The 57,671-nt window shown below is 35.8% G+C and carries 55 protein-coding genes and 6 pseudogenes (2 of these 61 cut by a window edge); 16 read left to right on the top strand and 45 right to left on the bottom strand.

Translation table 11 applies throughout. The annotated features are described in order from the left end of the window. The 4 genes from WMO14_RS04855 to WMO14_RS04840 form a co-directional block, all read right to left on the bottom strand. Nucleotides 1-10, bottom strand: the 5' portion of a protein-coding gene (locus tag WMO14_RS04855; protein ID WP_349153364.1) for a sensor histidine kinase. Its footprint begins 1,238 nt before the window's first position; 10 of the gene's 1,248 nt are visible here — the first part of the coding sequence; the start codon lies at nt 8-10; its stop codon lies off the left edge, out of view. A gap of 49 nt (nt 11-59) precedes the next feature. Beyond that, nucleotides 60-773: a LytR/AlgR family response regulator transcription factor gene (locus WMO14_RS04850; protein WP_349153363.1), complete on the bottom strand. Its 714-nt coding sequence runs from the start codon at nt 771-773 to the stop codon at nt 60-62. Continuing rightward, nucleotides 748-1,329, bottom strand: coding sequence for an accessory gene regulator B family protein (locus tag WMO14_RS04845; protein ID WP_349153362.1), 582 nt, complete (start codon nt 1,327-1,329; stop codon nt 748-750). The genes WMO14_RS04850 and WMO14_RS04845 overlap by 26 nt, the downstream gene beginning before the upstream one ends. A gap of 78 nt (nt 1,330-1,407) precedes the next feature. Beyond that, complete coding sequence (locus WMO14_RS04840; protein ID WP_022501226.1) at nt 1,408-2,109, bottom strand: hypothetical protein; 702 nt, start codon at nt 2,107-2,109, stop codon at nt 1,408-1,410. A gap of 235 nt (nt 2,110-2,344) precedes the next feature. Here WMO14_RS04840 and WMO14_RS04835 point away from each other — a divergent pair, with 235 nt between their 5' ends. Continuing rightward, nucleotides 2,345-3,094 carry a YesL family protein gene (locus WMO14_RS04835; RefSeq protein ID WP_318295659.1) on the top strand — a complete coding sequence of 250 codons (750 nt, stop codon included), beginning with the start codon at nt 2,345-2,347 and terminating at the stop codon, nt 3,092-3,094. On the opposite strand, the gene WMO14_RS04830 is transcribed toward WMO14_RS04835, so the two are convergent. Further along, nucleotides 3,091-3,900, bottom strand: a complete 810-nt coding sequence (locus tag WMO14_RS04830; RefSeq protein WP_022501224.1) for a GNAT family N-acetyltransferase — start codon at nt 3,898-3,900, stop codon at nt 3,091-3,093. The genes WMO14_RS04835 and WMO14_RS04830 overlap by 4 nt on opposite strands. A 307-nt stretch (nt 3,901-4,207) precedes the next feature. Between WMO14_RS04830 and WMO14_RS04825 the strand changes: the two genes are divergently transcribed. Then, a complete protein-coding gene (locus tag WMO14_RS04825; RefSeq protein ID WP_022501223.1) occupies nt 4,208-4,732 on the top strand; it encodes a peptidylprolyl isomerase in 525 nt (174 codons plus the stop codon). A gap of 152 nt (nt 4,733-4,884) precedes the next feature. Here WMO14_RS04825 and WMO14_RS04820 read toward each other — a convergent pair whose 3' ends face one another. From WMO14_RS04820 to WMO14_RS04810, 3 genes are all read right to left on the bottom strand, one after another. Next, a complete protein-coding gene (locus WMO14_RS04820; RefSeq protein WP_116444137.1) occupies nt 4,885-5,682 on the bottom strand; it encodes a TPM domain-containing protein in 798 nt (265 codons plus the stop codon). Beyond that, entirely contained in the window at nt 5,679-6,761 is a 1,083-nt protein-coding gene (locus WMO14_RS04815) for a TFIIB-type zinc ribbon-containing protein (protein ID WP_349153361.1), read from the bottom strand. The genes WMO14_RS04820 and WMO14_RS04815 overlap by 4 nt, the downstream gene beginning before the upstream one ends. Before the next feature lie 394 nt (nt 6,762-7,155). Then, nucleotides 7,156-7,458, bottom strand: a complete 303-nt coding sequence (locus tag WMO14_RS04810; RefSeq protein WP_022501220.1) for a hypothetical protein — start codon at nt 7,456-7,458, stop codon at nt 7,156-7,158. Between the two features lie 213 nt (nt 7,459-7,671). Between WMO14_RS04810 and fba the strand changes: the two genes are divergently transcribed. The 3 genes from fba (at nt 7,672) to WMO14_RS04795 (ending at nt 11,931) form a co-directional block, all read left to right on the top strand. Further along, nucleotides 7,672-8,535, top strand: coding sequence for a class II fructose-1,6-bisphosphate aldolase (gene fba, locus WMO14_RS04805; RefSeq protein WP_022501219.1), 864 nt, complete (start codon nt 7,672-7,674; stop codon nt 8,533-8,535). A gap of 36 nt (nt 8,536-8,571) precedes the next feature. Further along, nucleotides 8,572-9,579 carry a class B sortase gene (gene srtB, locus WMO14_RS04800; protein WP_022501218.1) on the top strand — a complete coding sequence of 336 codons (1,008 nt, stop codon included), beginning with the start codon at nt 8,572-8,574 and terminating at the stop codon, nt 9,577-9,579. Nucleotides 9,580-9,819: 240 nt separating this feature from the next. Then, nucleotides 9,820-11,931 carry a glutamine synthetase III family protein gene (locus WMO14_RS04795; RefSeq protein ID WP_022501217.1) on the top strand — a complete coding sequence of 704 codons (2,112 nt, stop codon included), beginning with the start codon at nt 9,820-9,822 and terminating at the stop codon, nt 11,929-11,931. A 271-nt stretch (nt 11,932-12,202) separates the two neighbouring features. Here WMO14_RS04795 and WMO14_RS04790 read toward each other — a convergent pair whose 3' ends face one another. The 9 genes and pseudogenes from WMO14_RS04790 to WMO14_RS04750 all read right to left on the bottom strand — a co-directional run bounded on the left by WMO14_RS04790 (nt 12,203) and on the right by WMO14_RS04750 (nt 19,390). After that, nucleotides 12,203-12,796, bottom strand: coding sequence for a hypothetical protein (locus tag WMO14_RS04790; protein WP_022501216.1), 594 nt, complete (start codon nt 12,794-12,796; stop codon nt 12,203-12,205). Nucleotides 12,797-12,912: 116 nt separating this feature from the next. Further along, complete coding sequence (locus WMO14_RS04785) at nt 12,913-13,779, bottom strand: SDR family oxidoreductase (protein ID WP_349153359.1); 867 nt, start codon at nt 13,777-13,779, stop codon at nt 12,913-12,915. 110 nt (nt 13,780-13,889) lie between these two features. Continuing rightward, nucleotides 13,890-14,429, bottom strand: a complete 540-nt coding sequence (locus tag WMO14_RS04780) for a YgjP-like metallopeptidase domain-containing protein (RefSeq protein ID WP_055174298.1) — start codon at nt 14,427-14,429, stop codon at nt 13,890-13,892. 72 nt (nt 14,430-14,501) lie between these two features. Beyond that, nucleotides 14,502-14,981 carry an S-ribosylhomocysteine lyase gene (locus WMO14_RS04775; protein WP_022501213.1) on the bottom strand — a complete coding sequence of 160 codons (480 nt, stop codon included), beginning with the start codon at nt 14,979-14,981 and terminating at the stop codon, nt 14,502-14,504. A gap of 35 nt (nt 14,982-15,016) precedes the next feature. After that, on the bottom strand, nt 15,017-15,958 hold the full coding sequence (locus WMO14_RS04770) for an NYN domain-containing protein (RefSeq protein WP_022501212.1): 942 nt from the start codon (nt 15,956-15,958) through the stop codon (nt 15,017-15,019). Nucleotides 15,959-16,037: 79 nt separating this feature from the next. Further along, the gene (locus WMO14_RS04765) at nt 16,038-16,223 is read right to left on the bottom strand and encodes a DUF6472 family protein (protein WP_022501211.1); all 186 of its coding nucleotides are present in this window, start codon (nt 16,221-16,223) and stop codon (nt 16,038-16,040) included. After that, nucleotides 16,204-17,019, bottom strand: a pseudogene (gene larE / locus WMO14_RS04760) (ATP-dependent sacrificial sulfur transferase LarE); the annotation flags it as partial. The gene WMO14_RS04765 and the pseudogene larE, both read right to left, overlap by 20 nt. Before the next feature lie 225 nt (nt 17,020-17,244). Next, a pseudogene (locus tag WMO14_RS04755) lies at nt 17,245-18,417 on the bottom strand (PP-loop family protein); the annotation flags it as partial. 286 nt (nt 18,418-18,703) lie between these two features. Further along, nucleotides 18,704-19,390, bottom strand: a complete 687-nt coding sequence (locus WMO14_RS04750) for a helix-turn-helix transcriptional regulator (protein ID WP_055173904.1) — start codon at nt 19,388-19,390, stop codon at nt 18,704-18,706. 311 nt (nt 19,391-19,701) lie between these two features. Here WMO14_RS04750 and WMO14_RS04745 point away from each other — a divergent pair, with 311 nt between their 5' ends. After that, nucleotides 19,702-20,487 carry a PocR ligand-binding domain-containing protein gene (locus WMO14_RS04745; protein WP_055173902.1) on the top strand — a complete coding sequence of 262 codons (786 nt, stop codon included), beginning with the start codon at nt 19,702-19,704 and terminating at the stop codon, nt 20,485-20,487. Nucleotides 20,488-20,616: 129 nt separating this feature from the next. Here the strand turns inward: WMO14_RS04745 and bioB are convergent, their stop codons facing one another. From bioB to WMO14_RS04710, 7 genes are all read right to left on the bottom strand, one after another. Beyond that, entirely contained in the window at nt 20,617-21,624 is a 1,008-nt protein-coding gene (bioB, locus tag WMO14_RS04740; RefSeq protein ID WP_055174297.1) for a biotin synthase BioB, read from the bottom strand. Nucleotides 21,625-21,945: 321 nt separating this feature from the next. Further along, complete coding sequence (locus WMO14_RS04735) at nt 21,946-22,386, bottom strand: CBS domain-containing protein (protein ID WP_055173901.1); 441 nt, start codon at nt 22,384-22,386, stop codon at nt 21,946-21,948. A 58-nt stretch (nt 22,387-22,444) separates the two neighbouring features. After that, entirely contained in the window at nt 22,445-22,576 is a 132-nt protein-coding gene (locus WMO14_RS04730) for a hypothetical protein (RefSeq protein WP_349153459.1), read from the bottom strand. A gap of 294 nt (nt 22,577-22,870) precedes the next feature. After that, nucleotides 22,871-24,172: a TRAP transporter large permease gene (locus WMO14_RS04725; RefSeq protein ID WP_090141105.1), complete on the bottom strand. Its 1,302-nt coding sequence runs from the start codon at nt 24,170-24,172 to the stop codon at nt 22,871-22,873. A 9-nt stretch (nt 24,173-24,181) separates the two neighbouring features. Further along, the gene (locus WMO14_RS04720) at nt 24,182-24,670 is read right to left on the bottom strand and encodes a TRAP transporter small permease (RefSeq protein WP_022501203.1); all 489 of its coding nucleotides are present in this window, start codon (nt 24,668-24,670) and stop codon (nt 24,182-24,184) included. Between the two features lie 2 nt (nt 24,671-24,672). Continuing rightward, entirely contained in the window at nt 24,673-25,704 is a 1,032-nt protein-coding gene (locus tag WMO14_RS04715; RefSeq protein ID WP_090141135.1) for a TRAP transporter substrate-binding protein, read from the bottom strand. Nucleotides 25,705-25,840: 136 nt separating this feature from the next. Next, nucleotides 25,841-28,354: a glycoside hydrolase family 31 protein gene (locus tag WMO14_RS04710; protein WP_349153358.1), complete on the bottom strand. Its 2,514-nt coding sequence runs from the start codon at nt 28,352-28,354 to the stop codon at nt 25,841-25,843. A 309-nt stretch (nt 28,355-28,663) separates the two neighbouring features. Between WMO14_RS04710 and WMO14_RS04705 the strand changes: the two genes are divergently transcribed. Then, entirely contained in the window at nt 28,664-29,479 is an 816-nt protein-coding gene (locus tag WMO14_RS04705; protein ID WP_349153357.1) for a helix-turn-helix transcriptional regulator, read from the top strand. Here WMO14_RS04705 and WMO14_RS04700 read toward each other — a convergent pair whose 3' ends face one another. The 6 genes and pseudogenes from WMO14_RS04700 to WMO14_RS12915 form a co-directional block, all read right to left on the bottom strand. Further along, on the bottom strand, nt 29,480-29,866 hold the full coding sequence (locus WMO14_RS04700) for a hypothetical protein (protein WP_022501199.1): 387 nt from the start codon (nt 29,864-29,866) through the stop codon (nt 29,480-29,482). It abuts the gene before it with no gap. A 143-nt stretch (nt 29,867-30,009) separates the two neighbouring features. After that, a complete protein-coding gene (locus tag WMO14_RS04695; RefSeq protein ID WP_349153356.1) occupies nt 30,010-31,230 on the bottom strand; it encodes a hypothetical protein in 1,221 nt (406 codons plus the stop codon). Between the two features lie 108 nt (nt 31,231-31,338). Continuing rightward, nucleotides 31,339-33,399, bottom strand: a complete 2,061-nt coding sequence (locus tag WMO14_RS04690; RefSeq protein ID WP_349153355.1) for an alpha-amylase family glycosyl hydrolase — start codon at nt 33,397-33,399, stop codon at nt 31,339-31,341. Nucleotides 33,400-33,690: 291 nt separating this feature from the next. Continuing rightward, nucleotides 33,691-34,923, bottom strand: a pseudogene (locus WMO14_RS04685) (MATE family efflux transporter); the annotation flags it as partial. A gap of 18 nt (nt 34,924-34,941) precedes the next feature. Continuing rightward, nucleotides 34,942-35,097 (bottom strand): hypothetical protein, encoded by a 156-nt coding sequence (locus tag WMO14_RS04680; protein WP_349153354.1) that lies wholly within the window; start codon nt 35,095-35,097, stop codon nt 34,942-34,944. Nucleotides 35,098-35,144: 47 nt separating this feature from the next. Continuing rightward, nucleotides 35,145-35,201, bottom strand: coding sequence for a hypothetical protein (locus tag WMO14_RS12915; protein WP_369431804.1), 57 nt, complete (start codon nt 35,199-35,201; stop codon nt 35,145-35,147). A 27-nt stretch (nt 35,202-35,228) separates the two neighbouring features. Here WMO14_RS12915 and WMO14_RS04675 point away from each other — a divergent pair. Further along, nucleotides 35,229-35,342 (top strand): annotated as a pseudogene (locus WMO14_RS04675) (helix-turn-helix domain-containing protein); the annotation flags it as partial. Nucleotides 35,343-35,575: 233 nt separating this feature from the next. Here the strand turns inward: WMO14_RS04675 and WMO14_RS04670 are convergent. Together WMO14_RS04670 and WMO14_RS04665 are read right to left on the bottom strand one after the other, a co-directional pair. Further along, nucleotides 35,576-36,163, bottom strand: coding sequence for a cytidylate kinase-like family protein (locus WMO14_RS04670; RefSeq protein ID WP_349153353.1), 588 nt, complete (start codon nt 36,161-36,163; stop codon nt 35,576-35,578). 13 nt (nt 36,164-36,176) lie between these two features. Further along, nucleotides 36,177-37,544 (bottom strand): MATE family efflux transporter, encoded by a 1,368-nt coding sequence (locus WMO14_RS04665; RefSeq protein WP_349153352.1) that lies wholly within the window; start codon nt 37,542-37,544, stop codon nt 36,177-36,179. A 289-nt stretch (nt 37,545-37,833) separates the two neighbouring features. Between WMO14_RS04665 and WMO14_RS04660 the strand changes: the two genes are divergently transcribed. The 3 genes from WMO14_RS04660 to WMO14_RS04655 all read left to right on the top strand — a co-directional run bounded on the left by WMO14_RS04660 (nt 37,834) and on the right by WMO14_RS04655 (nt 39,338). Further along, a complete protein-coding gene (locus tag WMO14_RS04660; RefSeq protein WP_349153351.1) occupies nt 37,834-38,400 on the top strand; it encodes an MATE family efflux transporter in 567 nt (188 codons plus the stop codon). After that, the gene (locus WMO14_RS12910) at nt 38,300-38,581 is read left to right on the top strand and encodes an MATE family efflux transporter (RefSeq protein WP_369431803.1); all 282 of its coding nucleotides are present in this window, start codon (nt 38,300-38,302) and stop codon (nt 38,579-38,581) included. Before WMO14_RS04660 ends, WMO14_RS12910 begins: the two co-directional genes overlap by 101 nt. Nucleotides 38,582-39,167: 586 nt before the next feature. Further along, nucleotides 39,168-39,338, top strand: a complete 171-nt coding sequence (locus tag WMO14_RS04655) for a hypothetical protein (protein WP_349153350.1) — start codon at nt 39,168-39,170, stop codon at nt 39,336-39,338. Nucleotides 39,339-39,605: 267 nt separating this feature from the next. On the opposite strand, the pseudogene WMO14_RS04650 reads toward WMO14_RS04655, so the two are convergent. From WMO14_RS04650 to WMO14_RS04620, 7 genes and pseudogenes are all read right to left on the bottom strand, one after another. Then, nucleotides 39,606-40,166, bottom strand: a pseudogene (locus WMO14_RS04650) (type IV secretory system conjugative DNA transfer family protein); the annotation flags it as partial. 170 nt (nt 40,167-40,336) lie between these two features. Further along, nucleotides 40,337-40,818 (bottom strand): annotated as a pseudogene (locus WMO14_RS04645) (PcfB family protein). Between the two features lie 172 nt (nt 40,819-40,990). Next, nucleotides 40,991-41,836, bottom strand: coding sequence for a hypothetical protein (locus WMO14_RS04640; protein WP_349153349.1), 846 nt, complete (start codon nt 41,834-41,836; stop codon nt 40,991-40,993). Beyond that, on the bottom strand, nt 41,833-45,312 hold the full coding sequence (locus WMO14_RS04635; protein ID WP_349153348.1) for a hypothetical protein: 3,480 nt from the start codon (nt 45,310-45,312) through the stop codon (nt 41,833-41,835). Before WMO14_RS04635 ends, WMO14_RS04640 begins: the two co-directional genes overlap by 4 nt. 138 nt (nt 45,313-45,450) lie before the next feature. After that, the gene (locus WMO14_RS04630; protein WP_349153347.1) at nt 45,451-46,242 is read right to left on the bottom strand and encodes a hypothetical protein; all 792 of its coding nucleotides are present in this window, start codon (nt 46,240-46,242) and stop codon (nt 45,451-45,453) included. Continuing rightward, entirely contained in the window at nt 46,169-46,489 is a 321-nt protein-coding gene (locus tag WMO14_RS04625) for a helix-turn-helix domain-containing protein (RefSeq protein WP_349153346.1), read from the bottom strand. Before WMO14_RS04625 ends, WMO14_RS04630 begins: the two co-directional genes overlap by 74 nt. A 49-nt stretch (nt 46,490-46,538) precedes the next feature. Further along, nucleotides 46,539-46,682 carry a hypothetical protein gene (locus tag WMO14_RS04620; RefSeq protein ID WP_349153345.1) on the bottom strand — a complete coding sequence of 48 codons (144 nt, stop codon included), beginning with the start codon at nt 46,680-46,682 and terminating at the stop codon, nt 46,539-46,541. Nucleotides 46,683-46,867: 185 nt separating this feature from the next. Between WMO14_RS04620 and WMO14_RS04615 the strand changes: the two genes are divergently transcribed. Together WMO14_RS04615 and WMO14_RS04610 are read left to right on the top strand one after the other, a co-directional pair. Next, nucleotides 46,868-47,143, top strand: a complete 276-nt coding sequence (locus WMO14_RS04615) for a hypothetical protein (protein ID WP_349153344.1) — start codon at nt 46,868-46,870, stop codon at nt 47,141-47,143. Nucleotides 47,144-47,164: 21 nt separating this feature from the next. Beyond that, nucleotides 47,165-47,374 (top strand): Abi family protein, encoded by a 210-nt coding sequence (locus WMO14_RS04610; protein ID WP_349153343.1) that lies wholly within the window; start codon nt 47,165-47,167, stop codon nt 47,372-47,374. Nucleotides 47,375-47,726: 352 nt separating this feature from the next. Here the strand turns inward: WMO14_RS04610 and rlmD are convergent, their stop codons facing one another. The 3 genes from rlmD to WMO14_RS04595 all read right to left on the bottom strand — a co-directional run bounded on the left by rlmD (nt 47,727) and on the right by WMO14_RS04595 (nt 51,609). After that, nucleotides 47,727-49,322 (bottom strand): 23S rRNA (uracil(1939)-C(5))-methyltransferase RlmD, encoded by a 1,596-nt coding sequence (rlmD, locus tag WMO14_RS04605; protein ID WP_349153342.1) that lies wholly within the window; start codon nt 49,320-49,322, stop codon nt 47,727-47,729. Nucleotides 49,323-49,336: 14 nt separating this feature from the next. Continuing rightward, a complete protein-coding gene (locus WMO14_RS04600; RefSeq protein ID WP_022501635.1) occupies nt 49,337-50,278 on the bottom strand; it encodes a 3'-5' exoribonuclease YhaM family protein in 942 nt (313 codons plus the stop codon). A 101-nt stretch (nt 50,279-50,379) separates the two neighbouring features. Then, nucleotides 50,380-51,609, bottom strand: a complete 1,230-nt coding sequence (locus WMO14_RS04595) for a S1C family serine protease (RefSeq protein WP_055173872.1) — start codon at nt 51,607-51,609, stop codon at nt 50,380-50,382. 278 nt (nt 51,610-51,887) lie between these two features. On the opposite strand from WMO14_RS04595, the gene WMO14_RS04590 reads away from it, so the two are divergent. The 3 genes from WMO14_RS04590 to WMO14_RS04580 are packed head-to-tail and all read left to right on the top strand — an operon-like array spanning nt 51,888 to nt 56,428. Further along, nucleotides 51,888-54,263 carry an endonuclease MutS2 gene (locus WMO14_RS04590; RefSeq protein WP_349153341.1) on the top strand — a complete coding sequence of 792 codons (2,376 nt, stop codon included), beginning with the start codon at nt 51,888-51,890 and terminating at the stop codon, nt 54,261-54,263. A 27-nt stretch (nt 54,264-54,290) separates the two neighbouring features. Beyond that, entirely contained in the window at nt 54,291-54,992 is a 702-nt protein-coding gene (locus tag WMO14_RS04585; protein ID WP_022501632.1) for a response regulator, read from the top strand. 17 nt (nt 54,993-55,009) lie between these two features. Continuing rightward, complete coding sequence (locus tag WMO14_RS04580; RefSeq protein WP_349153340.1) at nt 55,010-56,428, top strand: HAMP domain-containing sensor histidine kinase; 1,419 nt, start codon at nt 55,010-55,012, stop codon at nt 56,426-56,428. Between the two features lie 208 nt (nt 56,429-56,636). Here the strand turns inward: WMO14_RS04580 and WMO14_RS04575 are convergent, their stop codons facing one another. The 3 genes in view from WMO14_RS04575 to WMO14_RS04565 are tightly spaced (at most 30 nt apart) and all read right to left on the bottom strand, a layout consistent with a single transcriptional unit that may run on beyond the window. Next, complete coding sequence (locus WMO14_RS04575; protein WP_022501628.1) at nt 56,637-57,131, bottom strand: tRNA (cytidine(34)-2'-O)-methyltransferase; 495 nt, start codon at nt 57,129-57,131, stop codon at nt 56,637-56,639. A gap of 22 nt (nt 57,132-57,153) precedes the next feature. Then, on the bottom strand, nt 57,154-57,630 hold the full coding sequence (locus WMO14_RS04570; protein ID WP_349153339.1) for a chemotaxis protein CheX: 477 nt from the start codon (nt 57,628-57,630) through the stop codon (nt 57,154-57,156). A gap of 30 nt (nt 57,631-57,660) precedes the next feature. After that, on the bottom strand, nt 57,661-57,671 hold the end of the coding sequence (locus tag WMO14_RS04565; protein ID WP_055173865.1) for a pyridoxal phosphate-dependent aminotransferase. It continues 1,150 nt past the right edge of the window; the window shows 11 of its 1,161 coding nt (coding positions 1,151-1,161); its start codon lies beyond the right edge, outside the window; its stop codon occupies nt 57,661-57,663.

Raw genomic sequence — 57,671 nt, 5'->3', positions numbered from 1 at the left:
TGTATGTCATAATTTATCCCTCTAACTCACTAAAATATATTCACGCTTTATTCTATTAATCAGCTATTATATTCTAATATTTTCTCATTAAAATAATTGCGGTATGCCCTGCTTATCCCCAGCTCTTTTCCATCATCCATAACCACATAACTGACGTGACATTCCCTCATATGCTTTAAATTTATAATATAAGATTTGCCAATTTCCACAAAATTTAATGGCAGCTTTTTTATTTCATTTTTTAATTGTCCCACATATTGTATTGACTGATTATCCACAAGATTGATAATTATATGCCGTCCCCTGCTCTCAAAATACTTAATATCCCTCATCATAACCATATTGGTCTTTCCATACACACAATACTTAAAATGCTTGTTATCCTGCTCATAATATCCACACATTTCATCTATTAAGTTCTCAATTTCATTCTTATCAAATGGCTTTACCACAAAATCATATGGATGTATCTTGAATAATTCCATAGCATATTCTGTCATTGACGATATGTATACAATATTCATTGACATATTTTTCATATAATTCCTTATATATTTACCAAGTTCAATGCCATTGCTGTCCTGAAGCTCTATATCAAGAAACAAAATGTCAATCTTCACCCCATTAGATATATCCTTTTTCAACGCTTCACCTGAGTTCCACACATATATTTCAGCTTCATCATCTTTACATTCAAAAATTTCATTAATGTAATTCTCCAATTCTGAACACGTCAACTGTTCATCGTCACATATCCCTATCCTGTATATCATATTTCTCCCCTCTTTCCTGTATCCTATTGCTTATATTCCCTAATATAAGCAATCCCGCTACTATAGCAATACACAAAACTACAATTAATCCGTAGTCCATTTTTGATAATACAATAAAAATAGCATATAAAAATAACTCTATTATTAAAATAACTCTTATTTTCTTCTTTAAATAGTTCTTTTCTTCATAATTCATTTTATTATTTATATTATCGACAGGTGCCAACATTAAAATAATTACCAAAGCAAAAATTAGCATAACAATTTGCACACTAATGGTAACTTTCAAATTTTTTATTAACATTAACTGTAGAAAATATATTATTATTGATGCCACAATACATTTATTATGATTTTTCATATGATATCCGCCACAATATTGTCTTAATGGCAATAATAACATCAAAAATACCACTCCTTTTTTTAACATTCCCATATACACTGCAATAGCAACAGCAGCTACCACCCCTATAATTATATTAATCAGCATACCTCCGCCATATTTTATAACTTCCCTGTACTCTTCCTCCGTTAATTCTCCATCTTTATTATTCAAGCTTTATTCCCTCCATATATAAATAATGGAAGGCTCATATATCAAGCCTTCCATATATCATTTCATAATATTACATTTTTATTTTCTTTCCATATCAAATACATATCTGATAAAATCAGCTGCATTTTCCGGATTTCTTGCTGACTGAACAATTCCATAGCAAGGTCTTTCCATTGTAAGGTCTGTATCCTGTATTCTTGGTGCATCAGATAAATCTACTGCTACTGCACGGGTTTCACCATCTCTTTGTGTATGGTATATTATATAATCTGATAATTGCTCCATTTCTTCATCTGTAAAAAGTTCTGTTAAATCATAGAAGAAGCAGCTCGTATCAAAGCAGAAGTGGTCTATATTTTCATATTCTGACATATACCCATCAAGGTTATTAGTCTGCGACAAAACATATATCTTCTCATTGCTTATCTGTGGATCCTGGTCGAAAAGCTTTTCTTCAAGCGTATAGCTGTAATCTATATGTATACGCTGTTTCTTGCCGTCTATTCCAAGATAATTAGTAAAACCTGTTGTCAATAAATCATCATCTGTATCGTATCCTGTAATCTTGCCGTCACATACCGCAATATCACATACTCCTTCATAATTATTTCTTCTGTAAGCATTTATAAATGACAATACCACAAGAACAACAGCTATAACCGCCGCAATTGGAATTCTGTAATATTCCCATATATATTGCAGCTTGCCTGTAAACGTAAGTGTTAAGAACTTCTTACGCTGTTCTTTCACCTCATCTTTAATAGAATTACCCTCTGCCATATAGCCTCCTAATACATTACATTTCATTAAACAGCCAGAAACACTGTGGCTTTGCTTTTTATTAATTACTCTTTAATTAATCAACATTTGTTAGTTTATCATACCTTAACGCTTAAAAAAACAGCTTTTATAAACATTTAAGAAATATGCATTAAAAATTCTTTGCTTTTTGTTACATATATAAGTATAATCTGATTTAGTCACTTTCATTATGAATGTAGAATGGAGATATATTATGCGTGGTTTTGGATTAGATGGTAAATTTTTCAGGGGACTCACGAAAGCTGGTGATTTCCTTATACTTGGATTAATAACAGTTATATTCTGTATCCCTGTTATCACAATAGGTGCTTCACTTACAGCTGCATTTTATGCTGGAATGAAGCTTGTTAAAGATGAAGAAAATTATGTGTTTAAAGATTTCTGGAAGTCTTTTAAGACTAATTTTGTCCAGGGATTATTGGTCGAACTTATCATGGGAGTTATCGGACTACTTTTATTCTTTGATATAAGGGCCTGTGCCTACTGGGCATTCTCATCTGGTTCAATGGCTGGTACTATTTTTATGTATGCTATCGCAGGCTGTGCTCTTGTATGGGCTGGTGTTCTTTTATATTCATTTGCAGTGCTTTCAAGATATGATGATAAAGCATTTACAATTGTTAAGAATTCACTTATATTATGCGTTCATCACCTGCCACAGACATTTATCATGATGATTGCAACATACGGACTTATCCTCTTTTCTTTAAAGTATTTTACTGCATTTATAGTAACTATACCGCTTATTATTTATGTTGACTCATTCATATTCACAAGAATATTTAAGTCATTAGAGAACACTAATGATGAGCGGGCCAGAGAAGCTGAAAAAGAAAAAGCTGAAAAAATAGAAACGGCTAAACAACATAAAGCCATTGATGACAATGTTGACAACACTGCTGTTACTTTAAATGATAATCAGTCAGATGATAGTAACAACTAATTAAACTCACATATATAAATATTCATACCGTCAATGTCCTGTGCATACACTTTAAAGCCAAGCTTGTGTATAAGCGATATTGACGGTTTATTATTCTTATCTATGCAGGAATATAATTTATCTATGCCCAATTCTTCCTTAGCATATTCCATAATTGCACTGCATACTTCGTATGCTATTCCCATATTCTGATAAGGCTTTCCTGTAAGATAACCTATTTCCTGAACATTTTCCCCATCAATGCTTCTATTCTCAATTCCCATACGTCCAACAAGCCTGCCTGTATCTTTAGAATATACCAGCCACATTCCGTACTCAAAGAATCTATACATATTATTAATGTAATTTCTTACAAATTCTTTTTCCTTCTCTAATTCATACAAAGGTTCTATAAACTCACAATCTGCAAGTGTGTCATACAATTCGTACAATTCATCAAGGTCATCAAGACTTTCTTCCCTCACAATAAACCTCTCTGTTTCAAGAATAAATGCTGGAAGCCCCTTTTTTCTTGCATACACCTTCTGACAGTAATAATAATCTATCTCCTCTGGTTCATATATCACATAAGGTGCAGTTCCCACATAATCACACCCAACTCCAATATCTTCCCTTATAATAACTTCCATACCAGCCACATCTCTATTCCCCACACAACGTGTACTTATAACTATATCCGTATCCCTGTCATACCCCTCAGAATTATCAAAAATAACCTCAGCCTTTCCTTCCATATTCTCTATAATAGTCCGTTTTTCCTCATCACCTATAATCCTGTCACAATCAAATATATACACTCTTTCCATAACTCACGTATAATCCTCCCAATTGACTTTTACAATAATCCCCATTACAATACATAATATTATCACAGATAATTACAAAACGACCACTATCACTAACCAGCTGTGAAATAAAAATACATTACAAGCTGTGTACTTTTGAAACCGTCGGCACTTAGCGGCTGTCCTTTAGCCGCTTAGTACCGCTACGGTTTCAAGTAGCGCAAGCGTGCCCAGCGGTAATATATTTTTATCTCACAACGTCCGTTAGTCATATTTGCTTTCGTCTTGTAATTATCCCACACATTACACATTATTTTGGAGGTTAATTATGTCTAATCAGAACCCTATTGTAACATTTACAATGGAAAATGGCGACGTTATGAAAGCAGAACTTTATCCAGACGTTGCACCTAATACAGTAAACAATTTTATAAGTCTTGTTAAGAAAGGTTTCTATGACGGACTTATTTTCCACAGAGTTATCGCTGGATTTATGATTCAGGGCGGCGACCCAGAAGGCTCAGGCATGGGTGGTCCTGGATACTCAATCAAGGGTGAATTCAACTACAATGGTGTTGAAAATAATCTTAAGCACTCAAGAGGTGTCCTTTCTATGGCACGTGCACAGCACCCGGATTCAGCAGGTTCCCAGTTCTTTATTATGCACGCTGATGCACCTCACCTTGACGGTCAGTATGCCGCTTTTGGTAAACTTGTTGAAGGTGAAGATGTATTAGACAGCATTGCTTCAATTGATACTGACTGGAGTGACAGACCTAGAACTCCTCAGGTTATGAAGACTGTTACTGTTGATACTTTTGGTGTAGATTACGCTGAACCAGAAACACTCTAATAGTATAATAAAAGCCCGGTATGCTTAATCACAATCATAAATATGATTGCTTTAATCATACCGGGCTTATTTTAAAATCCGACCTATATAAAAAATTTACATAACCTTATTTTATCCTATAGGTCTTATACAATTTTTAAATATATATCTTCTTAGAAGTGTCCGCCTGAACTTCCAGAGTTACCACCGCCAGAGCTTCCACCACTTGAACTGCTCTTTTCAATATGTCTTTTAGTAATTGTTGTATTGATAAATACATCTCTTCTGTCATTCATCTTATATCCGTGGTTCTTAGTATACTCTGTACTGTTCACTGTCATCTTTGACCTGGCACTGCTCATCATTGCCAATACTGCAATAACTGCTACCACAAGTGAGATTAAAATCTTAACTGGCATATAATATGTAAGTCTTGATAACATATTTACATTAAGCTTTCTCTCAATTCCGTTTATGTATTTCTTACAGCCTGCATAATAATCGCCTTCAGCAAGCTTATCCTCCGCACTTTCCCTGATTGAATCCAGACTTGACTGTGAAATGCTGCTCCTTGCTCTTCCTGATGTTACAATTCTGTCTGCTCTTGAAGTCATATCTATTCCATATACAACAGCCTCGCAGTCAGTTCCTGTTTCCTCATAACCATACTGTTCTTCAAGTATTGAACGAAGATAATTATCCATAGGACTATAATCTAAATTCTTGTTCATAGTTATGATAACAATATCAAGCTGACAGTTCTTAGATGCCTTCCTGCACATATCTGTAAGCTTCTGTTCTTCCTCACTTGTCAGAATTCCAGCATCATCTATTACATAGGTCTTATTATCTGTACCCGCATACGCGCTCTGTGTTCCTGTTAATACAAACATCATAACCATAACAGCTAATACTGCCATTACAGCCACTTTTAACCAGTTAAAATGTCTTTTTAAATCTACACACATCATATAAACAACAGCCCTCCTATCATTGTAATAATAAGTGTAAGCACAAAAATTCCAATACCATATGTAACGGCTTTTCCTGCACTTATAGGTCTGTCTGCCACTATTTTACCAGTCTGTCCATTAAGATAAAAATGGAATTCCTTATTATTGTATCTGAAATTGAGCATCCACACTGGCAAAAGTGCATATTCGCTGCCCCTGCCATTCATACTTATGCTGTTATTCCTTACTATGACACTTGAATAACCAGTAATTGAATCCCTTGCAATCTGTGTTATGTATGAATCTGCTCTCTTCTTGGCACGACTCTGTATTTCATCAGCTGTATAATTATATTTTTCTGAAAGATAACCAGATAAGTATGGCATTGCAAAATCTGTAATCTCGCTGTAATTATAAGGCTCTAACATATCCATCTGTTCATCTGGCATTTTCTCTGAAGCATCGGCCGGAATTCTTTTGAATTCTGCTGATACATCTCTATACACATCAAAATGGTCTGTATATGTATATTCTGTATCGCCACGTCTTGTCGTTCTTACCTTATTAGCATTGGCACTCATCATAGTTCTTGCTGAATAATCATACAGCCAGAATGGGACATACACACCACTAATCTTCTCAATTGTACTTTTTCTTGATAATTCCTTTGGTGTAAGCATTCCTTTTTTCAGCCATTTCTTATATATATCTACTGCCTGATCTTTGTTAATCTTAAATGGAATTATTGACTTTGGCCTGAAGCTTCCTTTAAGTCTGTCCTCAACCAATGTGGGATTACCACAATATGAACAAAATGTAGCTGATGTATATTCATCTGCAACAAGTTCTGCTCCACAGCTCTGGCAATGATATATCTTCATATTATTATCGGTATCATTATCCTGTTCACTGTTATTAAATCCGTAATCACTATTATCTGATGTACTTCCACTTACTTCTTCCATTAAAGAAGCATATTCATCTTCATATGTCTTAACATCTATACTTGTACCACACCTCTTACATTCAAGCTTCTGCAATTCACTTGAGAATTCCATTGCCGCTCCACAATTAGGACACTTGTATATAATTGGCATATCTTACCTCCATTAATTTATGTAATATTATATATGTTCATAATTTGTTCATATTGCATTCAATAAGTTTTAACATTATGAACATTCTTTCTTCACTTTTAATCAATATACTTTTAAATATAGAAAATATATCAGACAATCTGATATATATTAATAAAGCTTATTGACTTTTATAGTTCTTCATAAATATGAGTTGTTAATCATAATGTACAACTCTCCTCCCTCTTTCGATGCCACCCTTAACGGGGTGGCATTTTACGTATTGTGATTATTGATATCATCACTAACTAATACGAAAGAGTTCATTCTCATAAATATCAAGGAATAAGAACCTTATCTTTATATACTTAATCTTCTAATTAATCTTTTGCATTGATCTCTTATTATTAGTCTTCTATATTACAAAGAATGAAACAATAAGAACAATTATTCCTGCAGCTATCATAATGATTCCAGTTTTCTTGTTCTTCTCATTAGTGGCTTTATCAACCTTAACGCTGTCCCTTAAATCATAGAACAGGTTAAAATTCTTCTTGGCTGTTATATACTTTGAAAAACCCATAAACGCTACAACAGCACCTACTACAAACATCATAAAACCTATAAATGGAAGATATGAATCTCCCCTGTTACCCTCAATATTATAAAAATCCACATCTGCGGCTATAATATTGGCTAAATAAATAAATTTCCCCATAAATTTCTTTCTCCTTTCGGGTTCTGTATTCCTTTTTTAGATTATACTTCTTTTTAGTATCAATAACAACTTAAATATATTGATTTTATTTTTCAAATTCGCACTATTTGACACTATTTTCTTTGCATTTTATTAGCTTTAATGTATAATGAATAATAAGAGTGGGCATTAAGCAAAGCTATGTCCATATTACATAGTAGGAGGTTAATATTTATGTTAGTTTCAGCAAAAGAAATGTTAGAAAAAGCCAGAGATGGCAAATATGCTGTTGGGCAGTTCAATATCAATAATCTTGAGTGGACTAAAGCGATTCTTCTTACAGCTCAGGAGATGAACTCACCAGTTATCCTCGGTGTATCGTGTGGTGCTGGTAAATATATGACAGGATTTAAGACCGTAGCAAGTATGGTAAGTTCAATGATAGATGATCTTAAGATTACTGTTCCTGTTGCACTTCACCTTGACCATGGAACATATGAAGCTTGTTATGACTGCATTGATGCAGGATTTTCATCAATTATGTTTGATGGTTCCCACTATCCAATTGAAGAGAATATTGAAAAGACTAAAGAACTTGTTAAAATCTGCAAAGAGAAGGGTCTTTCACTTGAAGCAGAAGTTGGTTCAATCGGTGGTGAAGAAGACGGCGTTATCGGTATGGGGGAGTGTGCTGACCCTAATGAATGTAAATCAATTGCTGACCTCGGTGTAACAATGCTTGCTGCTGGTATCGGTAATATCCACGGCAAATATCCTGCTAACTGGCCAGGTCTTAGCTTTGAAACACTTGCCGCTGTTAAAGAAAAGGTTGGCAATATGCCATTAGTATTACATGGTGGTACAGGTATTCCTGAAGATATGATTAAGAAAGCGATCTCTTTAGGTGTTGCTAAGATTAATGTTAATACAGAATGCCAGCTTGCATTTGCTGCTGCAACAAGAAAATATATTGAAGAAGGCAAAGACCTTGAGGGAAAGGGATTTGACCCAAGAAAGCTCCTTGCTCCTGGTAGTGAAGCTATTAAAGAGACTGTTCGCGAAAAGATTAACTTATTCGGTTCAGCTGGAAAGGCATAATTAGCATTACACACAACACACAAGGACTATAATACTATGAATACAACTAACAATAATGATGATTTATTGAATGATGATCCAGAACAATCATCTCGTAGAAATATAACTAAATCAGATGATATGCCCGATTATGAATTAGAAGATCCTGACGATATTCTGAATGATGATGTTGATGATTTTATAGATGAGGATATGGATTATTCAGACAGTAATTCTCCATATGATGAGAATGATGCTGATGCAGTATTTGACAGACAGGAGAAAGATAAAAAGCGTTCTAATATAATAAGACGTATTATTCTTTTAATATCAGTTGCTGTCTTTATATTTGCCGCATACAATCTTATCAACATATTCCTTGCATATCACAAGGCTGATGTAATATATAATGACATTGAACAGAATGTTCTTGATGAAGATTCCCACACTAATGTAATTATCGGTGATGAGGAAGAGGAAGTTGAAGTTCCATTTAAGTATAACCATCAGGCACTTCTTAATATTAATTCTGATGGACTTGGATATATATACATTCCATCTATTGGATGCAGGCTTCCAATGGTTCAGGGTAATGATAATGATTATTACCTTACACATACATTTGACAAGCAATCCAGTGCTAATGGCTGTCTGTTTGAAGATTCCCGCATTAATAGCGGACTTTCTTCAAACCATGTGATTATATACGGACACAATATGCGAAATGGTGCGATGTTTGGCAAGCTTAAAAGTTATGAGAATTCATCGTTCTATAATGGTTCTGGCAACAATGTATTCTATATATACACTGGTAATGTCATTAAACAATATAAAATCTTTAGCTGCTACATAAGTGAAGCTGTAAGTGATACATATACCTTTAACTTCCCTTCTCTTGCTTCTATGCAAAGTTATGCAGCAGATATGAAAGCCAAATCTTTGTATGATACAGGGGTTGATATTTCATCAGCAAGTCAGGTAGTTACTCTTTCTACTTGTACTGATAACGGTGAGAAACGCTTTATCGTACACGGAATGTATATTGGAGAAGCCTCATTAGAGTAGAATTTACTTGAAATTGACTTAGATAATTAATAATTTTAATTTTTTTTATATTTTTTAAAAAAGAACTTGCATTATTATTAATTTTGAGTTATTTTAATTAAAGACGACAGGTAGTTGTCGCTAATCAAATAAGGTAGAACAAAGGCGTTCATATTATACATCTTAATAATGTATATGTGTACGCCTTTTTTAGTTTTACTAATAGAATAATAATCTATGAAAAGGAAGGATGAAAAAGTTATGAGCGAAAAATTCAATGTAGCTGACATCTTCGGCGAGAACGTGTTCAACGACACAGTTATGAAAGAACGTTTACCAAAAAACGTATACAAAAATCTTAAGTTAGCAATAGCAGGTGTACAGGAATTAAATATTACCGATGCTGATGTTATAGCTAATGCAATGAAGAATTGGGCTATCGAAAAAGGCGCAACTCATTACACACACTGGTTCCAGCCTTTGACAGGAACTACTGCTGAAAAGCATGATTCATTTATTTCAGCACCTAATGAAAACGGAAAGGTTCTTATGGAATTCTCTGGTAAAGAATTAATAAAGGGCGAGCCAGATGCTTCATCATTCCCTTCAGGTGGTCTTCGTGCTACATTCGAGGCAAGAGGATATACAGCATGGGATTGCACATCACCTGCCTTCGTTCGTGAAGGTGCACAAGGTGCAACACTTTGTATCCCTACTGCTTTCTGTTCTTATACAGGAGAAGCTCTTGATCAGAAGACACCTCTTCTTCGTTCAATGGATGCTGTTAACGAGCAGGCTTTAAGAATATTAAAATTATTTGGTAACACAACATCTAAGAAGGTTACTCCTTCTGTTGGTGCTGAACAGGAATACTTTATAGTAGATAGAGAAAAATATCTTCAGAGAAAGGATCTTATCTTCTCTGGACGTACATTATTCGGTGCTATGCCACCAAAGGGACAGGAACTTGATGATCACTACTTCGGTTCTATCCGTGAAAGAATTGCTGCATTTATGAAGGATATCAACGAAGAATTATGGAAGCTCGGCGTATCTGCCAAGACTCAGCATAATGAAGTTGCTCCAGCACAGCATGAATTAGCTCCTATATATGCACAGTGCAATATTGCTACTGATAACAACCAGCTTATGATGGAGGTTATGAAGAAAGTTGCTTACAGACATGGTCTTGTATGCCTTCTCCATGAGAAGCCATTTGCCGGAGTTAATGGTTCTGGTAAGCACAATAACTGGTCAATCACAACTGATGATGGTATCAACCTTCTCGAACCTGGCAAGACACCTCACGAAAATATCCAGTTCTTACTTGTACTCGGTGCTGTTATGAAGGCTGTTGATAAACACGCTGATCTTTTAAGAGAATCTGCTTCTGACGTTGGTAATGACCACAGACTTGGAGCTAATGAGGCACCTCCAGCTATTATCTCTATGTTCCTTGGTGAGCAGCTTGAGGATGTTGTTATGCAGCTTATTGATAAGGGTGATGCAACAAGCTCTATCCAGAAGGGTAAGTTAAAGACAGGTGCTTCTACACTTCCTGACCTTAACAAGGATGCTACTGATAGAAACAGAACTTCACCATTTGCATTTACTGGTAATAAGTTTGAATTCCGTATGGTAGGTTCATCAGATTCAATTGCTCCTGCTAACGTAGTTCTTAACACAATCGTTGCAGAAAGCTTTAAGGAAATCGCTGACCAGCTTGATGGAGTAGAAAACTTCGATATGGCTGTTCATGATCTTATCAAGAAGCTCTTTACTGACCATCATAGAATCGTATTTAATGGTAATGGTTACTCAGATGCATGGGTAGAAGAAGCTGAAAGAAGAGGTCTTCCAAATATTAAATCTATGGTTGATGCTATTCCTGCCCTTACTACTCCTAAGGCCGTTAAGCTTTTTGAAAGCTTTGGTGTATTTACAGAGGCTGAATTAAAGTCAAGAGCTGAGATTAAGTATGAAGCTTATGCAAAGGCTATAAACATTGAAGCTAAGACAATGATTGATATGGCTGGAAAGCAGATTATTCCTTCAGTTATTTCTTACACAACAGAGCTTGCTAACTCAGTTCTTACTGTTAAGGAAGCTGGTGCTGATGCTTCTGTTCAGGCTGATTTACTTGCAGAAGTTTCTGGTTACTTAAAGGATATGAAGGCTGCTTATACTAAGCTTATTGATGTTACAGCTAAGGCTGCTGATGTTACTGACATTACAGAACAGGCTAAGTACTTCAGAGATGAAGTTAAGACAACTATGGACGAATTAAGAGCTCCTGCTGATAAGCTTGAAATGATCGTTGATAAGGAATTCTGGCCATTCCCAAGCTATGGTGATCTTTTATTTGAAGTTTAATTAATCTTAATTTAATTAATATCAACTGCATATTTAATACTTAATAAGCAAGTACTTATTTTAATATATATGTTTAATTTATAACATATTTAATTATTAATAAGTACTTGCTTTATAATATGTATTTATCTTAATAATAAAGGATTATAGACTTATAAGACAAAAATGGAGTGTCACAGGAAACAATTCATACAATACGCAGATAACTGATATACTGTTAATACCTGCATAAAGTATCGATTATGTTTCATATGACACTCCATTTTATTAATTATTCACTATCTGATACTGCTTCACCTGTATCCGTACTGTCTCCGTCCGATGATGGGATATCTGGCAGCTCTCCCTGTGCTTCTGTATTATCAGCTACACCCTCAGGGTCATACTCTCCACCCTCTTTATCCCAGAGTGAATCGTATTCCTTCTGCTTTTTCTTCATTGATGCCATAATCATCTGTGCCTGCTTGGCTCTTGCATACATTTTATCGTCATATTCCATAACCTTCTTTTCATCGGTATATGGAACTTTATCACCGGCACACATTCTTGCAATTGTCGTCATTATCTTGCCGATTGTTGCACCAAGTCCTGTCTCAGGGTCAGCAAGTGCTTTGTCGTTTTCTGTATTTGCTGCTGCACACCACTGCTCCCTAAGCGAGTTAAGAACATTCTCATACTTGTCAAAATCATCAGTTGCTTCCTTATATGAAAGCTCAAGCTCTGCTGCCTTTTGTATCCATTCTTCATCATTGGTACGCTCAGCCTTTTCCTTTGTTTTTTTATATTGCTTATATATGCTGGTCTTCTTATCCTGTAATTCATTGCGATATGCCTGATAATTTGGTATTGCCTCTCCTAATTTCATACCATTATCCTCCTCATATAATACTTTTGTACCATTTAACTTTTATTATATTTAGAATATCGGCATTTTATATCAACATATATACCTTTATATCTGATAATTATTAAAATTATTTATTAAACGCCACTGTACGCACTATAGCCGCCGTCTACTGGCAACACAATACCATTTACAAATCCAGCCGCATCATCACTTGCAAGGAATAATGCCGCTCCGATAAGTTCCTCTGGATTACCAAATCTTCCCATTGGAGTTCCTGCAACTATCTTTCTTGCTCTGTCAGTGTATGTACCATCTTCATTAAATAATAATGCGTGATTTTGTTCAGCCGCATAAAATCCCGGTGCGATTGCATTACATCTTATTCCGCTTTCTCCAAAATGGACTGCCAGCCACTGTGTAAGGTTAAGTATTGCACTCTTGGCATTGCCGTAAGCCATTACCTTTGTAAGTGGTAAAATTGATGTAACAGATGCTATATTAATAATGCTTCCGCTTCTCTTTTCAACCATATCCTTAGTAAATACCTGTATCGGAAGAAGTGTTCCCATATAATTAAGATCCATAACATCTCTTATATTATCCTCATCAAGATTCCAGAAAGAGTAATCATTTTCTCCTTTTTCTTTCTTTAACATCTCTATTGATGTAATAGCACCCGGCTGATTGCCGCCAGCTCCGTTGATAAGAATATCACAGCTTCCAAGCTCACTCTTAATTATTTCATAAGATTTATTAAGTTCTTCCTTATCAATTACATTACAGCTATACCCCTTAACAACAATGTCTTTGCTGTATTCTGTCTTAGCATTGTTAATAAGCTCATCTGTGACATTATTAAGCTTATCCTTATTACGTCCGATTATTGCAACCTTCGCACCGCTTACAGCAAGTCCATACGCCATTGCTGAACATAGTGTTCCACTTCCCCCTGTTACAATTGCAGTCTTGCCTGTCAAATCTACTTTAAATGGAATTTTCATAGTTTTATTACCTCCTACTAATAATCAGATTATTATAATTTAAGGGATATGCTCAAAAATACGTTTATGCTGCATAATAAGACATTTTAATTAATGCCCCGCCCAAATTATTATATTGAAAGTGTGTAGTCTTTCAACCTCCTGCGGCATAACTTATATTCTGGGCAGTACTTTTCAACTTCACACCAGAATGATTGCGAATGATTCATATATTTTCTATGCGAAAGCTCATGCACCACTACATAATCCAACAATTCTTCAGGCATATAATACAAATTGTAATTAAAATTAACATTTCCCTTGGAACTACAGCTTCCCCAGCGTGTCTTCTGATTACGTATTGTAACCCTTCCAACAGTCACATTCATAATCTTACTGTAATATTCTACTTTTCTTATAAATGTGCCCCTTATTACGGCACGTTCCTTAGGTGTTAACATATCAAAAGCCTTTGCATTGGTAGGAATTTTTTCTTCTTTTCTTTCCTTCATCAACTGCTGTTTACTCTCAATCCAAGACATATGCTTATCAATAAATATATCAAGCTCTTTCTTCGTCATCCTGTTAGGTGCTCTTAATATAACACTTCCATCTGTATGGACTTCTATTGAAACTGTTCTGCGTCTTGATTTTATAATCTGTATATCCATATTTTCCATCAAAACAGGTTCCCTTCAATCATTTTCTTCTGTTTTTGCTGTAATAAGAAGCTCCCATCTATTTTACTGTGGATAATGAAGTCTTTCTGGTACTGGGTTATCAAGAACTTCTTCCTTATACTTCTTCATATATATCTTTGCAAGTGTAAGGTTATTATCAAGGTAATTACCGCAGTCCCTTGGTGAATATCCTGGTATCTCACCCTCATAATCCAGTACGAAATCAGCGGCTTCCCTTAACACATCAATTATATCCTCTGACTCAAGGTCACCTGCAAATATTACATAAAATCCTGTACGGCAGCCCATTGGTCCAAAATATATAGTCTTGTCTGCCCATACCTTATGGTTCCTTAAAAATGTTGCTACAAGGTGTTCTATTGTATGAATACCTGCTGTATCCATAGGTGCTTCTACATTAGGTCTTGTAAATCTTAAATCAAATGTTGTAAGAACTACATCTCCCTGATAATCTTTTCTTGATACATATGCTCCTGTAAGTAAATCCAAGTGATTAACTGTAAAACTTGCTATCTTATTCATAATATTCCTTTCCTGTCTTTATGACTAACTTTAGTTTATTTTATTGAAACCATTCTACGGTTTTCATCTGTTGCTGTTATTTTTAAACATTTTATGCCTGCAATAAATTTGCTGAGTGTAGAATAACCATACTCCTTAACCTTAAAATTAGGATAATTCATATGGATTTTCTGTCCTAATGCTCCAAGTTCCACTGCATTTTCTGAACTCTTTACATAATTCACTGCATACTCCATAACCTGCTCTTTCATATTCTTGTCTTCCTTAAGTCTGACAAGAACCGTGTTATTGAACTTCTTTAATTCAAGACTTTCCATTTCCTCAAGAAATGTAGACAATGAACTGTAACCGTAATTTCTTACATCGAAATCAGAATATTTCTTCTGTAAACGGCTTCCAAGCTCACCAAGCCCTGTCTGCCTGCCTTTATTGTCGTTCTCCTGAATAATCTCAATAATTGCATTTTCTATCTTAGACTGCTTAATAATATTGCTTCTTTCTGTCTTCTTAACCGGCTTACTATCTGGCTCATCTTCGTGTGCCTGTTCACGAAGAAGCTCAAGGTCTGTAAATACCGAACAAGCGGCCCTGAATGAACGTGGTGTCTTGCTCTCACCCATACCGATAACGTCCATTCCCGACTCTCTAAGCCTGCTTGCAAGCCTTGTAAAATCGCCATCAGAAGATACGATACAGAAGCCGTCAACATTATTCGTATAAAGAATATCCATAGCATCAATTATAAGCGTTGAGTCTGTTGCATTCTTGCCTACTGTATTACAAAACTGCTGTATAGGTGTTATAGAGTTCTCCATAAGCTCTTTCTTCCATTTGCTTGCCTGTGTACTTGTCCAGTCGCCATATATTCTTTTATAAGTTATTACGCCATACTTTGTCATTTCATCAAGAATGTCCGAAATATATTTTGATGAAATATTATCTGAGTCGATAAGTACAGCGTATCTCTTATCGTCCATTCACTCACTTCCTTCCATGCATATCTTTCTAATAAATATATCGAAATATCTGCCACTATTAATTATATTTTATATAAAACTACATCTGATGTCTTACAATCTTGTATTCATCATTGCTCTGATAATATGGACATTCTTTATACTCAGATGTAAGAAGCCTTGCATAATCATCCTCGTCCATATCTACATCACACACGAACTGCTCCGTTTCTTCATCATATACCATATTATTGCAATAATCACAATTATAATGAGCTACCGCCATTGTTACCTCTTTCCTGTCTGTTCAATACTTCATTCATACTTCCAAGCCTGTAACCATCCAAATCAAGGGATACATACTTAAATCCAAGTGTGTGAAGCTTCTCTGATACTTTATCCTTTATTCCATTTTCAATAAACTTCTGTATATCTGCTGGTCTTAATTCAATTCTTGCAATTCCATCCTGTAATCTTACCCTGAACTGCTCAAATCCCAGACTTCTTATATAACATTCTGCACTATAAATCATATCAAGCTTGTCTTTATTAATAACCTCACCATACGCAAATCTTGAAGCAAGGCACGCACACGATGGTTTATTCCACGTCTTTAAGCCTAACATACAAGATAATTCCCTGATTTCAGCCTTGGTAAGACCTGCCTCTTTTAAAGGACTTCTTACTCCGAGTTCCTTTATGGCTCTCATACCAGGTCTGTAATCACCGTCATCATCAACATTTGTTCCCTCTGCAATTACACTAATGCCTCTCTCACCTACAAGATTCTGCACATTAGTAAATATCGCTTTCTTACAAATGTAACATCTGTCTGGTGGATTATTCTCAAAGCCCGGAATCGATAATACATCTGCCTTATATATAAGATGTTCTATATTCTCTACCTTACAGAAATCATCAGCTTCTTTAAGTTCATCATTTGTAACCAGAATTGAACTTATCGTAACTGCAACAGCATTTTCTCCTAATACATCTTTTGCAACTTTGGTTAAAAATGTCGAGTCAACCCCGCCAGAAAATGCGATTGCTATTTTACCACAGTCCTTAATAATTGACTTTAACTTTTCATATTTGGCTAAAGTGTTCTCACTTATATCATCTTTATTGATGTCCGATTTATTCAATGGCATTGTTTGAGTACTACCTGTTTTACCTAATTCAATTGTTTCATCAGTGTGATATTCACTTAACTGTCCGCTTGAGTTTATGTCTGATTTATTCAATTCTTTAGATATATTCTCTGAATTATCAACCTCTGCGTTACCAGCATACTTATCATCTGTTATATCATATTCATCTAAAAAGCTGTGTCGCTGCCCCTTCTTCTTGTAAGCAATTACCGTATCAATATTAACATTTTCTACACTTCTGAATATGTTCTTTTCTATATACGGACTTACCTTGGTCAGATCTTTTATAAGCTGCTTAATCTCTGCCCTCTTAGAACCTTTTCCTGTACCACCACAGGAAGCACATCCCTCTGTAAATCGACAGGCACACTGTATGAACTCAAGATTATTATATTCTTTCCAGTGAATAATATCAGCTTCTCTTATAAGATACATAGGTCTTATAAGCTCCATTCCCTCAAAATTCGTACTATGAAGCTTAGGCATCATTGTCTGAACCTGTGCACCATAAAGCATACCCATAAGAATTGTTTCTATCACATCATCATAATGATGTCCAAGAGCAATCTTATTACAACCAAGTTCCTTTGCCTTGCTGTAAAGATATCCTCTCCTCATTCTTGCACACAAATAACAAGGCGACTCTGTAATATCTACTACAGTATCAAATATCTCTGTCTTAAATACTGTAATTGGAATATCTAATATCTTTGCATTGTTAAGTATTACATTGTAGTTAAGGTCGTTATAACCCGGATTCATAACTAAGAATACAAGTTCAAAATTATTCTTTCCGTGACGTTTCAACTCCTGAAAAAGCTTCGCCATAAGCATTGAATCTTTACCGCCTGATATGCAGACAGCTATCTTATCGCCGTCCTGAATAAGATCATATTCATTAAGAGCCTGTGTGAACTTTCTCCATATTGGCTTGCGGAACTTCTTTACTATGCTCCGCTCAATCTCTTTAACATTTTCTTCTGAAGTATTATTGCCGCTTTCTTTATCCTGCTCAAGATATTTATTAAACTTCCATCTTAGATATGCGACAAATCCACCATCAAGGCTGTAAGCTTCATAGCCCATCTCATCAAGTATATCTTCTATTTCTTCACTTTTCTGTCCAGTGTAGCAAAGAATATATATTGGTGTATCCTTTGAATACTTTGCCTCAAATTCTTCCTTATTATCTTCAAGAACTTTTATCATATCTTCCCAGTAATAATGTATGGAAGCTTCTATGGTCTCTTTCTCATACTCCTCTAATGCTCTTACATCAAAAAGGATTTTATCTCTATTGTCATCATAATATTGCTGTACTGTTCTCATATTTTTTCTTTCTACTTACTCTGATTATTATTACACATAAATTTACATTATAACAAATGAAATTGTAACCACCACACATTGATTATCATCTGTTTATTATAAAATAAATGTACAATGCACAATATATTTTATCATACTCTGTAAAGCTGCAACAATATTATTTTGTGTGATATTTTATTGTGCCTTTTATATAATAGGAAATTCTATTAGAAGCTCCTTTACATAAAAAATGTACCCGCAAATGCTTAACATTGTTTGTGTCTTGCATTTACAGGTACTCCTTTTTCTATATTATATTCTTTATCGCCTTGACCATTCTTAATATTCTGTCACGCTGGTTATCATCCAACTCCATCCATACGTTCTGCATAACGTAATATCTTCTGTCATACATATTAAGATACATTGATGGTCTGCATTTGTACAAATTATACATCTGAACAAGAGTATCTGCATCAGGATACATAATCTCTTTTTCGTATTTTCTGTACTTCTTTCTTGTCAGTCCCAGCTTTTCAGACATAACCTCCTGTGAATAATGCGTTTCGTGCCTTACATATTCAAGCATTGAAAAATCATCCCACTGCTTCAACATAAAATCAAACATTCTATCATTCTGCGTATCATTGTCTTTATTCTTAGTGTCATTAACACGATAATATTTTATACATTCAGCAACCATACGCATAGTCATATCTTTAAGTTCTTCACTTTCACAGTCACTTATAAGCTCGTCCAAATCTTTAGTATCAATATCGTCTCTCTTTCCCGAAACCAGCTCATCAATGTCCATTCCAATTTCCTGCAATTTTTTTAAATTATCATACGAAATCATTATCAGTCCATTTTCTCTTTTAGAATAGTCATTCTGTGATATTCCCAGCTCTTTTCCGATATCTGCCTGATTATAGCCAAGTCTTTTTCTATATACTCTCATTCTATTGCAAAAATCTTCGTAACGGGTATTGTTCATTTACCTTAACCTCTTAGCTATGCTATTACTAAAGATTTTATGATAGTTACGATTGACCCAAATAGGTCTATTTCGGAATATGAGCTTATATTCTGTAAATATTATGGCTAATTGTTTAAAATATATACCCCAGTAATTAAATTTGTTTAATTTCATAATCAAATAAACTTATAATATTCTATATTTTTGACAATAAATCATATGGCAATTTTTTTATTTTTCTTTGAATTTGCGATTAATATATAATGTAAATATACCGACAATATAGTATAATATAAAAAATATAAAAACCTTAATTGGAGGATTTAATTATGAGGATTCAGGATTTTTGTGATATGGTCAAATTTGAAGAGATTATGTCTAACTGGGCAAAGAGTACCGGGCTGGCAACTGTTGCTGTAGGTGCAGACGGCAAGTACATAAGCGAATGTTATAATTTCACTGAATTCTGCATCGATCTTACCAGAGGAAGTACTGAAGGCCGCAAGAGATGTGAGCAGTGTGACCGTGATGGTAATGGCGTTTATCCTTGTCATGCAGGATTAGTTGATTTCGGTATTCCTATTACTCTTGATGATGGAACTGTTCTTGGAAGTATTATCGGCGGACAGGTTCTTCCTGAGAACCCAGACGAAGAAAGGTTCAGGGCAACAGCACGTGAACTTGGAATTAATGAAGATAAGTACATCAAGGCTCTGCAAAAAGTAAACGTGCGTACTAAAGAGGAGATTGACGCTTCTGCCAATCTGCTGGGCGATGTTATCAATATGTTTGTCCGTGCAAGCTACACTGCCCGCCAGAACTCAACTATTCTAAATGAACTTACAACAGGAATTAGTGCCGCCGCAAGCCAGCTTGCTACAGCCAATGACAAGGTCAAATTAATAGACGGATTCAGCAAACGACAGAATATACTTGCACTTAATGCTTCCATTGAAGCTGCAAGAGCCGGTGATGCTGGAAAAGGCTTTGCTGTAGTTGCTGAAGAAGTACAGAAGCTTGCCAAAGGTATGGGCGAAGCCAGCAGTGCAATTACGAAAGCACTCAACACAGCCACTAAGACAATTACTGCACTTGATAGAACTAACAAACAGTAATAATTAATGGGCAAAAATAATATGTCCTATTTCAATGATGTATTTAATTAAAAAGATTAAACAGCCGTCAACCATTTAATTTCAAAGGCTGGCGGCTGTTCTATCAACATATCTTGTCCTATAAGTCTATTAACAGTCTTTACTCTCTATCTCACCCGTAAATCCTGCATTTTCTATCATCTTAATAGTATCATCTATTCCCTGTCCATCTGCTGTTAAATAACCAGAAGCAAATATTGAATCTACAACTTTAAATAATGTTGGCTCAATTCCCTTAAAGTATACTTCACGTCCAGCCGCACATCTTATGTCTGACTTAGGAACTAATAATCTTGCAAGGCATAACACCTTAAGACAATACTGTGGTGTAAGTCCTGATATATCTCTGTCTGCAAGCCTTGTTCCCTTTATTGGAAGAAGAAAATTAATTGGCACTGACTCTGGATTGATTTCCTTTACGTCCATAAGCATATCTACAACATCTTCCCTGCTCTCGCCCATTCCGATAATACCGCCACAGCACATCTCAAAACCTATTCTTTTTAACATTCTTATATTATTAATTCTCTGGTCATATGTATGTGTTGTGCATATATTGGGATAAAATCTACGGCTGCTGTTAAGGTTATGGTTAATTCTGTTAAGTCCTGCTTCCTTAAGCATTAAAGCCTGCTTTTCTGTAAGAAATCCAATAGAACAGCATATCTGGGTATCATTCTTCTTCATCTTTCTTATACGTCCGGCTAAATCTTCTATCTCAGCATCTGTAAAGCTTATACCGCTAAGTCCAATACAATGTCTCGCAAGATGTTTATTATCTACAAGGTCATTATCTCCATACAACTTCTCGTCTGATACTCTTTTATATTTCTCTATCTGAGCCTGGGACTCACACGACTGGGCACAGTAAGCACAATTCTGTGAACAGTTACCACTTCTGACATTAGTAAGAAGCTGTATGCTTACTTTCTTTCCTTTATATTTAAGTCTTAACGCATACGCTGTTTCAATAAGCTTGTCAAGACATACATCATCACAATTAAGAATTGCAAGTGCCTCATCTTTGGTTAATTCGTGTGTTTCGTCCCAATTATCTAATAATTTCCCAACATTAATATTTTCTGTAACATTCTGCATAACGCCCATACTTTACTCCGTTCCTGCACACTAATTGAATTAATACTAACTCTGGTAAAATGAATAATTCTATCAATAAGCAGCCTTATCCTTTAACCCCCGTGCATACGCATAAGTATAGTTACTCAGCTTGTTAATGTCAACCCAATTATAGTTAATGTTGACATTTCCTTGTTGCAATTACACACTATAAGATTATAATTACACACTATTAAAATTAATATTTTAATAATACTACTATTAAAAATCATCACATTCTAATATAGAATATTATATACCACCATAAATATCATTACTTAATTAATCTACTCAGCCTAACATCTAAGAAATCTTCTGAAACACTTGCTCTTTCTTCTTGGTAGACAAATATGTAATTACATCTTTTCTTGTTATAATTCCTATAAATACACCTCTGTCGTCTACAACTGGAACAAAATTCTGATTAGATATTCTTTCAATCAATGCTTCCATCGATGTATCCACATTAACACTTGGATAATTACGTCTGAAATAAAGCTCGTTAACTCTCTGCTTTTCTAATTCCTTTATATCAACTTCCATCGCGTTATTCTGTTTAATTCTGCATATATGCCAAAGGAAATCACCTTCCGTGATTGTCCCAACATAATGCTCATTCTCATCAAGAACAGGAATTGCAGAATAGCCATAATAATTCATCTTCTGTAATCCCTGTCTTATTGTGTCATCATTGTAAATATATGCTACCTTGCACTTTGGTTGTAAAAAAAACGATATATTCATACTTCTCTCCATTCTTACCCACTAAAAGTTGTTGTATAGTTATTAACACATCTTGTTATTATATTGTAGCATATAAGAATAGTTTCACATATGTATTTTGTACATTTTTCATATATTTTTCATTATTTGGTATATCTATTCTTCCCTGCAGCTTATGCTGTACATTCCAGTCTGTTTTCCCATATCTCATTATATATAACATTCTGTTAATTCCTTTTCTTACATTCGTTATTTATTTCCATTGTGTTGTCAGCCGTCTGTATGCCCATTTAAAATTGTCTTTTCCTGCACCCTGTAACAGACAAAGCTTCAACAAAAATCTAAAAATCCAAAAATATAAAAATATAAAACTTATTATAACACAAAATAAATAATAAAACAGAATTCTAAGATAGCTAACAAAACATCCGACCAGGTCCTATCAAGCGACCTGGCCGGATGTCTGTTTTATATAATATTAGGAAAAAAGTCTTGTTATTTTATACTAAATCAATCCCATAAGCTTTGGTACTCCAAGTGACAGCTCTGGAATAAATGTAATAAGCATAAGTAATATAATTAAACCAATAAAATAAGGTATAAGCTTAGGTGTTACTTTCTCGATTGATACATTTTCAATACCACAGCCTACGAATAATACAGAACCAACAGGTGGTGTAATATTACCAAGACACATATTGAATATAAGCATTACACCAAACTGGATATCTGTCATTCCAAAGCTCTGTGCGATAGGAAGGAAGATAGGTGTAAATATAAGTATAGCTGGTGTAATATCCATAAACATACCAACAACCAGAAGTATAATATTCATTAATAAGAATATTACAACCTTATTAGTTGAAATACTTAATAATCCGTTACTTATGGCTGCTGGTATTCCAGAATAAGCCATAACGAATGACATAGCTGATGATGCTGATATAAGGAAAAGAATTACTCCTGACACCTTAGCTGATTTCTTAAGTATTTCTACAAATGTCTTAAAATTCATGCTCTTGTATATGATAGAAAGTATGAGGCAATACAGAACTGCAATACCAGCACCTTCTGTTGCTGTAAATATACCTGATACAATACCACCAATAACAATTATTATAAGAAGTAATGATGGGATAGCATCAACAAATATCTTTAAAATACTTACTGACTTATCTCTTCCAACAGCCTTTATGCCTAACTTCTTTGCACCAATGAAGGCGACTATCATACATACAACACCCATCAATATTCCAGGTACATAGCCTGCCATAAACAATGTCGATATAGATACACCACCTGCAACTGTTGAATATACAATGAATGCCGATGTAGGTGGAATAAGAAGTCCTGTTGGTGCTGAGGCTATGTTAGCTGCTGCCGCATAAGCAGGATCATACTTCTGCTCTTTTTCAATAGGACTCATACATCCTCCTATTGCAGAAGCTGCTGCTACTGATGAACCAGATAATGCACCAAAGAGCATATTTGCAAGAATATTAGCCTGTGCAAGGTTTCCTGGAATCTTTCCTACGAATATCTGTGCAAAGTTAATAAGTCTCTTGGCTATACCACCATTATTCATAATATTACCTGCAAGGATGAATAATGGAACTGCTAAAAGCGAAAAGCTTTCAACACCCGAATTCATTTTCTGCATGGTTATGAATGTTATCTGATCCCATGACAGCGTTGACATGGCAGTTACAATTGACGAAGCAATAATACTTACTGAAATAGGAACCCCTAAAAACAGAAGTACACCGAATACAACAAATAATATTACTGTAGTTACTGCAATACTCATATTTACCTCCTATTCTACCTTAACACCGGTTAAGTCTTCATATATATTAATAATCTGTGCAACTACTATAAAGATACCTGAAACAGGGGATACCGCATATACAAGTGTTCTTGGAATACCAAGAAGTGCTGAATACTCTGCCCTTGCTGACATTGCCAGCTTAAATCCACCAATTACAAACACGAACACTGCAAGTAAAAGAATAAGTACATCTATAACCAGTAATAATATTTTTCGTTTATTACCTGTGAGCTTATCTTTAATAATAGTGAGTGACATATGATCTCTTGTAAAGAAAGCATATGCAGCACCTATAAAGGCTGTCCACATAAGTGAGTATTTAACAAGTTCTTCTGTAAATGCTGCTGGTTTGCCAAGCACATATCTTGTAAACACCTGCCATAATACTAACGAAGTCATAAACACAAGCAGAACAACACTCGCTGCTGATAATATCTTATTCATAACATTTTTAACTTTAACAAGTATATTAATCATAGTTACTCTCCTTTCCTTATCTCATCTATTCTGTCAAGTAAAGCTGCAACACCTGTATACTTATTTCTATACTCGGTAACAAGACCTGCTGTTGCACTTCTGAATGCTTCCTTATCTACATCATAAATAAATTCAACACCCATATCCTTTGCCTGTGCTACTGCCTCATCTATTGCCTTATCCCACATAACCTTATGAGACTGTGTAGCATCCTTTGCACACTGCAGTATAATCTTCTGATCATCTGGCTCTATATTATTCCATACCTTTGAGCTCATAACCATAACATCAGGTATCATGGCATGCTCATCAACCGAATACACCTTACATATCTCACCATGCTTACCTGTTGTAAGCGCTGTTTCATTGTTCTCTGTTCCATCTATAATACCTGTTGAAAGGGATGTATATATGTCACCATAGGACATTGCTACCGGTGTTCCACCAAGTGCTGTAAGCATATCCGTCTGTGACTTCATATCCTGAACACGTATCTTGATTCCTTTAAGATCCTCTGGCTTACGTATAGGCTTATCTTTTGTGTAGAATGAACGGGAGCCTGATGTAAAGTATGTTAAGGTTACGAATCCATCATCTTCTGATGACAGGAAGAAATCCTGCATTTTATCAGAATCCATTATTTTATAAAACTCATCAATATTACTAAATATATAAGGAAGACCAAATGTATTATAAGCATCATTATATGTTGCAAGACCTGGTGCTGATACTTTTGTCATAGCAATAACACCTGCCTGAAGCTGCTCAAGATTCTCTGTCTCTGAACCAAGCTGTCCATTAGGGAATATCTTGATTATTATTCTTCCGTTAGTCTTCTGCTTAACCTCTTCTGCGAACTGCAGCATAGCTATATGTACTGTATGACTTTCTGACAAACCATGTGCCAGCGTTAATACCATAGGATTTTCTGCGGTAGCTTCCTTACTGTTTGATGCGCTATTTGTTCCACAGCCTGTCAGCCCAAATGAACATATAAGTGTAACTGTAAGCAAAACAGCAATATATTTTTTCATTTTTTTCAACATATTATACCTCATTTCTGTGCACTCATTTTTTATATGTCAGCTACTGGTCTTATGCACAATAACCTGAAGCTGTGAATTACACTATTTCTCCTGTTTCGTAACAGCCTGCTTTTGCCTGATGCTATTACATTCCAATCATATCAAAGACTTCAAATGATATAAGCACCTGATGGTTTTTCTTTGGATTAGGATACTTTACCTGCACTGATTTCTTAGTCTGGCTGTAATACCATCCAATGTCACTTTCCTCGTATTTTCTTCTATGAAGGAAATGTGGCACTTCCTTTCCATCAAGCTGTACATAGAATGGTGCTTTCTCCCTATGTATCACATCAAGTTCCATTGTTTCTACTGTGTTCTCATAACTGCCTTCATATTCAAAATCGATATATGTCTTCGCACCAGCTTTAACTCTAATATCAGTTTTTAAGTAGCTGCCATTCTTATAATCATTAGTTTTTCCATCATCATCATATATAGTAAATGAAGAATCTATATCAGGTGCCATTATTATATGAAGTGAATCAACCTTATCATTCATAAGATTGTTAAGTTCATTAGCAGCCATCGGAATAATAGCTCCACTCTTTATAAACATTGGAATTGAACTTATATCCACCGGTACATTTATAGTCTTGCCGCCTTCATATTCGTTTCTGGTATAATAATCATAAAAACGTATATTTTTATCTCCTGTATCAGGTAAATATACCTCTCTTATCTCTGCACCCTTTTCTACAACATTTGCTACAAGTAATGAATCGCCCCACATAAAATCCACGCCTTCATTATATGTATTACTATCGTTCTGGAATACCATAAACATTGGCTGCATAATAGGAAGTCCTGTCTTATGTGCTCTGTATTCAAGCGAATAAAGATAAGGAGACATAGAATATCTAAGTTTAATTGCAGTTCTAATATAATCCTTCATGCCACTATACATCCATGGCTCTGTAACTGTATTATCAGTATTTACTGAATGTATTGAAAATCTTGGCATGAACACACCATTCTGCACCCATCTTACAAAAAGCTCAGGCTCTGGTGACTCTCCATAGAATCCACCTACATCACAGCCGTGATTTGCAACGCCAGAAAGTCCCATGCCAAGTATAGTTGCTATGTTATACTTTAATGCATCCCAGCATGTAAGATTGTCGCCTGCCCACACCTGTGCATATCTTTGTATACCTGCGTGTCCTGAACGGCATACTGAAAATGGTCTTATATTCTCATTATATTCCGTTACTGCCTCATTAGAGAGCTGGCACATGATATTACTCATTACCGGCTTTAGCTCACCAATAGTACTTCCTTTACCTTCAAAATACACTCTTGCATCCTTATCAACCATAGAATCATATTCACAGTTATCATTCCATACTGATTCACAGCCATACTTTATAAGTCCCTCTTTCAGGTATTCTTTCCAGTATTCTCTTGTCTGTTCTTTGGTGAAATCTACAAATATTCCGGTTCCACCCCACCATGTACCTTTACCGGGTTCATCCTTTATGCTGTCATATACAAACATATCCTTTTTCTTCATATCCTCCAGATACGGATGAACCAGGAGCATTCCAGGTTTGACATTAGGTGAAACAACTATGCCCTTTTCCTTCATTTTTGCAAACCATTCTTCTGGATTCTTGAATCTTTTATAATTCCAGGTAAAGCTGCATCTTTTAATTCCCTGCTCTGTCTCTACTGCACAATATCCTGATGAAAGCTGGAAGCCGTCTACAGGAATTCCTTCTTCTCTGGTAGTATCTATAAATTCAAGTATCGCATCATCACAATCCTTAGGAAGCTCTGGATAATACATTGAAGAACCAAGATATCCAAGTGCTGCCTTTGGAAGAAGTATTGACTTGCCTGTAAGATCTGTATATCTGCTTATTACTTCTCCTATTGAAGGTCCTGCTATAAGAAAGAGATCTATATCTCCGGCATCTGATCTGAAGCTTGAGTAACGATGCCAGTAATTTCTCTTTTCACGTCCCATATTAAAGTCACATTCTGCTGTTGTATGATAGAAATATCCAACTGCCTTATGGGTTGAGCCTGAAAGCTTTATATAAAATGGGATATGCTTATACAACGAATCTGTTTCCTTAGGATTATAGCCCATTGCATCACCAGGAGCCATATTCATATACTTTTCAGCCTTATTAATATCTCCCCCTTTCTCACCAAAGCCATAAAAGTAGTCATCCGCTTCTATCTGGCTTGTATGTATCCGCCTTTTATTTGAATCCTCTCTATATGCAAGATCTGTAATATCTGCATGTAATAATGTTCCATCTTTATCATATACACATATACGGAATGGATTCTTTTCAATTTCTATACGAAGCTTACTTCCGCAAATAACTGCCTTGTCAGCTCCATCCACAAGCTCTGAGTATGCCACTTCAACTCTTTTTCTATAGCCCTTTAAAAACTCATCTGTTCTTGAGTCCCATGCTGTCATAGCAAGACTATATGAAGCTTCATCCCAGTCTCCATCAAAGCCGGCTCTTATTCTGATTATTTCATCTGTGAGAAACCATATTCTTATTTCTACTGAATCTGTAATAACCGAATAATAGTTAGTGTTATAGGTTACATTTCCTGCCTTATAACATATTCTCATATTATTTTTTATCTCCTTTCAGTAATCTGATAATCTCTTGTTTATGTTTTGTTTATAATTAATTTATACAACTATTCAATAATTAAAACTATACAGATATTGACAGGATAAATTGGTTTTTTTACATTTCTTGCACTTTCAAGCTTTTAGTTGTATACTACTTATAATATATTAAATATAACTATACAGTTGTGAAATGTATAAATATTGCTTTATATAAACAATTATTACACGGTTAATATATCTGGGAATATGTTAAGAGCAGCTTTAGAACAGCTCTTAATAAGCATAGAATTGGAGAAGATTATTATGATAGATGTAGCACAGAACCTTATGTCACTTGGTGAATCCATAGCTGCAGCACATACGGCCAGCGTCAACGATAATATGACACGTTCGCACTATCACGATTATTATGAATTGTATTTTTTAGATAATGGTGAAAGATATCACTATATAGACGATAAATTGTATAAAACCGAGGCTGGTGATTGTATTATATTCCCACCTCAGACTATGCATCGTTCCTACAGTGAACAAGGATGCACATTTTCAAGGATTGTACTTTATTTCAGACCGGACATAATTTCATCAGATGCCCTGAGGCAGAAGCTTGCAGACTCATACTGTGTATACAAGTCTGATACTGAATCATTAAAAAAGTTAAGAAGGCTTATGTACTATTTTCTTGAAGCCCAGAACTCTGCCTCAGCATACAAGCAGGAACAGATGGAAGCACTTGTGAATCTTATAATTATTACAGTTCTTGGAATGAAAGAGAGCACCATTGGTATTGAAAGACATAATAGAACAACGCAGATTATTAACTATATCAACAACAACTATGAACACGACATATCACTTGATGTTCTTGCAGATATGTTTCATATAAGTACTTACTATCTTTGTCGTGAATTTAAGAAAAATACTAACCGTACTGTTGTTGACTATATAAAACGCACACGCATAATGAACGCAGAACGTTTATTCAAGGAAACTGATAAGAATGTCACCGAGGTTGCAACACTGACCGGATTTTCCAACCTCACACACTTCAACCGCGTTTTTAAAGAAATAGCCGGAGTAAATCCTTCGCAGTATAAGAAGTTACATGCAAAGAATTAATTACTCCTGATTAAAAAGCCTGTCATATGACTGTTCGAAATCATCTAGTAATTTATTTATTTTTTCCCGGTCATATAAACCTTGTACCTTCCAAAACATAAGTATGCTGTTGAATTCCTCTTCCCTTTTATCTATAAATCCAATACACAAATGTCCATTATACATTGCACTATCCGTTTCCTGGCAGGCAAAGCAGCCGGTATCTTCATTCAGTCTTGAACAATCTCCACAGGTAAGCTCCTTTTTTTCAGGAATATAATGGCAGCTATCTTCAACATTTACAACAAACCATTCGCCTTGCGGATATGAACATATTGCAGTTCCTGTTTCCTCTGTATTGGATACATTAGTTTTATATTTACAATTATTGCACTTCAATTCATCCACCCTTTGCTTCCTCCTCGTAAATAAATATTCCATCAAAAATCCTGTAAAACATTATAACACAAAATTTTTGTCTTATACAAAAAGCTGGAACTCAGATTCTATAAATGAACCAGAATTCCAGCAATTTATTATTTTACTCCATTTTAAATTTTATCTGTAAACTTATTTTTCTTACCAAATACTATTACTCCTGCTCCTCCTATTACAAACATAAGAAGCCATGCTAATGTACGTTTGTCATCTCCCGTACCAGGAGTCTGTTCTTTTACTGCTTCTGCCTTAGCTTCTTTATCCGTATCGGTCGCAGGTGTTATATCGGCTGGTGATGTTGTATCAGCCGGTGGTGTTATATCTTCCGGTGGTGTTACATCTGCCGGTGGCGTTACATCTGCCGGTGGTGTTACATCTGCCGGTGGTGTTGTATCTTTAAGCTTTGCAATAACAGTCTGTGATTTTTCAATTTCAACAAGCCCATCCTGCCTGATGTAATATCTGTCACAAGCATTACAATAACAGTATTCAATATTTCCTTCATCTGTCATAGTAGCTTCCTTTGCCGCTACTAAATGCAAGTCTTCATGTATACTCATATTGTAAGTGCCATATTCTTCACCACATATTGTACACAACGCTTTTTTCACACAAGTTGCATTTCCTCCTGTATGTCCACACTGATAATTACAAACTTTGCACACACCATTTTCCCAATCATGTGCTTCACTTACTGATACTTCCTTATCGCAGCAGTCATATTTTTTCTGATGTGTTTCTGCTGTCTGTTCCCATACTTCATTGCCGTTATGATTTGCAGGGTTTAATGTGCCGTATTCTGCATTACATTCTGTGCAGACGGCTCTCTTTTTACATGTTGCCTCTCCTCCCGCACAGTTTTCTGTTTCTACTTTTGTACATCCTGCAGTTATACATTTGTGGGTATGCGTACCATTACCATTTGACTTCCACTCATCATATGTATGTTCTGCCTCTGCTACTGTAACAACCTCACCACATTCACATATTACAGGCGTTGTACAATCGCCATCATCTGTACCGCTATGTTTTGTTTTTTTTGTTGTTACCGTACAGCCGTCATTCTCGCACACCTTCCAATGACTAGTATCGTCTTTTGTCCAGTTGGCACTAAACCTATGACTTGTCTGTGCCGGAAATGTTTGCTGGCAGACAGAGCAGGTCGATTCCTTCGTGCAGTCGCTGTTATTTATTGTGTGGTCTGCATTTACTGTAATAGACAGATAAATGCTATATCCTTCACTATCTGTCAATGCTATTGTCTGTGTGCCATCTGCCGCAGACACAGTATAAGCACCATCCGCATCAGGTGTAAGTATTTTATTTCCTGCCATTACCTGTGTATAATCAGAAGAATTTACTTTAAACTTTGCGTTCTTACAGTACACTCCATTATTTTTAATTCCGTATACTACTGTATCTGGATCTATCGCTTCATAATACTATGTAACTGTCTGTGTATCTGATGTATACACACCCCTTTTATTGCCTATTTGACTTAAAAAAGCATATCCTGATGGAATCTTAATATTATCAGGCACCGCATAATTCGTTCCATATGTACCCTGAAGTGTAATCGATTCACATAGCTTCTGCCCACTATCTTTTATAACATAATTAACAATTACTTTTCCTTTGTCTGAGGTTACAGCCACAGCCTCAAAGCTTTCCCTATCTACAAGAATCATTGTAGTATATGCAGGAACATTTACAACTGAGCCAGACACTTCACCAAGCGATGTAACTCCTGCACTTTCACCGTTAGCAATAACAACCCAGTCTGCGGCAGCTCTTGTCTGAACCGGAATTGTGATTTCTTTTGCCACATCTGAATCATTATTTAATACTGCCATAGTGTCCCATTCATCAGCTTTGGTACCTGTAAGCACATAAGCTTCCGAATCTGTTATTTCCTGACTATTCGCAAGCGGTGAAAATGCTTTTCGTATCTGCATAAGTCCTCTGTAATATGAGACTACATCTGCGTAATTTGCCGAATCCTTCCATTCAAGGCAACTGCTGCCTGTTTCTTTAACGCTGTTACACATTTCCTCTCCGCCATCCATAAACAATGTTCCCGGCGTGGCATATTTCATTGCTGCTTTCTGCTTATAGATTTTTACGGCTTTTTCATTTCTATCGCCATAAGTACCACCTGTTGTACCAATAATTTCATCATAAACTGAAGTCTTATTCTGCCTTTCTTCTTTGGTATAATTATCTCCCCAGATAACCAGATTTTCATCTTCCTCTGCCAATGATTTCTTTATATCATCCAGCCATTTATTTACTTGAGATGTACCTCTGTATTTCATATTTACACAGTCAATCAAATCCAGCGAAAATCCATCCACATGATATTCCTCTGCCCAATATTTCATGGAATTAACCATATAAATACGGTACATCTTGCGCTCTGTGGCAAACTCATTGCCATATCCAGTATTTGTTGTATACCTGCCTCCGGAATTATTTATTCTGTAAAAAAAGCCCGGAACTGACTTTTCAAGAGAATTTTCCTCTGAAGCATGCGTATAAGGCATCTCCATCACAACAGAAAATCCTGCACTATGGAGTGCCTGAATCATCTCTTTACATTCTTTTATTACAGTCTTGCAGTCCGACGGATTGGAAGCATAACTTGTCTCAGGTGCATTATAATTTAAAATCTCATATTCACTGTCAGCCTCATAATCCGCAAACGGTGCAAGCTGTACTGTCGTAACACCGAGCTCCTTCAAATAATCGATACCTGATACAAGCTCTCCCGCACTATTTACTTTTGCACCCTTTTGCGTAAATGCACTATACTTTCCACCAGCCGTCATACCCGATTCAGAATCTGATGAAAAATCCTTGACACTTATCCTGTAAACAGTATTGGCTTTTGTTGAATCAACATATACGTGCCTGTCGTTATCCCAACCTTCAGGTGATATTGTAGAAGTGTCTGTAATATATGAATACTTTCCATCTTCACTGACAGCAACCGAATATGGATCCTGAATATTATATGTTTGTGTTTGATTGCTGTCATTATTATAAGCAGCTGTTGTGGTAATCGCATAATCATAATATAAGTCACCCCAATCACCTAAAAGCGTTATAGTCCATATACCATTCCATTCTTTACTGCTAGACACCTTCTCTAATGTATAAGATCCTATCTTACAGGCATTACTAGCATTACCCGCACCTGCTTCATAAATATTAACTTTTACACCTGTTGCCGCAGGGGCCCATATATTAAATTCTGTTGCATCCTTTGTATATGTCACTCCAAGCTGACTACCCTTACGCGTATCCCCCCAGTTATCAACATATGTTCCATCATAGGCATATTCTTCATCCATAACTGCTGCCGCCTGGCTATATGAGCTCTCAACAATCGTAGGTATCATTTTGCTGTTATCTGCTGAAAAACCAGTCACAGCACTGCTTGAAAATACCATTCCGATAGATAATACTACCGCAGCAAGCTTTTTTAAGTTTGAATACCTCATAAACTCTTCCTCCTTTTATCGCACTTCTTGTATTTTTGACAACATTTTTACAATATTTTTAACATTATAAAACACTATAATAATTGATTCGTAAAACGATTCGTAAAACTATTATAAAAATACGTTGTATCTTACTTACATCATATTCTACAATAAAAGGCATTTAAAAAAATGCCATCTGCGTGAAATGACATTTTTTCGACACGAACGATATAGAATTCTCCCTTTATAAAAATTATCAAACAAAAGAAGACGTTCTGCGTCAGTAGGCAGAACATCTTAATAACGAACTTAATGATATCCGAAGAAATGATGATCCTTCCTTATCGGTTCTTTATGGTATATGACATAAAACGCAATCACACAGATAAAAACTGATAACAACGAACCGGCTGCTGTTGCAAGTCCCATCGGTAACAATGTTGTCTTAAATAGCCTTGATGTCAGATAAACTCCCGGAATACGAACCAGTACAATTGCCAGAATGTTATGTAAGAATGACAATCCGGATTTTCCACAAGCACAGAAATAACCGCTGAAGCTAAAATGAATACCTGCAAAAATGCAGTCAAAAATATAGCCTCGCAAATACTGACTGCCAAGCCTTATCACATCTGCTCCAGCTGATGTATTTCCATCAGTAAATAAAGCGACTATCAATCCGGCTGTAAATTGAATTGTAATAGTTGCCAATATTCCGAATACAACTGCAATCAACACAGCATACCTCAGTGTTGCAATTGCTCTTTCTGGTTTATTTGCTCCGATATTCTGTGCCCCAAGAGCTGAAACAGTTGATAACATAGAAGACGGAACCAGAAACAGAAAGCTTATAATTTTCTCTACAATGCCGACGGCCGCTGCATCGTTTAATCCTCTCTGGTTTGCAATAATCGTTATCACAATAAAAGCAACCTGAATCAGGCCATCCTGCACAGCAATTGGAATACCGATATATAATATTTTCCCCATTACCTCACGATAAGGTTTGAAATCTTTCTTACTTAGCACAACACTTTTTCTTTTTATAATAACAATCACTGATACCAACACACTGATTGCCTGTGAAATAGTCGTTCCAAGTGCAGCACCCGCAGGACCAAGTTTAAGTGCTCCCATAAAAACATAATCAAATACAATATTTGCAATACATGCCACGGCTATAAAATACATCGGACTTTTACTGTCTCCCATACCTCTGAAAATGGCGCTGATGATGTTATACGCCGTGATAAATGGAATACCAATAAAACAGATTGTCAGATATATGGCCGTACCATTTACAGCCTCCGCAGGGGTAGACATTACTGATACAATGGGGTGTACCAGCATAAGCAACAATGCCATTCCAACGATAGCAACTCCCATGAATAAAACTATGGTATTACCAACTGCCTTAGATGCCTGATTTTTATTATCAGCTCCAATTGCCTGTGCAATACTTACTATTGTTCCCATCGCAAGACCTACAATCATAACAGTAATCATATGCATGATCTGCGAACCGACAGATACCGCAGTTGTGCTTGCTACACCATCATATTACCCAATAATAAACAAATCTGCCATTCCATAAAGTGTCTGCAAAAAATAGGAAAGCAGATATGGAAGGGAAAACAAAATTACATTTTTGAATACACTTCCAGTTGTAAGATTTTTTTCCACAGCATTTTCCTCTTTCTTATCTGATATGAGCATATCATAAACTCTATATCGGTTGTAGAGTCAATAAACATTTGCAAATTTTATAATTTAATTCTGTATGCAAAGTAGATTGCGATAGCTGTACGCATTATTTCCACCACAATGCTGATGGTATCCCAACAATATTTTCCAAAGACTTACTGCTGTTAATGTTGAAACAATATGAACTGTTTCTGGATTAGTTCCAGTACACCTGCAAAAATTACAAAGTCAACACAAAAGGAGCGGACATTGCACAATACTTTACAATTTATCATTTACAATTTTTGATTTCTCTTGACGTCATATAAGTTCCTACTAATATTACCAATACTGATATAACTGCAATAATACTGGAAATAAAATCTCTGATACCATCTCCAGTCACACTAAAATGAAGAGACTATGTTGCTGATTTTCTGTATTTTTCTAGCATTACCTATTGTCCTCCTGTTTTTACAGATATATCACATCATATAATTATCACTTCTGGTTATTTACTGCATTCCATAATTATCTTCTCACACCTGGCATATCCAAGCTGTGAACTGTTCAGGCACAACGTATAATTACTGGCTTTCCCCCATTTCTGCTCCGTGTAAAAGTTATAATTTGTCATACGTCTTTTATCTGTGTCTGCCATCATTTTGACAGCTTCCTTCTCTTCAACATTATATAAGCCCATGATGCGCTGTGTTTTTTCCGGCATATCCCCATGAATAAACACATTTAACACATCATCCCTGTCTTTCAGAATGTAATCAGCATTTCTTCCAACGATTACACAAGACTCCTTTCCTGCCAACTCCAAAATAACTTTTCTCTGTGCTTCATATACCATATCTTCTATGGACTTTCCTGTAATGTCACGTCCGGCAAAGGCATATGCAAATAAACCTTTCTTTGGAGACAACTCTGCATTTTCCTTAATGTACTCTGGTGACAATCCTGACTGTTCTGCAATCTGTCCAATAATATCCTTGTCATAATATGTAATTCCAAGTTTCTTTGCCACTTCTTCACCGATAAAACGTCCACCACTTCCAAATTCCCTGCTGATTGTAATAATTCTTTTAGCCATTTTTTATTCCTCCTTAATTCAAAACATCTACTTTATTCTTTCTGATTCTCTTTAAAAATACATATCCTACCAGACATGAAATAACCTCAGTTATTGGAAATGCCCACCAGATCAGGAAAACTCCCATCTGACCATTTTTGACAAACACAGAAAGAATTTCAGCCAGTGGCAGGATAATGATAAGCTGTCTCAGAAGAGAGATAACCAATGATTCAATACCACCATCCAGTGCCTTAAAAATTCCCTGATAAGCAACATTTATTCCTGCAAACAGAAAGCTTATTGAGATTATCCTCATTGCTCCGATAAAATATTCCCTTGACTGTCCTGCATTAAATAAAGTTGCAAAAGCTCCAGGAAAAATTTCAGTAATTGCAATTCCTAGAATCATTAATACAACGGTATAGATCAGTCCATACCTGATTCCATCCTGAATTCTCTTTTTACTTCTCATTCCATAAGCAAATGCAATAATCGGAGTGATTGCATCTCTAAGCCCAAAGGCAAGGAATAATACAAACTGCTGTACTTTATAGAACAATCCATATGCTGTCTGTGCAAAAGGACTGAATTTCAAAATCAAATTCATCACATATACCATAATTGACATAAGTGCCTGTGCAATAATTGCAGGAAGTCCAATTGCATATATTTCCTTGATTATTCCACTATCCGGCTTCATATACTTTACATCATGTTCAAATTCCTTATTCATTTTCATATGAAATATAAACAATAATATTGCAGACACAACCTGTCCAATAACAGTTGCATATGCAGCTCCCTTCACTCCCATTTCAGGAACAGGTCCAATACCATAAATCATAATCGGATCAAGAACAATATTCACCACTGCACCCACAACCTTGCCGATTGTAGAATATAGTGAACGTCCTGTTGCCTGTAAGAGTTTTTCAAATAATGAAAAGAAAATAATTCCAAATGAAATTACGCAACATATTCTTAAGTAGTCTGTTCCCATTGATATAACTTCAGGGTCAATTGTCTGTGATGAAATATATGCCCTTACTCCAAAAAATCCAAACAACAGGCACACAGCATAAATAATCACTCCAAGAAACAAACTATTTCCCGCAACTTTTGCTGCTTTTTTACCATTTCCCTGTCCAAGTGTTCTTGCAAGAAGTGCATTTGTTCCAACACCTGTTCCGATTCCAACTGCTACCATAAGCATCTGAACCGGAAATACCAGTGTAAATGCATTAAGTGCCGCCTCACTTCCTGATCTCATGTTTCCAACAAAGGCACTGTCTACAATGTTGTAAACCGCCTGCAATGCCATAGATAAGATCATCGGTATTCCCATCTGAACCATGAGCTTATTTACCGACATCTCCTTCATCTTGTTACTTTCTGCCATCTTAATCCTCCTTGTTTTGCGAAGCAAAATCCGAACCCCTTAGTGAGGAGAGGATTTAGCCTCCTTGTTTTGCATAAAAAAAGTGTGTACTTACCTCATAAGCTGGACTTACGCTGATAAGCTACACACTTTAAAATGCATTATATATTTTCATAATGTGCGACAGCATGCGCACAAAAAAACGAGCAGCAAAACTGGATTTACGCTAGTCTGCCACTCGTTTAGAAATTATTATATTTTTCTTTTTAAAAAATGTCAAACAAAAATTTTCTTGCATTTTTTCTCTTTTATGCATTATAATAGACATGAAATAAAGAAACCAAGCCGGCTTTTAAAGCGTGAAATCACGAGGAACAGCTTATCCTCACCGATTTCACGCTTATTTTTTCTGCTTGTACAATCTCTTTATAACATTGTTGACAGTATGTTTGTAGCAAAATTATCCGAAACTGCTTTAACTGCGGCATCTTTAGTATATTCTATCCAATTTCTGATGATTGCTGTCGGAGTCGGAACTGCTGTAGGTTTAAATGCCTTACTCTCCCGTAAAATTGGACAACACAAAGCAGCGGAAGCCTGGCAGGATGTCGCGGACATTTACCGCGTAGGACTTCCAACCATTATCATGCAGGCAATCGGAAGCATTATGACTTTTGTTGTAAACAGTATGCTGTTAAGTAATCGCTTTATGCGGAACAATAATCTTCTGTACTTTACCAAAACAATTATTACAGCTATTCTCCGCAGGCCCGGAAATGCTGGTGCTTGGCATTCCGGCACTCAGGATTATTTCCATTTCCTTTGTATTTGCCGCTGTCACAATTTTATGCGGATACTTTGCTTCCGGACTAGGTAATGGTATAGTTAATATGATCAGTGCAGCTATCCGTCAGTTAGTTTTGCTAATTCCGTGCCTATGGTTTTTAATAAAAACTCTTGGTAGCACACACGGCTGGTATGCATTCTGGATTGCAGAGACAGTTGCCTGCATATACAGTTACTGCATATCACATAAATTGCTAAAAACCTTTAACTAATCAAAAATAATTTCCATAGGGAAGTATCCCTAACCCTCTTTAGATTTTTCTTCGGTTTTCCGTTGGAATACCTTGACCTTTACTATCGTCTTTGCATAATTTGCCTTGTGTAGTTACACCAAAATTGAATTATACATGAAACAGACTGTTGTAAAAACCGAACACTTTACAACAGTTTTTTTGGAACCATTAATCTGATGACCGCCAATCTTTCACAAGCCAAAACACATTTTAATTTGTTCTTATCTAATATGCCAGACAACGCATATGTATTATGGATTTTCGGGCATTAAAAAAGCTGGCATTTACCCCAGCTTTCTTTTATCTGATATATTCAAATGATAAACATTTAATGACAATTATTTGCCTGTGCGGTTTTTTCTGGTTCTGTGGCAGCAGTTATTCTGGTTGCTGCGCTGCTACAAACAACACCGAAAATAACTTTTTTCATTCTTTTTTATTTCTGTATACATTATAATTCACTAATTTTTAATTATCAACGTGTTATTTGCACATTATTTTACATTGTAAATATAAGCGTATATTATTAAGTATTTTTACACTAAAATATAAGTGGGTGATTTATATGAAATTTAAGATTAAAAAACAAGAATACGAAAACAGAACATTTAGATTGCCTGTTGAGCTTTTAGAACAGCTTAACAAATTGGCTTCTGATAAAAATATTTCTCTTAATCAATTAGTCGTTCAATGCTGTGAATATGCAATAGATAATCTGGATGATTCTGAACAGTAACAAAGCTGGCGGTTATGCCAGCTTTTGTTGTATAAAAAAAACCTGCTTTCCACAAGCAGATCCTTCTAAGATCGGAGAATAGATTTTTGTACTTCATATACATGAATTGCAATCACTTATAATATGATTGTTTGTAACCTAAAAGGTAAAAAACAGTTTACAAGTGCATCGGCTCTTCGTCTTCTTTGATGATTGTCACACACAAACCATATATATTATTCTAACTTTTCCTCCTGTACTGTAATAAAAGGAAATTTCTTTAATAGCAAGCAATTTTCCCACCTCCACTAAAACAGTCCCCTTCGGGTCTGTGACCACATAAGAGCTGTGCATCTGCATCAGGTTCGGTTTTACAAAAAACCGAGTCTTGCCTGAACCGGAACCGCCGATCACCAGAATATTTTTATTTCTGGCAAATTTAAGGTTCTTCGGCCTGCCGGACATCATCAGCCATTCCGTTTCTGTAAGAATGATATTATTCTCAAACACCGGATCTTTGTATGGCTGAATATCTTTTTCCGTTCCCCATCTGGCAGAACCATACTCAACACCCTGCCGGTAATTCTTGGCGTTCTTTGATCTGTAATACACGATTATCTTTATTACCACACCACCGGCAAATCCATAAAGCAGATCCATGTAATACACGCTGGGAAATGGATCTGCAAATGCACGATCAAAATAGTTTAAAGTTTCCATCAGCTTATCCCACCCGGTTGCTCCATCACTGACCCGGTAGAGCCATGCAATATTATCAGTAAAATAGCCGCATATCAGATAAGGAAAATTTGTGAGAAACAATTTTTTCTTATCCAGTGACTGCAGAATGTTGATCTTTTCCTGCACAAATGCCCGCACATCCGCAATCACTTTTCCGGGAATGCTGTCTTCCGGAATGGAAAAGCTGAACTGTTTTGATTTCTGTTCCGGCGATGCACGGCTTCGATGCCCTTTTTCACCTTTTTTCCGGCTGCTGAGAGCATCCGGCTTTAAATTCATCATAAGCTCTGCCCCCTGTCCTTCTGGTGTTCTTTGGCCCGCTCCCGGTTCTTGCCTTTTGCAACAACCTCTTTGAAATGGGTAAGTTTTTCCATAATGGAAGGCTTATCCTTCTGCTTCATCTGCTTTCCGACATACTCCTTGAACGCCTGGTTCAGTACATCCGTATCCCATCCTTTGAAGAACACAAGATATTTCGGAGAATTTTCCGATTTATCCTTTTTTATGGCATAATCAATCCCATACTTTTTCGCCACACGTTCAAAAGACTTGATGTTGCATCGTTGATTTCAATGTTAGAAACACCGGCATTCTGTCCGATCAGCTCTTTAACCGTCTGTTTTCCCTGCTTATAAGGATTTTTCCCTTTCTGGTGCTGTGCCGCAAGAAACTTCCGCAACGCAGCACGCAGCACGTTACCGATAAGCTTTGCTGTTCTGATGGATAAAGCAATCGTCCTCTGGGTAACCTCTTCTTCCATTTTGCAAGACCTCCTTTCTGCCTGCCGGTCTCTTTCACGGAGGTACCAGCAGGTGGTGTATATACTGCTTCATTCTGGTTCCTTTCCACCTCCCGACAATTTGTCGGAAAGTATATTTTGACATAAGAAAAAGCCATAGTATATTTACCATGACTTTTCAATACACTTTTTACTATATGTAATAATCAACAGCTTGTAAAATTACTTTATAAGGATCCACACTTTTTACTGAACTCTTTAGTAATTCAATTGATTTTTCTACAATTTCTTTGCTTTTTTCTTTGGCAATTGCTTCAATATATATTTCATTATATACTTTATGGCGCTTTCGCAGCACTTCTGCAATCACAGAAACAAGAATTCTATTAAAATATCTTTCCAAGCAACCATAATATCCACCTAATAGAAAATTCTTCTGTGCTTCTGTTGCTTCTTCTTCTAAAAAAACTAACCTTTTATTTAATAAACAATACAAATTACTACAGTTGTTTGTAATCCACTGGATACATTTCTCCCAATCCGATTCTGTTTGAGGAATTTTTTTATTTAATATTCCACATAATATCTTTTCCCGTTTCCTTTCTTTTCCTTTATCTATAACACTGTCCGGTTTCATATTGTGCTGTTCAGAATGCCGCAATACTTTTATATTTTCAATAAATTCCGTTGCCCGTTCAAATTGCTGTATATCACTATTAGGAGTAACTGGATATGGCTTTATGACTTGTTTTCCATCAGCTTGCACCACTTCCAAAAAATATGGCAATACATCCAATCCACAGTCATGCAACAAAACATATAATCGGCTAACCATATTCCAAAAAATGTTTTCGGCATAATCATTGATAATATATCTCTTTTCTCTGTATTGAGAGAAGATATATATACCATGATCTACAAATGTTAATTTGCTATTTAAATCCTTTACAGTATTTTCAGACAGTAGTGAAATAATATTTCTTTGCAATTTTTCATCATTTATTATCTTGTCATTCGAATAGATAGGAGCAACCATCATTTTTTCCCCCCTATCTGGCTATATAAATCATTTTCACCATAAACAACAACACCATATAAGTTAAAGCCGATTAGTGCCGGTTTAATCTTTTTTCCATCATAGATATTAATGATATCTTTAAAATTTGAATCTTTAAAATGAGCTTCCACGCCTTCATATTTTGAATTAGTGAAAGTTGCTGAGAATACCGATCTTCTATTAGAGCTTCGTTTTACTTCAATCTCCTCTTTAATAGGATTAGCACTTTCATCACATAAAATGGCATATGTTATATATGCAGAAAAATGATTTTTGTACTCGCGCGTTATTTCTATGATTTCTTTAAACGCCCTTATATTTCCAGTACGAAATTTATCCATCTCCATAATGAAGAATGGAAAAGGCTTTCTCTGTGCTTCCTCATTATTTACATAACATTCACACAAGTAGCTAAGTTTATGCCATTCCTTATCTTGCAAGGATACAAATTGTTTTTCTGTAAATGGTGGTTTACCAGTCAATTGAAGCCATAATAACCTAATGTAAAGATATAATGATCTTGGCTTATTTTTTACAATCTGAAAATTTTCTTCCAATACTTCAATTGCGTTTAGTATTCTCTTCTTCTCATTTTCGTTTGGAATATCTACAGGGGAATAATCACCTAATATTGTCATTGCTTTCCTATAAATCCCTACATCCGAGCCTTCTGCTAATAGTCTTTTATTTTCATCTTCTATTTCATCATATTTTTTTGCATACGATAAGACCGTAAGCATTTTATCATGAATATTTTCTCCAAAAGCTGAAAATTTCATATCATTTACATCATCGACAATTTGTAACATACGGCTCAAAATTCTTGCTTTATTTCGGTTATTATTCTCAATATCATAAACTCTCAAGCTAGCATCAAGAAAAACTCCAGCTGAAAACCTTGTAATATTTGTTTGCATAGCAGATTCTAGATACGTTTCAATTTCATTAAAAATTTTACGCTCTTCCGAAGTAATACATCCCTCAGCAGATATACTCTTTAGCAAATTGGCTGATAATTCAACTTTTAGTCTAACTAACTGTTGTGATTTAGACTTATTGCCATATTGATTAATAGCTTTTCTAAGCCTGGTTCTCGCATCTAACAATATCTTATTATCATCACTGCTCTTTGGATCGCCATCGAAAGCCTCCCTAACCATGTGACTGGCAACAAGTATTGCTTCATCATTTATTTCTCCATTTATCTCATTAATTACTTTGGCTATTTTATAAAAATATTTTTTATATTTTGTTGGTTCCGGTCCATTGGGACCAAATTTTCTTATTAAATTTACTACCTGCAGTGCCTCACTATCTACACCATCCATATCGTAAAAATTAGTATTTTGAATTATTGTCAGGAGGCTGTCAATCTCTATATCAAGTAGCTTTTCATAATCATCTGCCTGTTGCTCCAAAAACAACGAAGCCTCTAAAGCTCTGCGAAAATGAATCATCATTACACCATCTTCATGCAAATCCATTCGAATGACGCTGCTTCGTTCCACATTCTGAATAAAATTTTGCCAATTTCCAACTAAACTTTCATACGTTCTAAAAACAATCATTACAGGTAACTCTAGTCCATACTTTCCTGCTACCGCAATCATATTAAATATTTTAGAAACACTATCCTTATAATAATTTGTATTATCTGGCTTTGAAATGCCGAGCATCTCATACATTTTCAAAAATGTTTCCTGAGTATATGTTTCACCCGAATATTCGTTCAAATATTTAATAAAGCTTTTCTGAGCTAAACTTGATTCACTACCAACAGAACGTTTTTGAATATCACGTAGTTCTTCAAACAATCTATTAAATATTAGCAAAAACCAATTTCCTTTATCAGAAAAAGAATCAAATCGATATGAATTAGCCGATTCCCTTACCTCTTTAGAAACTTTACTAATTTTATTTACAATCATATCAAAATTGTCAGCATACTTTGCCGAAATACTCTGTAATGTTTTACGTAGAGAAATCATTTCCGTATCTTCATGCAGATAATCATCTAAAGTTACTATCTGAAATTTTCCCTTTGTTTCTTCAGATTTATCATTTACAATATACCTACTCCCTACGATTACAACATTACACTCTTCCAGATTTTTTCGCATATTTTCATAGACATCATCTTTACCATAGGTATTTTTATCCCAAATTATTACTGTCTTCCTAGCCCCCATTTTAGCATTAATATGATTTTTAATTAATCTCTCTAAATCATCATATTGTTCTTTTTCCTTCATGCTAGATGTAATATATATTACAGGATACTTTTTCATTTTCCGAATACGATATGCCAAAAATCCTAATGTAGCAGATTTTCCAGAAGAATTATTCCCCTCTAATAATACAACACGGCTCCTTGCTGGATCCGTATTCTTCAATTGCATCTCAACTTTTTCCAACAATTCATTATCTTTATCTCTAGTAAAATAGAAGCCCGAAGCATATCCGCCCCAAAGTGGCATATCATTTTCAGTTGATAAAAATCTCAAAAAATATTCTTCTCTGTCAATATAATCTGGATTATCCAAAATGGTATTATCCAATACACTTATAGAAGCATCCAATTGATTAATAATTTGGTAACTTAAATGCTGAACAGTATATTCAGCTTTATCAAATACCGAATCAATCGTAATATCTATACTGTCATCATCTTCCGCAAAATCGTTATTTGTTCCAAAATCAAGACTATTATATCCAGCCTGGCAAAGGGTGTTAAATAAACTATTTTCAAACAAAACAACTATATTTCTTGAAACAAGTTTTTTTATCTGCCTAAGATTTTTTATTTCATCTGACGCACTAAAAATGTACACACTATTCTCTGGAAATGAAATCAATGGATTTAAGTCATCAACGGTTAACCAATCACAAAATGGATTCCACCCATCGATTACTAATACGCCACTCATTTTTAAACGTGTTGTAATTTTATTCCAGAATTCATTCTTATTAGCCTGTACAGACATTTTATCCTCAAAAGTCATAGGAATATTAGTCTTATCACTTCCTGCTTTTCCAAATAAATATGTTATACATGGATTTTTACGTGAAAAATAGTCGTTTTTAATATCCACTCTATTTAACACAGGGCGAAAATCAGAAAATCCCGGTAACTGATTCATAAGCGATGTAACAATTCCACACCACCCCATTGATTTTAATAAAGAAAAACGATTGTCACCAATGTTCTTTTCCGCCTGTACAACACTATTTAATAACCCTTCTTTTTGATCTGGTTCTTCCTCACAATAATCAATAATTGAATCCATTACCTCTGAATATTGTCTTACTGTTTCATCTGGAAATATTATCTTTTTCTGCGGATCCGATAATATCTTTTTCAATGATGTAACATACTGACTTTCCTCATACTCTTGTCCCAAAAAAAATATTGAAGTTTCAGTATTAATCCTAATTATTAAATCATTTATATCTTTCATACGTTCCACTCCTAATAAATAATAATGAAGGTATATTCTATAATATAAAACAGTATATCATATCCAAAACAAAAAACAATATTCCTATATTCAGCTATTTCTCCACACTGCCATATTATATCAATCGATAATATGTTTTTACTTGCATAGATACAACGTGCTAAGATTCACGTACACTCCCCATGAATTCCGCTCCATCTGATCTAGCAACAGGCACTGAAATAAAACGTCCAAATTCTCCAACCGATAAATCCGATTACAAATCTCCGACATATCATCCAATGAACCTTTCTGCAATGCCAATTCTTTCCGATACATCAAACACTGCAGATACAATGCTGCCAGATGCTTTCTACTGAAAATCAGTGCCGTAGTCTCTTCTCCATTTACTCTGCATTTCCTCTTTTCCTTTTCTTCCTCTGTCAGACTCAGGACACACTTCACATTTTCCACATACACATCCCCGTCAAAAGATGGCTGTTTTTTCTTAATCCACAGCTTTGCCGCCATTTCCATCCGTTTTCTGTCAAACTCCGATTTTGCTGTCCGGAAGGTCGGCTTTTTTCCTGCAGCCTCCATGTAAACATTGCTTTTCAACAGCTTGCCAGCAATACCTCCATACTCTCCAACACGGAAAAAATAATCAAGAAGCAGGTTCATTTTGACCTGACTGTCAACCAGATGGTAACTGTCTTTCTCAAATTCCATTCCTTCAAAATGTACCGGTGCACTCCCATTGCTGATCTCTTTCTCAATCGTTCTTAAAACATCTCTCTGCATCTTATCCTCCAATTCTTTCTTCTCATTCTCCTGAAATCTACGTTCAAATAAAATCCCCTTTTCTTCATCTGCCATTTTACCGACAACCAACAATGGATAAAAAAACAATGCCATAACTACCTGCGCTGCCAGAAAATAAACTACAATCATCTCTGTTCCCCCTGTTCCAATATTCTTCCGATGTTTTCCCATTTAAAAAACGGACTGATTTTTTCAACACTGCAATCAAATCCGCTTCATTCTCAATCTCAATATCTATAAATTCTATTACACTAACCCCAAGCCCACCGACTATCTTCTTTAACTGGTCAAGCTTTGGTTTTCTTATACCCAGTTCATACTTCCGGATGGTGTTTTCGTGAATGCATGCTCTTTTCCCAAGCTGTTCCTGCGACAACCCTTTTTGTTAACGAAAATATCTGATTTTTTCTGCTACATCCATCTGTTCAATTCCTCTCTTTTTTTTCATATCCAAGATTCCCTATTTTCTCTTCCAGTTCTTTTGCTGACAGAACAAAACAGCATACCAGAAATACAAAAAACAGGAAGGTGACAATGATCACACCTAACAACACAATCTCCATCTTCATTCTCCTTGCTCCATGTCCTCATAGACAGAGAAAAAACAACCAAATCAGTAAATTCCGCCATTACGAAAGCCAGCTCATTCTATATGGCGGTGCAAGGCGTGTACTTGAGCAGACAGGGATAAACTTAAAAGGATTGAATGTTGATAAGCTAAAAGCTGAATATCAAGAACTGCTGAAACAGAAAAATGATGTTTATAGAAACTGCGCTTAAAAATATTGCTTTGAACACCATTATGTCAGAAATTGATTCCAGCAGTATCTATGATATGTACGATAAAGCAATCAGCATCTACAAAAATGCACCAGCCGGAACCCGTGAAGATATAAAAAAGAAATACCAGAAAAACAAACTAAATCTTCAAGGCTCCATACAAAATGCCATTGCTACTGCATACCGAAAAGAAAATCCGAAAATCACTCATTTTTACAACAATGTCAATTACAATGAAGTTCCTTTATGAGCAATATTTGAAATTCTCACTATGGGCGATTTTGGATATTTGCTTTCATGCCTAACCATTGATATGCGTGAAAAAGTATCCCGTGCAATCGGCATCAATCTATCAAGTGATACTTACCGGGAATTACTTTATAAATACGTATATGCCTTAAAAGATTTAAGAAATGCCATTGCTCACAACGATGTGGTATATGATACCCGTTTCAAAAAATGGACCCTTCAAGACCAATGAAACAATGCCTGATTTTAGAAATGGGGATGCCGTACATAAATTTCAAAACAATCGGCGATTACATCATCCTTATCTGTTATTACTTAAAATTACTGAAAGTCTCTAAAACAGAGATCAAATCATTCATCCGTGAATTTGAAAAGATTACAAGAGAATACGAATCTTCTGTAAACCCGAATGTTTCAGCTATTACGATTCATCCTGATTTGTTCTCTCGCTTAAACATCTTAAAAAATTCCATATAATGCTTGCATATTTTACATGCCTATAGTATATTATAGATAGCAATTGGGGTATGTGTTTGCGGACACATACTTGGAGGAGTCGGAGTGATTCGGCTCCTCTTTAATTTTTAATAATCTATAATAGCTTCCCTTTTTTCAGCAGTTACTTGTGGCACTTTTGCCTTGCTTTCTGCACTTGTTATGTCTAATTCCGACATATCCAATCTCACCTTAATTTCGGCATCTGGAGCCTTTCGGGACAATAAAACGCACGTTTCCACATGGACTGTATTAGCAAACTGGTCAACCGGCTGTACTTTCACAATCTTATATCCACGCTCCGATAACACCTTTAAATCCCTTGCAAGTGTTGCCGAATCACAGCTTACATACACAACTCTCTGTGGTGACATTGTAACAATAGTATCCAGAAGCTTCTCATCACAGCCTTTTCTTGGTGGGTCTACCACTATAACATCTGGTCTTGTCATATTGTGACCTGTACCATCATCTGCTTTCCTGCTTTCATAAAATGCTGTGACTACTTCTTCTGCCTTTCCTACAAAGAACTCTGCATTATCTATTCCGTTAAGCCCCGCGTTATTCTTCGCATCTTCAATCGCCTGTGGAACTATCTCTACACCGTATACCATTCCTGCATTTTTTGCCAAAAATAACGAGATTGTTCCTATTCCACAATACAGATCCCACACTGCCTCATTGCCTGTAAGATTAGCAAATTCCAATGCTTTGTTATAAAGCACTTCTGTCTGTTTAGGATTAACCTGAAAGAATGAAAGCGGTGATATCTGGAACTTTATATCTCCAATGTAATCTTCTATATAAGGTCTTCCATAAAGAGTTACACATTCCCTGCCAAGTATTACATTAGTATCCTCTTTATTAATATTGACAACCAGCGAAGCTATATTTAACTTTCTTCCACTGTTATTACTTGTATTATTATCACTACCTGATGAAATATTATCACTTGCTGAACTGCCACTATTAAGCCGCTCAATCACTCTTACAAGTCCATCTGCCGCCTCTTTTCTTAACATTTTCTTAGTAACAAGACAGACCATAATCTCATCAGTATGAAATCCTGTTCTTATAAGTATATGTCTTAAAGTTCCCTTATGGATATTCTCGTTATAGGCTCTTACCCTGTAATCTTTCATCCACTGCTTGACGGCTGTTAATATTACAGAGTTATCCTCATCACCTAAAAGGCAGTCATCACAAGGAATTATTGAATGTGTATGACCTGCGTAAAATCCCATAATAATATTACCGTCTTTATCCTCACCTACAGGATACTGTGCTTTGTTGCGGTATCTGAATGGCGTGTCCATACCAAGAATGTCACACATTTCATAATCTACGCCTTCTGTAAGTCCACCTATTCTCTGTAAATTATCACTGACAAGCTTCTGTTTGTACTTAAGCTGTGCAGCGTAACTCATAGCCTGTAACTGACAGCCGCCACACTGCCTTGCTATATTACATTCCGGTGTAACCCTGTCCTTTGACGGTGTTATGATATTCATAAGTCTGGCATATCCGTAATTCTTCTTTGCCTTCATAATCTTAACTTCTACTACATCACCTATGACTGTGTCTTTTACAAATAATGTATAGCCGTCTATCTTGCCTATTCCTTCTCCTGTTACTCCTATATCCTCTATTGTAACCTGTACAATATCATTCTTACTATATGCCATAACTGTTCCTCACATTAACAACTTGTTCTTCTTATGTTGGATTCAAGCCATCTGTTAAATCCAAGCCAGTCATTAGTGTCTTTGGCTTCAAGACATTCCCTTAAAGTTTCAAGCTTTGCATCCATATTATCTGCCATAGAAAGTGCTATTGCTTCTGCTATTGCCGGCTTCTTAGGTGAACCATATTCTAACTCACCGTGATGTGATAATATACAATGACCAACCTCATTAGCTAATATCTCTGGAAAATCTGGTATATGTCTGATTTTTTCAATAACCATTTCGTAGCCAATCACTATATGTCCTATAAAATTTCCCTCATCTGTGTAGTCATTTCTTGGAAATTCACTTAATTCCCTTACCTTGCCTACATCGTGAAGCATTGCACAGCTTATAAGCAGATCCCTGTTAAGAAAATCGTAATTCTCACTCATCTTTGCACATAATCTTGTAACACTTAGGCTGTGTTCAAGCAGTCCACCCATAAATCCGTGATGTACTGTCTTGGCTGCTGACGTATTCTTGAACTTTTTAATAAATGCTTCATCTTCAACGAAAAATGCTTCCAAAAGCTGCTTTATGTATGGATTATCTACACTTCTTACGAATCCTAATAATTCCTCATACATCTGCTCTATATCATATCTTGAAGATGGAATATAATCTGTTGGTGTGTACTCATCCTCTGCTGCCACACGAATTCTTTCTATTTTAAACTGTAATGCACCATTATAACTTGTAACCTGTCCATTAACAAATACATAATCATTAACTTCAAAATCGCATATTCCACCTGAATTAACGTCCCATATCTTTGAATCTATCTGTCCTGTCTTATCTATAAGTATAACATTCTCGTATTCTTTTCCAGCCTTAGTAAGTGCTGATGACTTGGATTTACACAGGTATACCTCTGAAATTCTGTCTCCGTCTTTAAATGTTTCTATATAACGCATACTCTTCCTCCATTCAATCAGATTTCTCTCTGATTTCAATTAATCTTATTATATTCTTATCTCAACTATTTAATTCTACTCTGTACTGTCAAGTAGCTGCTTTATCTGTATTCCACATTGACATCATAAGATACTTCAAAATACCCTGATTTACCAAGCCTTTTTACAAGGACATTAACGCTCTGTCCTGACTGGCATCTGTACAGCTTCTCATTCAGCTTCTGCATAGTAAGACATTCCTCGCCATTTACCTCTACAATTACATCTCCTGTCTGAAGTCCTGCCTGATATGCCGGCGACTCCTGCTCAACTGCAAGTATATATATTCCTGTTGTAAGACTGTATTTATCTGCCAATTCATTGTCTACATTCTCTGCTTTAATACCAAAATACATAATCTCCTGACGGTTTATCATATTCTCAATAGTACCTTTAAGATCTGATATTCCCATAAACTTAAGCTTGACATCTTTATTACTGTGTACAGATATTCCTACAACATTGCCGTCCGAATTAAATAAAAATGCGTAATCTTCATCTTTGGCTGTAAGATTAGTTTCAAATATGTCTACATTATTATCTATAAGGCTGTACGAGCTGATATTGGTTATAGTTCCATAATCTACTGCCCCATCCGTTCCATATATATTGCCTGCGGCAATTACAAGCTCACCCTTGTTAAGTATATATGAATTACTAAGAACTGATACCTCTATGCTTGTCCTGTCGTCCTCACTCATCTGTTCAGCATCAACACTTATTATACTTATACCTGTATTACTGTCTGAGCACACATATACCGCCTTATATTCATTATCATTAACCTTAACACTTATATCCGCAGTATTATCAGTATATTTCTTTGATGTAAGTATAATATATCTTGAATTCACATAGGCAACAATAAGTCCTGCCGTAGATGTTACATTTTCCCTGTTCTCAATATAATTCTCATAATTAAGCCCTTCCGTGCTTTCCTGAATTATGACAACTGACTTCTGCACATCATCTACCTTCGTTCTTAACGACTGCATTAATGTATCATAATCCTTCTTAATCTGTGGCTGTCCTTCTTCATCCTCAACAACAACAGGCTCCGGATATTCATCTCTTGTGAATTCAATTCTATCCTGTTCTGCTTTCTTCTTATCAAACTTCGCCTTTACTGACGGCACAATAAGCTTGTCAGCCGCTATATACACCACTCCTGCTATTATTATCAATATAAGTATCTTAATTGTTCTTATAAGATTCTTATATTTAACCTTAGGACTTAATACAATCTTTTCCGTATATAAATCGTATTTCTGCTCAGTATCTTTATGTTCCATATTATCCCTCATTCTTATTCATTAACAGATGCTTACGCATCTGATATGTTAAATCACAAGTACATTTTTCTTCTGACTATCCGGTTATTACGCAATATAAATAAAGTATACACTATGTTTATGAACAAACTATGACATAGATGTTAAAAAGTCGGCTCTTTCTTAAATTTATCCTATGGTTTTAATCGGTTTTAGTATATAATAAGAGAGGATTGTCAGCTTTTATCACTAATAGCAGACATATAATAATTATTATTTGAAATGACAGGAGTATTACATTGAATAATAAATCATTATCAACACTTGAATATAATAAAATAATATCTCGTCTTGTATCTTTTGCCTGTTCTGACGGTGCAAAGCAGGTACTTCATAAGCTTGAGCCTATGACTGACATAGACAAAATCAATACAGCACTTGATTATACTAATGATGCACTTACCCGTGTATACCAGAAGGGAAGCGTGGATTTCTCAAGGATAAAAGATATCAGGGGAAGCATTGCAAGACTTAAAGTCGGAAGCTCTCTTAATGCACTTGAGCTTCTTAACATATCTATGTTATTAGAATGTGCTGCCCGCATAAAGGGATACTATGAACAGCGTGCTGACTCAATACAACCTTTAATAGACATGCTTGACCCTGTTACACTTCTTAATAACGCAATTAAGAAATGTATTATATCAGAAGATGAAATCAGTGATGATGCAAGTGCGAACCTCCGCAGCATAAGACGTCAGAAAAATATAGCTGCTGACCGCATACACACTGAACTTAATAAAATATTGAATTCACCATCTACAAGAACTTATCTTCAGGATTATGTGATAACAACAAGACAGGGACGTTTCTGTCTGCCTGTTAAAGCTGAATACAAATCACTTATGCCTGGTATGGTTCATGACCAGTCATCGACCGGTTCTACTGTATTTATTGAGCCTGCCGCAGTTGTCAAGCTTAACAATGATATAAGAGAGCTTGAACTTAAGGAACAGGCTGAGATTGAAGTTATTCTTGCAGATTTAAGTGCAAAAGCTGCAGAATATACCGATTCACTGCTTTCAGACTATGAGATACTTACCAATCTTGACTGCATATTCGCCAAAGCACTTTTATCAAGGCATTTTAATTGCAGCCGCCCTGTTATGAATAACAAAGGTATAGTAAATATTAAAAAAGGACGACATCCTCTTATTGAGCCGCATACTGTCGTGCCTATAGACATTTATCTCGGTACAGATTTTAACCTTCTTATCATAACAGGACCTAATACCGGTGGTAAGACCGTATCCTTAAAGACTGTCGGACTTCTTACTCTTATGGCTCAGGCCGGACTTAATATTCCAGCACTGGAACATTCCGACATAGCTGTATTTGACAATATATTTGCTGATATCGGCGATGAACAGAGTATTGAACAGAGCCTTAGTACATTCAGCTCACATATGACTAATACTGTCGATATTCTTAAAAAAGCTGACAGCAACAGTCTCATTTTATTCGATGAGATTGGTGCTGGTACTGACCCTACAGAAGGTGCAGCCCTTGCAATTGCTATACTTGACAGCCTTCACAGACGTAATATTACAACAATGGCAACAACACATTACAGCGAGATTAAAATGTATGCACTCACAACCGATGGCGTGGAAAATGCCTGCTGTGAATTTGATGTACAGTCACTCCGCCCTACTTATAGGCTTCTTATCGGAGTTCCTGGAAAGAGTAATGCATTTGCCATTTCCAAAAAGCTTGGACTTTCTGACAATATAATTAATGATGCTTCACGCCGTCTTGACTCTGAAGATATCAAATTTGAAGACCTTGTAACTGATCTTGAACAAAGCCGTGTTACAATTGAACGTGAGCGTGAGGAATTAAATGAGTACAAAGCACAGATTGCCCAGTTAAAGTCTGAACTTACCAAAAAAACTGAACGTCTTGATGAACGTACTGACAATATTATAAGAAAAGCTAACGAAGAAGCTGCACGTATACTTAAAGATGCGAAAGAGTATGCTGATAAGACAATTAATGCTATGAACAAGCATGGTATGACTGTAAAAGAGCTTGAGAAACACCGCAGTGCTATCCGTGAGAAAATGAATAAGCGGCAGGAAAAGTTAAAGATTGAACCTGCCAACAACATAAGCGAGCATAAGGCTCACGATATATCTGAATTCAAGGTTGGTATGCACGTTAAGGTTCTTACAATGAACGTCATAGGTACTGTATCCCAGATTCATAAGAACAAAAACCAGGTTACTGTACTTGTAGGAAGCTTAAGCACTAAAATGGATATTAAAAATCTTGCCATACTTAAAGGCTATAAGGATCCTGCTGAAACAAGTTCTAAGCCTAAGGGTGCTGGTGGCTCAGGTAAAATCAAGATGTCAAAATCATCTTCTGTATCTTCTGAGATTAATCTTCTTGGATACACTGTTGATGAAGCTATTGCCGTTCTTGACAAATATCTTGATGATGCCTATATTGCCAGAATTCCGCAGGTACGAATTGTTCACGGCAAGGGAACAGGTGCTCTACGCTCTGGTATAACTTCTTATCTGCACGGGGTTCCTTATATTAAAGAATTCCGCCTTGGACAGATTGGCGAGGGTGCAGAAGGTGTTACAATTGTAACATTTAAAGATTAACTATAAATATTGTATATGGAGGCACATATGGTTGCTAAACAACGAATTTTAATCGTAGATGATGATGAGAATATAGCTGAACTCATCTCACTCTATCTTACAAAAGAATGTTTTGAAACTAAGATTGTATATGACGGCGAAAGTGCACTTGATAACCTTTCTACATTCAAGCCTAACCTCATTCTGTTAGACCTTATGCTTCCTGGTATTGACGGATATCAGGTATGCCGTGAAATCAGGAAGAATAATAATACGCCAATAATTATGCTTTCAGCTAAGGGCGAAACATTTGACAAGGTATTAGGTCTGGAGCTTGGTGCTGATGATTATATTATCAAGCCATTTGAAACAAAAGAACTTGTCGCACGTGTTAAAGCTGTATTAAGACGTTATCATCTTCCACAGACTACCGTTGCACCATCAGAAAATGCCAGATGTGTAACGTATCCTGACTTAATTGTCAATCTTGACAATTACTCAGTTACTTATGATAAAAAGGCTGTAGAAATGCCGCCTAAAGAACTTGAACTTTTATACTTCCTTGCGTCTGCACCTAATCAGGTGTTCACACGAGAACAGCTTCTTGACAATATCTGGGGCTATGATTACATTGGCGATACCCGTACTGTCGATGTGCACATCAAACGAATTCGTGAAAAGATTAAAGACCACGATAAATGGTCGATTGAAACCGTATGGGGAATTGGCTACAAATTTGTGACTAAATAAGCAGGAACGGACTCAATATGAAATATAATATGCTTACCAAACAGATAACTCTATATATAATAATTGCTGTTGTAGGATTTATAGCTGTAACAACAATATGTTTCAGGCACGATTATAATAAAGTATATGACTATTATTCTGAAGTGCTTTACCAGCAGGCTAACGAAATTGCCGGCACATTTGCAAAAGATACCTTCACGCCAGAATATCTTTCAGGCATAGAAGCTGACCTTAAAATAGTATCTGAACTCAACCACACAAGAATTATGTTCGTAAGCCCATTCGGTGATGTTATGTTAGATACTGGATTTTCTGGAACAGCAGATTCTAATGGTTATCTATATGAACTTAAGGATTTTGATTATGGCAGACTTAAAGGTGCACACACACAGACAGGTGATTTCTATGGTGTATTTGACGAAACTGTTGTAAGTGCATATTTTCCTATTGCCAGCAATTTCACAATGAAAGGCTATGTTGTCATCAATATGCCTGAAACTGTCATAACTGACAGGGTATATGATACATTTAACACCAACTATCTTACACTGGTGATTGCTATGCTGCTTTCACTTTCTATGCTGGTGCTATATTTCATACATATTCACAAGCCTATCAATGAGCTTACCAAGGCTACTGAAGAATATGGAAAAGGTAATCTTTCCTACCGCATTAAGATACACCACAATGATGAAATCGGACGTCTGGCGGCTTCTCTAGATTATATGGCAAAAGAACTTAACGAAATGGACCGGTTCCAGCAGAAGTTCTTATCCAATATTTCGCACGACTTCCGTTCGCCTCTTACTTCAATAAAAGGCTACCTTGAAGCCATTGAGGACGGAACAGTACCACCGGAGATGATTAATAAATACATTAATATTGTATTATTTGAAACCGAACGACTTACCAAGCTTACAAGCAATATACTTACGCTTAATGAACTTGACCCTAAGACTGTCCGCCTTGAGATTACAACATTTGATATTAACTCAGTAATAAAGCATACAATAGAAACTCTTGAGGGTTCGTGTAAAAAGAAAGGCATTAAGTTCAGCCTGACATTCTCTGGCACAGCACTTAATGTCAAAGCTGACAAAGGTAAAATACAACAGGTTATATACAACCTTGTAGATAACGCAATCAAATTCAGCCACGATAACTCCTTTATATATGTAACTGTCAAAGAAAAAGGTGATAAAGCCCAGATATCCATTAAAGATACTGGAAGCGGAATTGCCAAGAAAGATATTGATAAAATATGGGATAGATTTTATAAATCAGATGCCTCAAGAGGCCGTGACAAGAAAGGGTCTGGACTTGGACTATCCATAACCAAGGAAATAATTCAGGCACACGAGGAACATATCGATGTAATCAGTACTGCAGATGTGGGAACAGAGTTTATATTTACACTGCCACTTGCAAAGGGGTAATGTTAATAACCAACGATTCTCTATGAATATATAAGAGAGCTTTCTAACTTCTCTCTTATATATTCTTTCACATAAAAATTAATGGTATTGCTGTTGTTTCTCATACGTTTCGCAACTCCTGTATCCAATACGCCTTACTCATCTGATATTTCTGTATATTACAAAGGATAAGGATACATAAAATGTACCCTCATCCCATTATAATTAATTACTTCCAATGAAGCTTATGCAATTCTCCTGACAAGCTCATATTCTCAAAGCCGTGCTGTCTTAATGCCTCGTAAGCCACTATTGCCACTGAATTAGAAAGATTAAGGGAACGGATATCTCCAATCATCGGTATCCTTATACAGGTATCCTCGTGGTCTACAAGTATATCCTCTGGTATTCCCGCACTTTCCTTTCCGAACATAATATAGCAGTCGTCTTCATACTTCACATCAGCGTATGTATGATGTGCCTTAGTAGTTGCCATATATATCTTAGCGCCCGGATTACGGTTAAGAAAATCTTCATAATCATTATATACTGTCACATCAAGCTTATCCCAGTAATCAAGTCCCGCTCTTTTAAGCATTTTCTCATTAAGGCTGAACCCAAGCGGCTCAATTAAATGTAATCGTGCGCCTGCCGCTACACAGGTTCTTCCTATATTGCCAGTATTAGCAGGCATCTCTGGCTCATGTAATACTATATTTAACATAATTATCTTTCCTTATAATTCTTTACTGTTCTGCTATTACAGCTATATTAAGTTCAAGTGCCACTTCGTCACCTGAATGGATAGGCACACATATATTCTGTGTATATGACTGTGTAATAGTCATATCTCCGTGACATACACTTGGTGGTGTAATATCTATAACATATCCCTTTGTTGAGAATATTGTTGCAGCATTACCCATAATCATATTACCAAGCTCACTTATTGCACTTATAGACATATCATCAAGTGCAGTTACCGGCATACCCATCATCATCTTAGATGCCACGTCCAATGCCTTATTAAACTCAAATGCCATAATAACCTGACCCTTTAACTCACCTGTTATACCTATCATAACTGCAACCGACTCATTCTCGAATTCTGTTGTCTTGACATAAGGCTTTCCTATCTTCATCTCTGTCTGACATATTTCCTGCATTATCTTAGTCGCTGACATTAAAAATGGATTGATAAAATCTGCGTTCATTCCTGCCATAATTCTTCCTCCATTGTAGTTAATATGTACTTATAACTTTT

This window comes from Lachnospira rogosae (ex Hitch et al. 2025) (genome assembly GCF_040096455.1).
Taxonomy (GTDB): domain Bacteria; phylum Bacillota; class Clostridia; order Lachnospirales; family Lachnospiraceae; genus Lachnospira; species Lachnospira rogosae.
The sequence above is the reverse complement of the archived record's forward strand: the minus strand, read 5'-3'. Positions and strand labels throughout refer to the sequence as shown.

Coding starts and splice junctions, on each gene's coding strand:
- WMO14_RS04850 (WP_349153363.1), bottom strand. CDS start 773: ATGATATACAGGATAGGGATATGTGACGATGAACAGTTGACGTGTTCA.
- WMO14_RS04840 (WP_022501226.1), bottom strand. CDS start 2,109: ATGGCAGAGGGTAATTCTATTAAAGATGAGGTGAAAGAACAGCGTAAG.
- WMO14_RS04835 (WP_318295659.1), top strand. CDS start 2,345: ATGCGTGGTTTTGGATTAGATGGTAAATTTTTCAGGGGACTCACGAAA.
- WMO14_RS04830 (WP_022501224.1), bottom strand. CDS start 3,900: ATGGAAAGAGTGTATATATTTGATTGTGACAGGATTATAGGTGATGAG.
- WMO14_RS04825 (WP_022501223.1), top strand. CDS start 4,208: ATGTCTAATCAGAACCCTATTGTAACATTTACAATGGAAAATGGCGAC.
- WMO14_RS04820 (WP_116444137.1), bottom strand. CDS start 5,682: ATGATGTGTGTAGATTTAAAAAGACATTTTAACTGGTTAAAAGTGGCT.
- WMO14_RS04815 (WP_349153361.1), bottom strand. CDS start 6,761: ATGCCAATTATATACAAGTGTCCTAATTGTGGAGCGGCAATGGAATTC.
- WMO14_RS04810 (WP_022501220.1), bottom strand. CDS start 7,458: ATGGGGAAATTTATTTATTTAGCCAATATTATAGCCGCAGATGTGGAT.
- fba (WP_022501219.1), top strand. CDS start 7,672: ATGTTAGTTTCAGCAAAAGAAATGTTAGAAAAAGCCAGAGATGGCAAA.
- srtB (WP_022501218.1), top strand. CDS start 8,572: ATGAATACAACTAACAATAATGATGATTTATTGAATGATGATCCAGAA.
- WMO14_RS04795 (WP_022501217.1), top strand. CDS start 9,820: ATGAGCGAAAAATTCAATGTAGCTGACATCTTCGGCGAGAACGTGTTC.
- WMO14_RS04790 (WP_022501216.1), bottom strand. CDS start 12,796: ATGAAATTAGGAGAGGCAATACCAAATTATCAGGCATATCGCAATGAA.
- WMO14_RS04785 (WP_349153359.1), bottom strand. CDS start 13,779: ATGAAAATTCCATTTAAAGTAGATTTGACAGGCAAGACTGCAATTGTA.
- WMO14_RS04780 (WP_055174298.1), bottom strand. CDS start 14,429: ATGGATATACAGATTATAAAATCAAGACGCAGAACAGTTTCAATAGAA.
- WMO14_RS04775 (WP_022501213.1), bottom strand. CDS start 14,981: ATGAATAAGATAGCAAGTTTTACAGTTAATCACTTGGATTTACTTACA.
- WMO14_RS04770 (WP_022501212.1), bottom strand. CDS start 15,958: ATGGACGATAAGAGATACGCTGTACTTATCGACTCAGATAATATTTCA.
- WMO14_RS04765 (WP_022501211.1), bottom strand. CDS start 16,223: ATGGCGGTAGCTCATTATAATTGTGATTATTGCAATAATATGGTATAT.
- WMO14_RS04750 (WP_055173904.1), bottom strand. CDS start 19,390: ATGAACAATACCCGTTACGAAGATTTTTGCAATAGAATGAGAGTATAT.
- WMO14_RS04745 (WP_055173902.1), top strand. CDS start 19,702: ATGAGGATTCAGGATTTTTGTGATATGGTCAAATTTGAAGAGATTATG.
- bioB (WP_055174297.1), bottom strand. CDS start 21,624: ATGCAGAATGTTACAGAAAATATTAATGTTGGGAAATTATTAGATAAT.
- WMO14_RS04735 (WP_055173901.1), bottom strand. CDS start 22,386: ATGAATATATCGTTTTTTTTACAACCAAAGTGCAAGGTAGCATATATT.
- WMO14_RS04730 (WP_349153459.1), bottom strand. CDS start 22,576: ATGAGATATGGGAAAACAGACTGGAATGTACAGCATAAGCTGCAGGGA.
- WMO14_RS04725 (WP_090141105.1), bottom strand. CDS start 24,172: ATGAGTATTGCAGTAACTACAGTAATATTATTTGTTGTATTCGGTGTA.
- WMO14_RS04720 (WP_022501203.1), bottom strand. CDS start 24,670: ATGATTAATATACTTGTTAAAGTTAAAAATGTTATGAATAAGATATTA.
- WMO14_RS04715 (WP_090141135.1), bottom strand. CDS start 25,704: ATGAAAAAATATATTGCTGTTTTGCTTACAGTTACACTTATATGTTCA.
- WMO14_RS04710 (WP_349153358.1), bottom strand. CDS start 28,354: ATGAGAATATGTTATAAGGCAGGAAATGTAACCTATAACACTAACTAT.
- WMO14_RS04705 (WP_349153357.1), top strand. CDS start 28,664: ATGATAGATGTAGCACAGAACCTTATGTCACTTGGTGAATCCATAGCT.
- WMO14_RS04695 (WP_349153356.1), bottom strand. CDS start 31,230: ATGGCAGGAAATAAAATACTTACACCTGATGCGGATGGTGCTTATACT.
- WMO14_RS04690 (WP_349153355.1), bottom strand. CDS start 33,399: ATGAGGTATTCAAACTTAAAAAAGCTTGCTGCGGTAGTATTATCTATC.
- WMO14_RS04680 (WP_349153354.1), bottom strand. CDS start 35,097: ATGCTCATATCAGATAAGAAAGAGGAAAATGCTGTGGAAAAAAATCTT.
- WMO14_RS04670 (WP_349153353.1), bottom strand. CDS start 36,163: ATGGCTAAAAGAATTATTACAATCAGCAGGGAATTTGGAAGTGGTGGA.
- WMO14_RS04665 (WP_349153352.1), bottom strand. CDS start 37,544: ATGGCAGAAAGTAACAAGATGAAGGAGATGTCGGTAAATAAGCTCATG.
- WMO14_RS04660 (WP_349153351.1), top strand. CDS start 37,834: ATGCATTATAATAGACATGAAATAAAGAAACCAAGCCGGCTTTTAAAG.
- WMO14_RS12910 (WP_369431803.1), top strand. CDS start 38,300: ATGCTGGTGCTTGGCATTCCGGCACTCAGGATTATTTCCATTTCCTTT.
- WMO14_RS04655 (WP_349153350.1), top strand. CDS start 39,168: ATGAAATTTAAGATTAAAAAACAAGAATACGAAAACAGAACATTTAGA.
- WMO14_RS04640 (WP_349153349.1), bottom strand. CDS start 41,836: ATGATGGTTGCTCCTATCTATTCGAATGACAAGATAATAAATGATGAA.
- WMO14_RS04635 (WP_349153348.1), bottom strand. CDS start 45,312: ATGAAAGATATAAATGATTTAATAATTAGGATTAATACTGAAACTTCA.
- WMO14_RS04630 (WP_349153347.1), bottom strand. CDS start 46,242: ATGATTGTAGTTTATTTTCTGGCAGCGCAGGTAGTTATGGCATTGTTT.
- WMO14_RS04620 (WP_349153345.1), bottom strand. CDS start 46,682: ATGAAGATGGAGATTGTGTTGTTAGGTGTGATCATTGTCACCTTCCTG.
- WMO14_RS04615 (WP_349153344.1), top strand. CDS start 46,868: ATGATGTTTATAGAAACTGCGCTTAAAAATATTGCTTTGAACACCATT.
- WMO14_RS04610 (WP_349153343.1), top strand. CDS start 47,165: ATGGGCGATTTTGGATATTTGCTTTCATGCCTAACCATTGATATGCGT.
- rlmD (WP_349153342.1), bottom strand. CDS start 49,322: ATGGCATATAGTAAGAATGATATTGTACAGGTTACAATAGAGGATATA.
- WMO14_RS04600 (WP_022501635.1), bottom strand. CDS start 50,278: ATGCGTTATATAGAAACATTTAAAGACGGAGACAGAATTTCAGAGGTA.
- WMO14_RS04595 (WP_055173872.1), bottom strand. CDS start 51,609: ATGGAACATAAAGATACTGAGCAGAAATACGATTTATATACGGAAAAG.
- WMO14_RS04585 (WP_022501632.1), top strand. CDS start 54,291: ATGGTTGCTAAACAACGAATTTTAATCGTAGATGATGATGAGAATATA.
- WMO14_RS04580 (WP_349153340.1), top strand. CDS start 55,010: ATGAAATATAATATGCTTACCAAACAGATAACTCTATATATAATAATT.
- WMO14_RS04575 (WP_022501628.1), bottom strand. CDS start 57,131: ATGTTAAATATAGTATTACATGAGCCAGAGATGCCTGCTAATACTGGC.
- WMO14_RS04570 (WP_349153339.1), bottom strand. CDS start 57,630: ATGGCAGGAATGAACGCAGATTTTATCAATCCATTTTTAATGTCAGCG.